We start from the raw sequence: 51,715 nt of genomic DNA, 5'->3' as shown, positions 1-51,715 counted from the left end.
CCGCCGGGATCGACAGATCCACCCCGTCCAGCACCCGGTGCTCGCCATACGCCTTCCGCAGCCCGACAACCGAAATCGCCGCACTCGTCATCTCAATCATCCTCCTCACTGACTTGCACACCGTTCAAGTCATTACCGTAGAGGCGACTTGCACGCTGTGCAAGTGCTGTCTTGAACTTTGTGCAATCCGAATTTCTGATCTAGCCTGAGCCCATGCCCCGTGACACGTTGACCCGCGAACAGATCGTGCGTGCCGCCATCGAGCTGCTGGACGCCGAGGGTCTTGAGGGCTTGAACATGCGCAGTCTCGGCAAGCGGCTCGACTCGGCGGCCACCGCCGTCTACTGGCATGTGAAGAACAAGGACAACCTCGTCATACTCGCCAGCAACGAGGTGTGGAACGAGGTCGGACTACCCGACCTGGACACCGTCGACTGGCGTACGGCGGCGACCGTCATGGCGGGCGACCTCTACCGCATGGTCACCACGCACCCGTGGCTGGTGATGGCCTTCGCGTCGCAGCCCTTGTACGGGGAGAACAAGGCCCGCCATGACGACCACAGTCTCGCGGTCTTCGAGAAAGCCGGCTTCGTCGGTGCGGAGGCCGACCAGGCGGCCGCCGCGGTCTTCACGTTCGTCCTCGGACACGCCATAGGTCTGTCGGCCACCGTGTCGGTGAACCGGCGTCTGACCAATGCCGGCCGGAACGCCCAGGAGACCATCCGGGAGGCGATGACGCAGGCGACGGAGATCGCGATGCGCTTCCCGCACCTGCGGGAGCGCGTCGACTCCTTCGCCGCCGGCGACTACGGAGCCGCACCCGAGCACAGCTTCGAGTTCGGCCTCCAGGCCATCCTGGACGGGCTCGAGCACCGGCTCGGTGCCCGGTCGCTGCCGCTGCCGGACCGGGCCGGAGCGGAGGACCTGGACAGCGTCCATCGGTGAACTCCCGTCGGTAGGTGAGGGGTTCGGTTCCCTCGGTTCACCTACGACGTTACGGAGTCCCCTTATCGCCGGGTTATTGACGCGCTATCGCTTCCAGGGCATACGAAGTCCCCGCCGGTGGAACCGGCGGGGACTTGGTGTTCGTGCAGGTCAGGACGTGCGGACCGCCAGGGAGCGGACGCCGGTGAACTCGGGCGAGCCGAAGAAGACCGGCGCGATGTCCGGGTCCACCCGCAGGGCCGGATACCGGTCCAGGAGCAGGTTGAAGATGATCCGCGTCTCCACCCGGGCCATCGCCGCGCCGACGCAGTAGTGGGCGCCGCGGCCGTATCCGACGTGCTGGTTGGGCGCGCGGCCCACGTCGAAGGTGTCCGCGTCCGGGAACTGCCGCGGGTCCCGGTTGGCGGCGCCCAGCTGGATGCTGACCATCTGGTCCTTGGGGATCTTCACCCCGCCCACCTCGACGTCCGCCTCGGTGGCCCGGTACGAGGTGGTGGCCGGCGTGAAGTACCGCATGACCTCCTCGAACATGCTGGGCACCAGCGAGCGGTCGGCCCGCACCCGCGCCGCCTGCTCCGGGAACGACTCCAGGCAGAGCATGGTGTTGCCGATCAGGATCGGGCTGGTGAGGTGCCCCGCGCCCAGCACGGCCACCGCGAAGTTGATGATCTCGTCCCGGGCCATCGGACTGCCGTCGAGATAGCGGAACTCCAGCATCAGGCTGAGCAGGTCCTGCTTCGGCTCCTTGGCGCGCTCGTCGATGATCGCGCCGAGGAAGTCGCGCAGCGGCAGCAGCGGGCCGAGCAGCGAGTCGAAGTACTCCTCGCCGCCCTCGCCGACCGTGCTCATCTGGACGTCCGCGTCCATCGTCTGGTCCACGGCCTTGAACATGTCACGGTGCTCGGGCGGGGTGCCGAGCAGCTCGCTGAACAGGATCCCCGACAGGTCGTCGATGAAGTCGCCCAGCAGGTCGAACCGGTCCCGGCCGGCCAGCTTGTCGAGCAGCTCGGTGCCGAGCTTGGTGATCCGGATCTCCAGGTCGTCCATGCGCTTGGGGCTGAAGGCCTTGCCCACCTGGCGGCGCATGTGGAGGTGCTCGGGGCCGTTCATCTGGGCCATGTCACCCTTGATGAGCTTGGCCTGCTCCTCGTCCACGTCGAACAGGCGGGTGGAGTCGGCCGAGAACGACTCGGAGTCGTTCAGCACCTCCAGCACCTCGTGGTACCCGGTGACCTGCCAGACGCCCAGGCTCTCCTCGAACCTGACCTTCTCCTCCGGCAGCTGCCCGCGCAGCCAGTACTTGTCCGGTCCAAGACCCCACCGGTCCGCGAACTCGGTCATCCGTCGTCACCTCCTACTTCATCAGGACGTGCAGGGAGCGCACGCCCACCATGTCCTCCGAGGGGAAGAACGTGGTCGGCTTCTCCGGGTCGGACTCGAAGTCCGGGTACCGGTCGAGCAGGGCGTTGACGGCGATCTTGCCTTCGAGGCGGGCGAGCCGGGCGCCCAGGCAGTAGTGCACGCCGTGTCCGAAGACGATGTGCGCGTTGGGGGTGCGCTCGGGGATGAACGCGTCCGGGTTCTCGAACTGGCGCGGGTCGCGGTTGGCGGCGCTCACCCACGGCAGGATCATCTGCTCCGCCGGGATGGTGACCCCGCCGACCTCCACCTCCCGGGTGGTGACCCGGGACAGGGTCGCGGCCGGCGGCAGCAGGCGCAGCGCCTCCTCGATCGCGCCGGGCACCAGCGAGCGGTCCTCGCGCACCCGGTCCCGCTGGTCGGGCTCGGTGTCCAGGCAGGTCATGGTGTTGCCGACCATCATGGTGCTGGTGATGTGCCCGGTGATCAGCAGCACGTTGGCGATGTTGACGACCTCGGTGTCGGTGAGGCGGTCACCGTCCTCCTCGGCCTGGGTGAGGTAGGTCAGCAGGTCCTCGCGCGGGTTCTTGCGGCGCGCCAGCACCTCGCCGTGCATGTACTCCAGCAGCGGCTGCAGACGCTTCTCCGCGCTGTGGATCTGCTCCTCGATCCCGTCGCCGCCGGCGACGAAGTCGAGGCCCGCCATGTTCTCGATGATGTCGAACGCGGCGCCCTTGAACAGGTCGAAGTCCTTGCTGTCCACGCCGAGCATGTCGGCGATGACCCGCACCGGCAACGGGTAGGCGAGGTCGGCGACCAGCTCGAAGCTGCCCTTCTCCTCGACGGCGTCGAGGAGTTCGTCGGTGATCTTCTTGATCGAGGGCTCGAGGTTGGTCACCACGCGCGGGGTGAAGGCACGCCCGATGAGCTTGCGGTACTTGGTCTGCTCCGGCGGGTCCATCTGGGAGATGTCACCCTGCTGGAACTTCTCGTCGACCTGCACGGCGGCGTACGCGGCCGTCTTGGCGGAGAACGTCTCGTGGTCACCGAGGACCTGCTCGACCTCGGCGAAGCCGTAGATGTTCCACGCGCCGAACGCCTCGCTGAACTCGACGGTCTTCTCGGGGCGGATGCCGCGCAGCCAGGGGCTGTTGGGGTGGAAGTTCCACCGCTCGACGACTTTCGACATGGGGAAGGTGATTCCTCTCGCTACTTCGCTGGTCGCTGCTTCTCTGGCTACTGGGTCCGGCTACTTCTCCGCGGCCATCGCGGTCCGCAGGCTCCTGGGCCGCAGGTCGGTCCAGTTCTGCTCGACGTACTCCAGGCACTCGGCGCGGCCCGCCGGGCCGAAGACGGCCCGCCAGCCGGCCGGGACGTCCGAGAAGGTCGGCCAGAGCGAGTGCTGGTCCTCGTCGTTGACCACCACCTGGAACTGGCCGTTCTCGTCGTCGAAGGGGTTGCTGCTCATGTGTCGGATCTCCGTTTCCTCAGGGCTTCACAAGACGTGATGGGGCAGCGCAGGTCGGTGTCAGGGCCGTTCGGACGTCTCGGTCAGCCCCCGCGCGGCGAACTCCCGGCTGATGACCCGGCAGATCTCGTCGGCCGGGTCGGCGTTGATCAGGTCGTGGTGGGTGGACTCGATGTCGACCTGGGTGACGGTCCCGGTGATGTACGGCTTCCACAGGTCGCCGTAGCGGGCGTCCGGGTTGGGCACCGCGTTGAAGAACAGCGCGTCGCCGTGGAACACCGGTGAGGTGAACCCGGGCGTCAGGGACGTGTGGTTGACGATCACCCGGACCGCGTTGTCGAGGAACGACTCGTAGTCCTCCTGGGAGCCGACCCCGCTGGTGAGGTGCTCGCGGAAGTACTCCCGCAGCGCGCTCGGGGTGGGCGCCGGCTGTGTCGCCAGGTAGTCGCCGGGCACGCTGTCCAGCAGCACCAGGAACGCCACCGCGTGGCCGCGGGCCTGGAGCCGGGCGGCGACCGCCTGGGCGAGGGTGCCGCCGATCGAGTACCCGGCCAGGTGGAACGGGCCCTCGGGCTGGACGGCCAGGATCTCCTCGACGTAGTCCAGGACCATCTCGTCCAGGGACTCGGGCAGCCGGGCCGCCCCGTCGAAGCCCTTGGCCTGGATGCCGTAGATCGTCCGGTACTCCGGCAGCCGTCCGCCGAAGCCCAGGTAGGGCCAGCAGATGCCGCCGCCGGGGTGGACGAACCACAGCGGTGCCTCCGAACCGGCGGACGTGCCGCCGCCCTTGATGGACAGCACCGGTGCGAACGGGTCGCCGGAGGCCCCGGAGTCGCCCTCCTCCTCCAGGAGCGCGGCCAGTTCGGCGACCGTCGGCGCGTCGAACACCGCGCGCAGCGGCAGGGTCACGCCGAGGACCACGCTGATCCGGCTGATCAGCCGGGAGGCGAGCAGCGAGTGGCCGCCGCGGCCGAAGAAGGAGTCGTCGATGGTGACCGAGTCCAGGCCCAGCACCTCGGCGAACAGACCGCACAGGATCTCCTCGCGGGTGGTGCGCGGCGCCCGTCCGGCGGAGTCGCCGGCGAAGTCAGGGGCCGGCAGTGCCCGCTTGTCGAGCTTGCCGCTCAGGGTCAGCGGCAGCTCGTCGATGACCAGCAGCGCGGCGGGCACCATGTGCTGCGGCAGCCGCTCCCGCACCAGTTCGCGCACCTCGTTCACCAGCTCCGCGTCGCCGGCCCGGTCCGCGGTGGGCACCAGGTAGCCGGCCAGGCGCCGGTCGCCGCCGCTGTTGTCGACGACCACCACGGCCTGGTCGACGCCCGGGTGGGCGGTCAGCCCTGCCTGCACCTCGCCGAGTTCGATGCGGAAGCCGCGGATCTTGACCTGGTCGTCGGCGCGCCCGTGGAAGACCAGCGCGCCGTCGGCGGTCCACGCCACCACGTCGCCGGTGCGGTACATCCGCTCCCCGGGCTGGCCGAACGGGCAGGCCACGAACCGGGAGGCGGTCACCGGCGGCTTGCCGATGTAGCCGCGGGCGAGCCCCGGACCGGCGATGTACAGCTCGCCGGGCACGCCGACCGGGACCGGCTGGAGCGCCGCGTCCAGGACGTACAGGCGGGTGTTGTGGATGGGCGTGCCGATCGGGAACACCCGGTCGTCCGCGGCCATCGGGGCGCTCATGGTGGCGCACACGGTGGTCTCGGTCGGGCCGTAGACGTTCATCATCCGGCGGCCCGGCGCCCACTGGGCGACCAGCTCCGGCGGCGGCGCCTCACCGCCGACCAGCAGCGAGACCACGCTGGTCAGCGAGTCGGCGGGCAGCGCGGCCAGCATGGACGGCGGCAGCATCATGTGCGTGACCCGGTGCCGGTCCACGGTCTTGGCCAGCGGCAGCCCGGGTGCCAGCTCCTCCTTGTCGGCGAGGACGAGGGTGGCGCCGGACAGCAGCACCGTGAACATCTCGCACAGGGAGACGTCGAAGCTGGGCGAGACCAGCTGCAGCATCCGGCTGCCGGCGGTGACCGCCATCCGCTGCACATGCGACTCGACCAGGCTCGCCACACCCCGGTGGGTGACCGCGGTGCCCTTGGGCAGGCCGGTCGAACCGGAGGTGTAGATGACGTACGCGGCGCTGTCCAGGGTGGTGCGCCGGTCCACGCGCGGCACGTGTCCGCCGCCGGACGGCACCTGGTCCACCCGCAGGGTGGCCAGGTTGTGCCCGGCCAGTACCTCGGCGGCGGTGGCGTCGACCACCGCGAGCCGGGCACCGGAGTCGCCCAGCATGTAGGCGATCCGTTCGGCCGGGTAGGTGTGGTCCACCGGCAGGTAGACGCCGCCCGCCTTGGTCACGCCGAGGAGGGCGACGACCAGGTCCGGGGAGCGGCGGGTGGCCACCGCCACCACGGTCTCCGCCCCGACGCCCCGCTCGCGCAGCGCGTAGGCCAGCCGGTCGGCGCGCTCGTCGAGTTCCCGGTACGTCACCGACTGCTCCTCGAAGAGCAGCGCGACGGCGTCCGGGTGGGCGGCGGCCTGCCGCTCGAACTGGTCGGCGACGGTGCCCTCGGCGGTGAGCGCCGCCGTGTCGTTGAAGCCGTCCAGCAGCCGCTGCCGCTCCTCCTCCGGCTGGAGGGTGATCGCGGCGACGGGCACGTCCGGGTCGGTCGCCATCTGGGTGAGGACCCGGCCGAGCCGGGCCGCGATGCCCTCGGCGGCGGCCTGTTCGAAGTGGTCCTGCTGGTACTCCATGACGACGTGCAGCCGGTCGTCGGCGGCGGCCGCGATGCCCAGCGGGTAGTGGGTGCCGTTGCCGGTGCCCACCCCGGTGATGGCGATGCCGCCGTTGGCGTCGGCGTCGCTCAGGCCGTCCCGCTCCATCGGGAACGACTCGAAGACGACGACCGTGTCGAACAGCGTGGTCAGACCGGCGATCCGGGAGATCTCGGTGAGCCCGACGTGGTGGTGGTCCATCAGCGTGCCCTGCCGGTCCTGCAGCGCCGTGAGCACCTGGCGGAAGGTCTGCCAGGGCGACAGCTCCGCCCGCACCGGCAGGGTGTTGATGAACAGGCCGACCATGGACTCCACCCCCGGCACGGCCGGCGGCCGCCCGGAGACCGTGGTGCCGAACACCACGTCCTGCCGGCCCGTGAGCCCCGCCAGGACGATCGCCCACGCGCCCTGCACCAGGGTGTTGAGGGTGACGCCCAGCTCGGCGGCGGCCCGGATCAGATCGCGGGCGGTGTCCGGGGCGAGCGGGATGTCGGCCTGCCCCACACGCTGGGCGTCGGCCTGCACCGTGCGGTCGGTGACGATGAGCGTCGGCTCCTCGACCCCGGCCAGCTCGGTCCGCCAGGCCCGCGCCGAGGCGTCCGCGTCCTGCTCCGACAGCCAGCGCAGGAAGTCCCGGTACCGGTGCGCCCGCGGCAGCACCGAGGGGTCGCCGGCCGAGCCGTACAGCCGCAGCAGCTCGCCCATCAGGATGCTCAGCGACCAGCCGTCCAGCAGGGCGTGGTGGGAGGTCAGCACGAGCTGGGCCTCCTCGGCCCCGGTCAGCGCCAGCGTCATCCGCAGCAGCGGGGGCCGGGCCGGGTCGAAGTGGTCCGCCTCGTCCGCGGCGAGGATCCGCCGCAGCTCCTCCGCGCGCGCGGCCTCGTCCAGGTCCCGCAGATCTGCCTGCTGCCAGGGCAGTTCGACCTCGTCCAGGACCAGCTGCACCAGCTCACCGGCCGCGTTCGACACGAACGCGGTGCGGAGGTTGGCGTACCGGTCCAGCAGCGCCTGCCCGGCGGCGCGCAGCCGCTCGGGGTCGACGGCGCCGCCGAGGCCGTAGACGACCTGCACGTGGTAGGCGTCGTACGAGGTCTGCGCGAGCATCGACTCGAAGAGCAGGCCGTGCTGCAGCGGGGTCAGCGGCCACACGTCCGCGAGGGACGGGTAGCGGTGCTCCCAGCGCTCCAGCTCGCTCTGGCGCACGGCGACCAGCGGCACGTCGGACGGGGTCAGTCCGCCGGCGCCGGGCAGCGCGGCATGGCGGGCCAGGCCGGTGAGGGCGGTGCCCCACAGGTCGGCCAGCTCCTGGACCTCCGCCTGGGTGAGCACGCCGGTCGGGAAGCCGAAGCGGACCGCGAGCTGCGGGCCCGCGTCGGTGTCCGTGACCGCCGCGTTGATCTCCAGGGTGGACATCACCGGCATGTCGGCGTCCGGGACGGCGATCAGCTCGTTCATGCCGGGCGTCTGCGTGAAGCCGAGGCCGCGCAGTTCCTCCGGCATGTCGGTGGTCGCGGAGAACCGGCCGAGGTAGTTGAAGGCGATCTGCCCGGTGGGGTGCGGGGCGAGGACGGCGCCCGTCTCGTCGTTCAGGTAGCGCAGCAGGCTGTAGCCCATGCCCTTGTCGGGGATGCGCAGCAGCTGTTCCTTGACCGCCTTGATCACGGAACCGGCCGCCGCGCCGCCCGCCAGCGCCTCGTCCACGTCGGCGTCACCGACGTCGAGGCGCACCGGGAACATGCTGGTGAACCAGCCGATGGTGCGGGACAGATCGGCACCCGGGACGACGGCCTCCTCGCGGCCGTGCCCCTCCAGCTTCACGAGCAGCGACGACTCCTCGACGCCCCGGTCGCGCCGCCAGCGGGCCACCGCCAGCGCCAGCGCGCTCAGCAGACCGTCGTTCACGCCGCCCCGGAAGGCGGCCGGAACGGTGGTCAGCAGGGCCTCGGTGACCTCGGACGGCAGCTTCAGCCACACGTGGTCCACGGTGGACACGACATCCACGGCCGGGTCGACCGGCCGGGAGCCGATCACCGGGTCCGGGCCCTCCACGACCGACCGCCACAGCTCCAGCTCGGCGGTGCGCTCGGGGGAGGACGCCTTCTCCACCAGGGCGTGCGCCCAGCGCCGCGCGGAGGTCGCCACGGCGGGCAGCTCCGGGGTGCGGTTCTCGCGGACCTGCTTCCAGGCCTCGGCGAGGTCCGGGAGCAGGATGCGCCAGGAGACGCCGTCCACGACCAGGTGGTGCAGCACGATGATGAGACGGCCCGGCACGTCCGCACCGGCGTCGAACCACACGAACCGCGCCATGACACCCGCCGCCGGATCCAACAGACCTGTGGCGGCGTCGAGTTCGGCCACGGCCTGCTCGTGCCATGCCTGGTCCCAGGACCCGTCCGCCGACACCCGGTGGATCAGCGGGGCGAGGTCCACCGAGCCGGGCTCCGGGACCTCCAGGCCGTCGGCGACGAGCCGCGAGCGCAGCAGGTCGTGCCGGTCCCAGACCGCCGTGAGCGTGGCCACCAGGCCCGCCTCGTCGATGCCGACGGGCAGGTCCGCCACGGTCGACATGGTGAACCGGCCGTACCCGCCGCCCAGTTCGAACAGGTACTTCGCCACCGGCAGCAGCGGGACGAAGCCGACACCGCCGCCCTCCAGCTCCTCCAGCTCGACGCTCGCCCCGCGCCCGGCCGCGACCTGGGCCAGCTCGGCGACCGTGCGGTGCTGGAAGATCTCGCGCGGGGTCACCTCGACGCCCCGGGCACGGGCCCGGGAGACGACCTGGATGGAGCGGATGCTGTCGCCGCCGACCACGAAGAAGTCGTCGTCCACACCGACCCGGTCCACGCCCAGCACCTCGGCGAACACCGCGGCGAGGATCTTCTCCGTCTCCGAGGCGGGCGCCCGGTATGCCTCGTTCTGGAAGGCCGGCGCGGGCAGCGCGGCCCGGTCCAGCTTGCCGTTGGGGGCGAGCGGGAGCCGGTCCAGCACCACGAACGCCGACGGCACCATGAACTCGGGCAGCCGCGCGGATACGAACTTCCGCAGCTCCGGAACCGAGACGCCGGCCGTCAGGTCGAGGCTGTTGCGGGTGCGGGCCGAGTCGTCACCACCGCTGCGGGCCGGGACGACGTACCCGACGAGCTGCTTGCCGTCGCCCTTGCCCGCGCGGACCATGACGACCGCCTGCTCGACGGAGGGGTGCGCGGTGAGCGCCGCCTCCACCTCGCCCGGTTCGATGCGCAGGCCGCGGATCTTCATCTGGCCGTCGCCGCGGCCGACGTACTCCAGCTGCCCGTCCTGGTTCCAGCGGACCAGGTCGCCGGTGCGGTACATGCGCGAGCCGGCCGGTCCGAACGGGTCCGGCACGAACCGCTCCGCCGTCAGGGCCGGCCGCCCGTAGTACCCGCGGGCCACCGAGCCGCCGGCGACGTACAGCTCGCCGGGGACACCGGGCGGCACCGGCAGCAGGCCGTCGCCGAGGACGTACACGCGGGCGCCGTCCAGCGGGGTGCCGATCGGCGCGCCGGACCGGTCCGCCCACTCCTGGTCGGCCAGGAGCGTGAAGGCGGAGGCGTAGAAGGTCTCGGTCTGGCCGTAGCCGTTGACCACCCGCACCCCGGGGAAGGCCGCGCGGGCCCGCTCCACCAGGGCGGCGGGCAGCGGCTCGCCGGCGAAGACCAGGGTGTCGATCCGCGCCTTGTCGGCGATCTGGTCGAGGAGTTCGGCGAACACCGACGGGACGGAACTGACCACCGTGCCCTGCCAGTTCTCCCACTCGCCCAGCTCCAGGACGTCACGGACCACCTCGACCGAGGCGCCGGTGGTCAGCGCCGTCAGGATCTCGAACACCGACACGTCGAAGTTGACGGAGGTGCCCGCGAGGACCCGGCCGCCCGGCTCCAGACCGACCGCCGTCACCAGGGAGGGCAGACAGGCCGCGATGTTGCGGTGGGTGATCGTGACGCCCTTGGGGACACCGGTGGAGCCCGAGGTGTACATCACGTACGCCGCGTTGTCCGGGTGGACGGCGGCCTCGACCGGCCCGGCGTCGCCGGACTCCAGGTCCAGTCCGTCCAGGGTCAGCACCGGCACCTCGTGCTCGGGCAGCGCGGCCGCCGACTCCTCGTCGACGAGGAGCAGCCGGGGGCGCGCCTGGTCCAGCATCAGGCCGAGCCGGGCGCTGGGGTAGCGCGGGTCGATCGGGACGTAGGCGGCGCCCGACTTCAGGATGCCGAGCAGCGCCACGACCAGGTCGGCCGACCGGGGCAGCGCGAGCCCCACCAGGGACTCGGCGCGCACCCCCCGCTCGCGCAGGGCGCGGGCCAGCCGGGTGGAGCGCTCGTCCAGCTCCCGGTAGGTCAGGGTCCGGTCGCCGAAGACGACCGCGGTCTCCTCCGGGCGGGCGGCCACCTGGGCCGCGACCAGGGCGGGCACCGTGGCGTCGGGCGCCGGGCGGCCCGGCCCGGCGACGGCGGCCAGCCGCTCGTCCTCGCCGGGCAGCAGCACGTCGGGCAGCCCGATCCGCTGCTCGGGGTCGGCGACCAGCTGCTCGACCAGCCGCACGAAGCGGGCCGCGAGGTCCTCCACGGTGCCCCGGTCGAACAGGTCGGTGGCGTACTCGAGATGGCCGATCACGCCCTGGCCGGGGATGTCGCCCATGTTGAAGAACAGGTCGAACTTCGCGGTCCCGGTGAAGGACGGCTCCCAGGCGACCTCCAGGCCGCGCATCCGGAAGTCCTCGCGGGTGATGTTCTGCCAGGCGAACATCACCTGGAACAGCGGGTGGTAGGCGGTGGAGCGCTCCGGGTTGAGCAGTTCCACCAGCCGCTCGAACGGGGCGTCCTGGTTGTCGTACGCCGTCAGCGCCTTGTCCCGGACCCGGCCGAGGACCTCGGCGAAGGTCGGGTGGCCGGACAGGTCGGCGCGCAGCACCCAGGTGTTGACGAAGAAGCCCACCAGGTCGGCGAGGGCCGCGTCGGTGCGGTTGGCGATCGGGGAGCCGATGGTGACGTCCTCGCCGCCGCCGAGCCGGCCGAGCAGCACCGCGAGGGCGGACTGCAGCACCATGGCGGCCGTGGCGCCCCGGTCCCGGGCCAGCCGCTCGACCGCCTCCGCCACGTGCGGCGGCAGGCCGAACTCCACGACGTCGCCGCGGTGGCTGGGCGCGGGCGGGCGCGGCCGGTCGGTGGGCAGCCGCAGCGGCTGCGGCACCCCGGCCAGCTCCTTGCGCCAGTACGCGGCCTGGGCGTGCAGCACGCCGGCCGGGTCGTCCTCGGCGCCGAGCAGCTCGCGCTGCCACAGCGTGAAGTCGACGTACTGGACGGCCATCTCCGGCCAGTCCGGCTCGGTGCCGTCCAGGTGTGCCGCGTAGGCGGCGGCCAGGTCGCGGGCGAGCGGGGCGATCGACTCGCCGTCGACCGCGATGTGGTGGATCACCAGCGCCAGCAGGTGCTCGCGCTCGTCCAGCCGCAGCAGCGTGGTGCGGGTCGGGATGTCCGCCGCCAGGTCGAAGGGGCGGTCCAGGACCCGCTGCAGCTCGGCGTCGGCGCCGTCCCGGGTGACCTCGATCAGCGGGGTGGCCAGGTCGACCGTGCCGGCGGGCAGCACCCGCTGGTACGGGGTGCCGTCCTCCTCGCCGATCACCGTGCGCAGCACCTCGTGCCGGGCGACCACGTCCGCCAGCGCGGCCCGCAGCGCCCCGACGTCCAGCGTGCCCTTCAGGCGCAGCACGAACCCGTGGTTGTAGGTAGCCGAGGGACCCTCGAAACGGTCCACGAACCACAGCCGGGTCTGCGCGTACGACAGCGGCACCCGCTCGGGGCGGACCTCCGCCGGGCGCAGCAGCGGGCGGGCCGGGCCGCTCGCCGCGATGTGCTGGGCGAGCCGCGCGACCGTGGGCGCGTTGAACACCATCCGGACGCCGATCTCCGCGCCCAGCTCGGCGCGGATCCGGTTGACCAGACGGGTGGCCAGCAGGGAGTGGCCGGTGCGGACGAAGAAGTCGTCGTCGATGCCGACCCGCTCCACGCCGAGCACCTCGGCGAACAGCCGGCACAGCACGTCCTCGGTCGCCGTGCGCGGGGCCCGGTAGGCGACGCCGGTGAACTCGGGCTCGGGCAGGGCGGTGCGGTCCACCTTGCCGTTGGGCAGCACCGGGAAGCGCTCCAGCGTCACGAACGCCGAGGGCACCATGTGGTCGGGCAGCTTCGCGGACATGAACTCGCGCAGGTCGCCGGGTGCCTCGTCACCGGCCGGGATCACGTACGCGGCCAGGTACTTGGAGGTGCCGCTGCCGTGGCCCTCGCGGGCGACGACCACGGCCTGGGCGACGCCGGGGTGCGCGGTCAGCGCCGCCTCCACCTCGCCGGGCTCCACCCGCACACCGCGGATCTTGACCTGGCCGTCGCCGCGGCCGACGTACTCCAGCAGGCCGTCGGCGTTCCACCGGGCGAGGTCGCCGGTGCGGTACATGCGCGCCCCGGGCGGACCGTACGGGTCGGGCACGAACCGCTCGGCGGTCAGCGCCGCCCGGCCCCGGTAGCCGCGGGCCAGGGAGGCACCGGCGACGTACAGCTCGCCGGTCACGCCCTGCGGCACCGGGCCGAGGCCCGCGCCCAGCACATAGGCGCGGACGTGCTCCAGCGGCGCGCCGATCGGCGCGCTGCCGTCGCCGCCGAACTCCTCGTCCGGGGCGAGCGCGAAGGCGGTGGCGTAGAACGACTCGGTCTGGCCGTAGCCGTTGACCACGCGCAGCCCCCGGAAGACCTGCCGGGCGCGGGCCACCAGCGCGGCCGGCAGTCCCTCGCCCGCGAACACCGCGACGCTCGGGCTGATCCGGCCCGGCAGGGCGTCCAGCAGCTCGGCGAACGCCGACGGGACCGAGCTGATCACGTCGGCGGTCCAGTCGTCTCGCTCGCCCAGCGCCAGCACGTCCCGGACCAGTTCGACGGTGCCGCCGCAGGTGAGGGTGGTGAAGATCTCGAACACCGACACGTCGAAGTTGACGGAGGCGCCGGCCACCATCCGGGTGCCCTGCCGGGCGCCGAGGGCGGCGGCGAGGGCGGGCAGGCAGCTGGTGACGTTGCGGTGGGTGAGCGTGACGCCCTTGGGCACGCCGGTGGAGCCCGAGGTGTACATCACGTACGCCACGTTGTCGGGGTGTACCGCGGCCTCGGCCACGGCGCTCCCGGCCGGCCCGGCCTCCGCCTCGACGTCCGCCAGGTGCAGCACCGGCAGGTCGGTCTCCGGCAGGACGGACTCGGAGGCGGGGTCGGTGAGGACCAGCGCGGGGGCCGCGTCGGTGAGGATGAACTCCAGGCGCCCGCTGGGGTATTCGGGGTCGACCGGTACATATCCGGCACCTGCCTTCAGGATGCCGAGCAGTGCCACGACCAGCTCGGCGGTGCGCGGCAGGGCGACGGCCACCAGCGTCTCGGGGCCCACACCGCGCTCGCGCAGTGCGTACGCCAACCGGTCGGCGCGGTCGTCGAGCTCGCGGTACGTCAGCCGCTGCCCGCCGGCGACCAGGGCGACCGCGTCCGGGGTGGCCGCGGCCTGCTCAGCGAACCGGCCGGGGACCGTCGCGTCCGGCGCCGGCGCCACGGTGGCGCCCGCCCGCACCCGGTCCCGCTCGGCGTCGGTCAGCACGTCCACCGTGCCGACCGGCCGCCACGGCTCGGTGACCAGCGCGTACAGCACCCGCTCCAGGCGGACGGCGAGGGTCTCCGCCGCGTCCCGGTCGAGGGCGTGCGGCTGGTACTGGAGCGACAGCCGCAGGTGGGGGTCGGCGTCGGCCATGACGGTCACCGGGTAGTGGGTGCCGCTGAACGGCGTGATGCCGGTGATGGCGACGCCCGCCGTGTCGTTGGCCTCGCTCAGGCCGACGTGGTCGACCGGGTACGACTCGAACACGACCAGGGTGTCGAAGAGGGTGCTGGTGCCGACGGTCCGGTGGATCTCCGTCAGGCCGTAGTGGTGGTGGTCCAGCAGCGCGCCCTGCCGTGCCTGGAGTCCGGCGAGCAGCTCGGCGAAGGTCTCGCCGGGCGCGATCCGCACCCGCACCGGCAGGGTGTTGATGAACAGGCCGACCATGGACTCCACGTCCGGCACGGCCGGCGGACGGCCGGAGACCGTGGCGCCGAACACCACGTCCTGGCTGCCCGTCAGCTGGCCCAGCAGCACCGCCCAGGCGCCCTGCACCAGGGTGTTGAGGGTGACACCGAGGTCGGCGGCGCGCGCCGACAGGTCGAGGGCGAGCTGCTGGGAGAGCGGTACGTCGACATGGCCGACGTCGTCCACGCGCTCCCCGGCGTCCTTCTCCCGGGCCAGCAGCGTCGGGTGGTCGAACCCGGCCAGCTCCACGGCCCAGGCCCGCGCGGAGGCGGTGCGGTCCTGCCGCTCCTGCCACACCAGGAAGTCCCGGTACGGCCGCGCCCGCGGCAGCGCGGAGGCGTCACCGGCGGATCCGTACAGCCGCAGCAGGTCCTGCATCAGCGTGGGCACCGACCAGCCGTCGAACAGCACGTGGTGCGCGGTGAAGACGAGGGCCGCGCGGTCCGGGCCGCGGGTGACCAGGGTGCAGCGCAGCAGCGGGGGCGCCGCCGGGTCGAAGCGGGCGGTGCGGTCCGCGGCCAGCAGCGCCTGGAACACCTCCTCGCCGGCGCCGGTCAGGTCCACGTGCCGCCAGGGCAGTTCGACCTCGTCGAGGACCAGCTGGGCCAGGTCGCCCGAGCTGTCGGGCACGAACGCGGTGCGCAGGTTGGCGTACCGGTCGAGCAGCGCCTGGGCGGCGGCCCGCATCCGCTCCGGGTCGACGGCGCCGGACAGGTGGTAGGCGAACTGCATCTGGTAGGCGTCCTGCGTCGCCTCCGACACCTGGGACTCGAAGAGCAGACCCTGCTGCAGCGGGGTCAGCGGCCACACGTCCGCGAGGGACGGGAAGCGCTGCTCCCAGGCCTCCAGGTCGCGCTGGCGCACCGGGGTGAGCAGCACGTCCGACGGGGTCAGCCCGCCGGCGCCGGGCCGGCCCGCGTGCCGGGCGAGCCCGGTCAGGGCCGTCTCCCACAGGTCGGCCAGCTCCTGCACCTCCTCGCGGGAGAGCACCCCGGTCGGGAAGCCGACGCGGGCGGTGAGCTGTCCCGAGTCGGTGACGAGCGCGTTGATCTCCAGGGTGGACATCACGGGCATGTCGGCGTCGGGGACGGCGATCAGCTCGTTGGTGCCCGGGGTCTGGGTGAAACCGAGGCCGCGCAGTTCCTCGGGCATGTCGGTGGCGGCGGAGAACTGGCCGAGGTAGTTGAAGGCGATCTGCCCGGTGGGGTGCGGGGCGAGGACGGCCGCGGTCTCCTCGTTGAGGTAGCGCAGCAGGCCGTAGCCCATGCCCTTGTCGGGGATGCGCAGCAGCTGTTCCTTGACCGCCTTGACGACCGATCCGGCGGCCGAGCCGCCCGCCAGGGCCTCCTCCAGGTCGGCGCCGCCGATGTCCAGGCGCACCGGGAACATGCTGGTGAACCAGCCGATGGTGCGGGACAGGTCCGCACCCGGTACGACGGCCTCCTCGCGGCCGTGCCCTTCCAGCTTCACCAGCAGCGACGACTCGTCCACGCCCCGGTCGCGGCGCCAGCGGGCCACCGCCAGCGCGAGCGCGCTCAGCAGACCGTCGTTGACCCCGCCCCGGAAGGCGGCGGGCACGTCGGTGAGGAGTGCCTGGGTCACGGCGGCGGGGACGCGGACCCAGACGTAGTCGACGGTGGAGATGGTGTCCACGGCCGGGTCGACCGGGCGGGAGCCGACCAGCGGGTCCGGGCCCTCCACGACCGACCGCCACAGCTCCAGTTCGGCGGTGCGCTCGGGGGAGGCCGCCTTCTCCACCAGGGCATGCGCCCAGCGGCGCACGGAGGTGCCGACCGCGGGCAGCTCCGGAGTGCGGTTCTCGCGGACCTGCTTCCAGGCCTCGGCGAGGTCAGGCAGCAGGATGCGCCAGGAGACGCCGTCCACGACCAGGTGGTGCAGCACGATGATGAGACGGCCCGGCACGTCCGCACCGGCGTCGAACCACACGAACCGCGCCATGACACCCGCCGCCGGGTCCAACCCGCCCGTCGCGGTGTCGAGTTCGCGCTCTGCCTGCGCGTACCAGGCGTCGTCCCAGGTGCCGTCGGCCGGCACGCGGTGGACGAGGGAGGCGAGGTCCACCGAGCCGGGCTCGGCGACCTCCATGCCGCCCTCCACCAGACGTGAGCGCAGCAGGTCGTGCCGGTCCCAGACCGCCGTCAGGGTGGCCACCAGGCCCGCCTCGTCGATGCCGACGGGCAGGTCCGCCACGGTCGACATGGTGAACCGGCCGTAACCGCCGCCCAGTTCGAGCAGGTACTTCGTGACCGGGGACAGCGGTACGAAGCCGATGCCGCCGCCCGCCAGTTCCTCCAGCGTCTCGGCCGCCTGGCCCCGGCCCGCCGCGACCTGCGCGAGTTCGGCGACGGTGCGGTTCTGGAAGACCTCGCGCGGGGTGACCTCGACACCGCGGGCGCGGGCGCGGGAGACGACCTGGATGGAGCGGATGCTGTCGCCGCCGACGACGAAGAAGTCGTCGTCCACACCGACCCGGTCGACGCCGAGCACCTCGGCGAAGACCGCCGCCAGCACCTGCTCGGTCTCCGTCGAGGGCGCCCGGTAGGCCTCGTTCTTGAACACCGGCGCGGGCAGCGCCCGCCGGTCCAGCTTGCCGTTCGGGGCGAGCGGGAGGCGGTCCAGGACCACGAACGCCGACGGCACCATGAACTCGGGCAGCCGCGCGGAGACGAACTTCCGCAGCTCCGGCACCGAGACGCCGGCCGTCAGGTCGACGTGCAGATCACCGATGCTCTCGGCGGAACCGAGGTCGTTGCCGATGACGCCCACCGGGACGACGTAGCCGACCAGCTGCTTGGTGCCGGCGTGCTCGTGCACGGACACCACGGCCTGGGCGACGCCGGGGTGCGCGGCCAGCGCCGCCTCCACCTCGCCCGGCTCGATGCGCAGGCCGCGGATCTTGACCTGGCCGTCGCCGCGGCCGACGTACTCCAGGCGGCCCTCCCGGTTCCAGCGGGCGAGGTCGCCGGTGCGGTACATGCGCGTGCCGGCCGGTCCGAACGGGTCGGGAAGGAAACGTTCCGCCGTCAGGGACGGCCGCCCGTAGTACCCACGGGCCACCGCACCGGCGACATACAGCTCGCCGACCACGCCCGGCGGTACGGGCGCCAGGCCCGGACCCAGCACATAGGCGCGCATGTTGCCCAGCGGCTCACCGATCGGCACGCTGCGCGAGGCGTCCCACTCCTCGGCCGCGTCGACGGTGAACGTGCCGGCGTAGAAGCTCTCGGTCTGGCCGTAGCTGTTGACCACGCGCACGCCCGGGAACGCCTTGCGGGCGCGCTCCACCAGGGTCGCGGGCAGCGCCTCGCCCGCGAACACCAGGGTGTCCACGCTGGTCTTCCCGGTGATCTGGTCGAGGACCTCGGAGAACACCGACGGCACGGAGCTGATGACGCTGCCGTGCCAGTGCTCGCGCTCGCCCAGCTCCAGCACGTCACGGACCACCTCGACGCTGCCGCCCGTGGTCAGCGCCGTGATGATCTCGAACACCGACACGTCGAAGTTGACGGACGTGCCGGCCAGCATCGTGCGGCCCGGGCCCATACCGACGACCGTGGCCAGGCGCAGCACGCCGTTGACCACGCCGTGGTGGGTGATGGCCACACCCTTGGGGACGCCGGTGGAGCCCGACGTGTACATCACGTACGCGAGGTTGTCCGGGCGCAGCGCGACCCCGGTGGGGCTCGCGTCGGCGCCCTCCAGGTCCACCTCGTCCAGCAGCAGCGCGGGCACGTCGTGCTCGGGCAGCAGGCCGACGGTGTCGCCGTCGCTGAGCAGCAGGGCGGGGCGGGCCTGGCCCAGGACCACGCCGAGCCGCTGGCTGGGGAAGCGCGGGTCGATCGGCAGATAGGCGGCGCCCGATTTCATGATGCCGAGCATCGCCACGACCAGGTCGGCCGTGCGGGGCAGCGCGAGGCCGACCAGGGACTCGGCGCTCACGCCCCGCGTCAGCAGGGCGTGCGCCACCCGGTTGGCCCGCTCGTCCAGCTCGCGGTACGTGAGCCGCACGTCGCCGCACAGCACGGCGGGCGCGTCGGGGTCCACGGTGAGCTGCTGCTCGAACAGCTCGGGCACGGTCAGCTCGGGCGTCGGCGCCGCCTGCCCGGCGAACCGGGCGAGCCGCTCGCGCTCGCCCGGCAGCAGCACGTCGGTGGTGCCGACCGGCCGGGACGGGTCGGTGACGAAGTCCCGCAGCACCTGGAGGAAACGCGGCCCGAACCGCTCGACCGTGTCCCGGTCGAACAGATCGGTGGCGTACTCCAGGACGCAGCGCATGCTGCCGTCGGCGGGGTCGACGGCGAAGTTGAACTCCAAGTCGAACTTGGCGGTGTGGGTGGGCACCGCCTCAAGACGGCCGCGCACCCCGGGCAGGTCCAGCTCGATGACGTCGTTGCTCTGCCAGGTGAACATCACCTGGAACAGCGGGTGGTAGGCGGTGGAGCGCTCCGGGTTGAGCACCTCCACCAGCCGCTCGAACGGCGCGTCCTGGTTGTCGTACGCGGCCAGCGCCCGGTCCGCGACCCGGGCCAGGGCCTCGGCGAAGCTCGGGTTGCCGGACAGGTCGGCGCGCAGCACCCAGGTGTTCACGAAGAAGCCGACGAGGTCGAGGAGCGCCTCGTCGGTGCGGCCGGCGATGGTGGCGCCGAGCGGGATGTCGTCACCGGCGCCGAGGCGGTGCAGCAGCACCGCGAGCGCGGTCTGCATGATCATCGGCACGGTCGCGCCGTGCTCGGCCGCCAGCCGTTCGGCGGCGTCGACCAGCTCCTGGTCGAGGGCGAAGTCGACCATGTCGCCGCGGTGGCTGATCACTGCGGGCCGGGGCCGGTCGGTGGGCAGCTGCAGCTGCTCCGGGGCGCCGCCCAGCGCCTCGCGCCAGTAGTCGAGCTGCTGGGCGAGCACGCTGTCGGGGTCGTCCTCGTCGCCGAGCAGCTCGCGCTGCCACAGCGTGTAGTCCTTGTACTGGACCGGGAGTTCCTCCCAGCCCGGGACATCGGAGTGCACGCGCGCGGTGTAGGCGGCGGACAGGTCCCGGGTGAGCGGCTCCATCGACTCGCCGTCGGCGGCGATGTGATGGATGTTCAGCACCAGCAGGTGCCGCTCGGGGGCGGTGCGGACCAGCACGGCCCGCACCGGGATCTCGGCCGCGAGATCGAAGTGGTGTCCGCCGACCTCGGCGATCACGGCGTCCACCCCGTCGGGGGCGGTCTCGACGAGGGGGACCTCCAGGCGCAGGTCCTCCTCCGGGACGATGTGCTGGCCCGGCACCCCGTCCGCGTCGACGACGAACACCGTGCGCAGACTCTCGTGCCGGACCACCACGTCACGCAGGGCCGCCGACAGCGCCGCCACGTCGAGCCGTCCCTCCAGGTGCAGGAGGAACGGGATGTTGTACGTGGCCGAGGGTCCCTCGAAGCGGTCGATGAACCAGAGGCGCCGCTGCGCGAAGGACAAGGGGATCATGTGGTGTCTACTCCTCGATCAGTCGTCCTGCGCGCGGCCCCGGCGTGCGGCCGGCAGGACACCACCGGTGACGGGCTGTCGGTCGGGTCGGCCGGTCAGCCGGCCGTGCGCTGTTCGATCACCGCGGCCATGCCCGCCACGGTCGGGTTCTCGTAGAGCTCCTGCGTCGTGACGCGGACGCCGAGCTTCTGTTCGGTCAGGGCGAGCAGCCGGGTGGCGCGCAGCGAGTTGCCGCCGAGCTCGAAGAACGACTCGTCCCGGCCGATGCCGGTACGGGCCAGCGCGTCGGACCACAGGTCGGCGAGTTCGCTCTCCAGGCCCTCGTGCGGCGGCGTCGACTGCCGCCGGGCCCGCTCGGGAGCGGCGTCGGCCAGCAGCTGGGCGGTGTCGACCTCGCCGTAGGCGTCGCGCGGGATGCGCGCGACCTCGGCCAGCCGCACCGGCACCGGGCTGACGGCGACGCTCGCCGCGAGCGCGGTGCGCAGCGCCCCTACGTCGGCGCCGTCGCCCTCGGCGACGTAGGCCAGGACGATCTCGCTGATCCGCAGCTGCTGCGGCACCAGTTCCGCGACCATCGCGGGGTTGCGCAGGTCGAGGCCGACGATCGTGTACGGGCCGGGCAGGGCCGTGGCCTCCAGGAAGAGCCTGAGGCCCGTGTCCGGGTCGATGGTGCGAAAGCCCCGGTTCTCGGCGGCGGCCGAGGACTGCCCCCTGTTCATGCCGACCCCGGACCACTGGCTCCAGGCCAGGCAGTGCACCCGGCGCCCGCGCTCGTGGTGCCAGTGGTCGGCGAAGCCGATGAGGAAGCTGCTGGCGGTGGCGTAGGCGCCGAAGGAGTGCCCGCCGAACTCGCCGTTGACGGAGCCGAACAGCACCAGGGAGGCGTTCGGCCGGTGCTCCAGGGCGCGGGCGAGGGCCAGGGTGCCGTGGACCTTGGCCCGGTACTGCCCGGCGTAGGTCTCGGCGCTCTCGTTGACGATGAGGTGCCGGTCGAGGTCCGCCCACTGCCCGGTGGGGTCGGCGGCCGCGAGGTGCAGCACGCCGTCCAGGGTGCGGCCGAAGCGCTGCTCGGCGGCGGCGATCGCCGCGTCCAGCGCGCCGGCGTCGGCGACGTCCAGCTGCTCGTACGCCACCTGCCCGAGCCGGGACAGGGCGGCGAGCCGCTCGCCCCGCTCCCCGTCGGCGGCCGAGCGGCCCACCAGCAGCAGCTTCACGCCGAACGCGGCCAGCAGGTAGGCGGCGATGTCGTGGGCGATGCCGCCGAGACCGCCGGTGACCAGGTACAGGCCGCCCGCGGTGACCGGCGCGGCCGAGGTCGCGCCGTCCGTCTCCACGGGCGTGAGCCGGGGCTGCCAGCGGGCGCCGCCGCGCGCGGCGACCAGCCCGGTGCGGTCCGGCGCGGCGAGTTCCGCCCGCAGGGCGCCGGCCCAGCCGGCCGGGTCGCCGGCGTGCAGGTCCAGCAGCTTCACGGGCATCGGCGCGGCCTCGCTGATCGCGGTGCGCACGAAGCCGGGCAGCGCGCAGACGCCGAGGTCGACGCGGTCGCCGTCGTGGACGTGGAAAGCGCCGGAGGTGAGCACGAGCAGCCGGGGGTGCCCGGCGGCGCCGTCGGCGAGGGCCCCGAGCAGCGCGGTGAGTTCGGCGGTGGCCGTCGCCAGGCGCTCGGCGGGCTCCCCGTCGAGGCTGAGCGGCAGCGCGTGGACGACCGTGCCGATCGGGCCGTAGCGCTCGGTGACCGCGGTGAGCAGCCGGCGCAGCTCGGTCCGGTCGGCGGCCGGGACGCGGTAGCGGTACGGCAGCTCCTGGGCGAGGGCGTCGCCCCGGCCGACGGCGACGAACGGGCCGTCCAGGCCGAGCCGGTCGAGGTCGGCGTCCTCGGCGAGGACCACGACGAGCCCCTGGCCGGTGCCGTCAGTGCGGCCGGTGCCGGTCCGGGGGGTGGCGTCCGTGCCGTCAGCGCGGCCCGTGCCGTCGGCGAGTCGCACCCACTGCCGGCCGGAGAACCAGGTGTCCGGGCCCTCCTCCTCGGCGGCGGCCGGGCCGCCCACCCGGTCGGCGAACCGGCCGGCCTTGAAGTCGGCGACCAGCGCGGCCCGCTGGATCTTGCCGCTCGCGGTCTTGTGGAACTCGCCCTCGGTGACCGGGATCAGCAGGTCCGGCGCGATCCCGGACTCACGGACCAGGATCGCCCGCGCCTGCTCCTTGGTGGTGGCCAGCGCGTCGGCGTCCCAGCTCACCGGCACGAAGAAGACGACCAGCTGGTCGGTGGAGGCGCCGGGTTCGCGTACGCCCGCGGCGGCCGAGAAGGTGACCCGCACCCCGTCGACCCGCTCGACCACGCTCTCCAGCTCGTGCGCCATGTAGTTGATGCCGCGCACGATGATCTGGTCCTTCTGGCGGCCCGCGATGACGGCCTCGCCGTCCCGGACGAAGGCCAGGTCGCCGGTGCGGAACCAGCCCTGCTCGTCGAACGCCTCCCGGTTGGCCTCCTCGTTGCCGAAGTAGCCCGCCGTGATCGTGGGACCGGTGATGCGCAGCTCGCCCATCCGGCCCTCGGGCAGCACCGCGCCGCCGTCGTCGACGATGCGGATGCGCACCCCGGGGATGGGCCGGCCGACGCGGGAGAGCACGACGGCCTCCAGGTCGTCCGGGTCGACATACCGGATGGTCTCCCCGAGCGAGGCGGGGTCGATGGAGACGGTGCCGGCCGTCAGATCCTCGCGGGACTGGCGGGTGTAGGTGACGCCGGAACAGGTCTCGGACATGCCCCAGGCCGGCACCATCGCGTCGGCAGGCAGCCCGTGCGGGGCGAGCAGTTCGAGGAAGCGGTGGCTGGTGGAGGCGATCACCGGCTCGCCGCCGTTGGTGATCTCCCGCAGACAGGACAGGTCCCAGGAGCGCTCCCGGATGTCCGCGGCCCGCTCATTGACCATCGCCATGGCGAAGTTCGGCGCCCAGGTGTTGGTGGCGCGGTAGCGGTCGGCCCAGTCGAACCACAGCAGCGGGTCGGCGAGGAAGTGGTCGATCTTCGCGTTGACGTGCAGACAGCGCAGGAAGACGTCACGCACGTTGTAGAAGGCGACCGTGACGTGGTCGAACGGCATCCAGATCAGGCTGACGTCGTCCTCGGTCAGCCCGCAGTGCTCGGCGACGGCGAAGGACCGGGAGACCACGGAGGAGTTGGTGTGCTGCACGCACTTGGGCACGCCGGTGCTGCCGGAGGTGAGCAGATTGAGCACCGGGGAGTCCCAGCCGGCCTCGAACCAGTCCTCGTCGGCGGGGTGTTCGGCCAGCTCCTCGACGGTCAGGATGCGGACGTCCGGCTCGCCCCACAGCGCGTGCACCCCGGCCAGCGCGTCGACGGTCCCGGCGTCGGTGACCAGCACCGGACGGCCGAGCAGCTTCCAGGCGCCGTGCAGCTTGCGGTTGGTCTCGTTCTCGGTGGTGTACGACGTGGCGACGGCGACCGGGGTCGGCACGAAGCCGCCGAGGACGCAGGCCCAGAACGCGGTGAGGTAGCCGCGGTTGTCGTCGAACACGAACAGCGCGGCGTCGCCCGGCTTCAGGCCCGCCGCACGGAAACCGCCGAGCACGTGCTGGGCCTCGTCCAGCAGCTCGGCGTAGGTCTGCAGGACGTCCTCGCGGCCCTGCCGGATGTACACGGTGCCCTTGTCGGGGGCGAGTTCGGCCGCCCGGCGCAGGCCCTCCTGAAGGGTGGCGGGCGCGCCGTCGGGCAGCACGAGGTCGCCGCCGTACAGGTCGGACGGCGGCAGCTCGGTCCCGGCGAGCGGGGCGGGGGCGCCGGCGCCCTGCGGGGACCCGGCGGTCGGCTGTGCCCCGGTCTGCTGTGCCCCGGCCTGCTGCGCGGTGACCGCCTGCGCTCCGGCCGCCTGCGCCGCGGACGGCGGCGCGGTGTCGGCGGCGCGCACACCCATGCGGGCCACGGCCGCGGCCTCCAGCACGCCGGGCACGCCCCGGGCCGCGTCCGCGAAGGAGGTCAGGAAGTCAGGTCCGATGGTCTCGGGAGACGTCGTCATGCGCTCCTCCGGTGCGTCGCGGGGGCAAGCATCGTGCGGCCGATCACGGAGACGACCTCGGCGGGCGAGTCCAGGAAGTAGAAGTGGCCGCCCGGGAAGAACTGGGTCTGGAACTCGGCGGTGGTGTGCTCGCCCCACCGCTTCACCTCGCCCAGCGGCGCCCGCGGGTCGGACTCCCCGGACAGCACGGTGATGGGCACGTCCAGCGGGGCGCCCGGCTCGACGGTGTGCCGCTCCCAGAGCGTGAAGTCCGCACGGAGGGTGTAGAGCATGGCCTCCATGACGTCCTCGTCCTCGGCGACCTCCTCGTCGATGCCGCCCAGGGAGAGGATCTCGGCGGCGAACTCGTCGTCGGGCAGCTCGTGCAGCCGGCGCACCGCGCTCTCGCCGGGGGCGGGCTGCGCGGACAGGAAGAGGTGCTCGGGGCCGCGCGCGCCCCGCTCCCGGAGCGCCCGGGTCAGCTCGTAGGCGAGGGTCGCGCCCGCGGAGTGCCCGAAGAAGGCGGTCGGCAGGTCGAGCACGGGCCGCAGCACGTGGGTGAGCGCCTCGACGAGCGGTCCCGCCTCGGTGAACGGGTCCTCGCCGATACGGTTCTGCCGCCCCGGCGGCTGAATCGCGATCAGCTCGATCCCGGGCGGCAGCAGCCCCGCCCAGTCGGCGTAGGCGGGGGCGCCGGCGCCCGCGTGCGGGAAGCAGACGAGCCGGTGGGTGGCCGACGGCCGCCGGGCCCGCCAGATGTACGGGCTCTCCGGGGCGAGTTCATTTTCCAACGGAATCATCTGCGGGCGACTCCTCGCTTGTTTCGCGCAGCACGCCGCCTTTTCGCACGCGGCGATGTCGTCGAGGCGCGCGGCTGAAGTGGGCGGCGGGTGCTGTGGCGGCCGGGATGGGTGCGGCGGCCCCCGACGGGAAAAGAAACCCGGATCGGGACCGGCGAAAAGTGTGGGTGGAAAACTGTGTGACGGCGGTCCGGGCAGCGGAAATCCGCCGCACATCGAAAACCGGCGTCAGGGCGGGCAGGAACACGCCGCTGTCATCGCCACCATTTCAAAAACGAACCAGATTCGGCAATAACGCCGACACCGACATCCGCTGCGCTCCCCCCGTCGCGATTTCGTCAGATCCCGGGCCGGAAACCGAGCCCCAGGACGTCCATACCTTCATCCCTGCGAGCGGCCGGAGTCAAGGGTCTTCCGGTCCGCGGGGACGCCTCCGCAGGCCGGGAATGCGCCACCTGCGACGGCGGCCGATTCCGTCCTGTCGACAGGACGGGCCGAGGTTCTTCCGGCCCGCCGCGGATCAAGAACTCGGACGTGGACTCCTCCTCGCAGCACGGCTGTGCCATGGTGCGAACCACCGCGCCCGTGCCGTTCCCGGTCGTCCGCGCGCTCCAGTTCTGTTCACTGCCAATCTGCGAGGTAATTCGATGGAGTACGGCATTCTCGGGCCGGTGCAGGTGCGGGACGGCGGGGAGGAGATACCGCTGGACGGCGCCAAGCAGCGAACCGTGCTGGCGGCTCTGCTGATGGCCGAGGGCGGCTTCCTTCCGGACGCGGCGCTGAGCTGGTTCCTGTGGGGCGACCGGCCGCCCGCGACGCTCACCGCGCAGCTGTACAACTACGTCTCCCGGCTGCGCCGCAAGCTCGGCCCGTCGGTCCGCATCGACCGGCGCGAGCACGGCTACCTGATGCGGGCCGACGACGACTCCTCCTTCGACCTGCTGTGCTTCCGGGAGCTGGCCGGGCAGGGGCAGTCGGCGATCGTCGCCGGGAAGTACCAGGAGGCCGGGGACCTGCTGCGGCAGGCGCTCGCGCTGTGGCGGGGTCCGGTACTGGCCAATGTCTGCGAGCACCTCGCCAACTCGGAGGGACCTCCGCTGGAGGAGGCCCGGATCTCCGTGCTGGCCGGCCGGATCGAGGCCGATCTCGCGGCCGGTCTGCACCCCCAACTGCTGCCGGAACTGACCCGGCTGGTCTCCCAGCACCCCCTGCATGAACGTTTCCGTGCCCAGCTCATGACCGCGCTCTACCGCTGCGACCGGCAGGCCGAGGCGCTCTCCCTCTACGATCAGGGCCGCCGCCTGCTCACCGGCGAACTCGGTGTCGAACCCGGCCCCCTGCTGCGCGCCGTCCACCGCGCCATCCTGTCCTCCGACCCCTGCCTGCACCGTCCCCTGGACGAGTGGCACTGAGCCGAGCGGCACTGAGCCTGCGCCCCCTCAGCCGGTCGTCAGCGCCCGCTGCGCGATGTACTCGTACGGCGTGGGCAGCAGCTCGGACAGGGTGCGGGCCAGATCCCGGACCGCCGTGAACTCCTTGCGCGCGACCGTGTCGTCCACGAGGGAGAGCGCGGCCGGCGCCCGCGGCGTCACCGCACCGGTGCCGATGAGCAGCGAGGTGTACGCGTGCCCCGGCAGACCCGGGCAGCCCGGCGTGTGCTCCGCGCGTGGCGGCAGCACCCGCCAGCGGGCCAGGTGCTCGGCGATCCCCCCGGGCAGCGGACGGGTCTTGGCGTCCCGCCAGTACTGGGTGTCGTCCCGGGCCGCCCCCTGGTAGTGCAGGGTGAGGAACTCGCGCGCCCCGTCCAGCGACCGGGCCACGGCCGCGTTGTAGCCGTCGCGCAGCCGGGGGCTGAAGTCGGCCCCGGGGAAGTGTCTGACCAGCTGTTCCAGGGCATGGTGCGCGAAGGAGGCGACCCCGGTGGTGCCCAGCGGCTCCACCCGGCCGGCCGGCGGTCCCACGGCCACGCAGTTGTGCCGCCAGGCCTCCCGGCTGCGCCCGGACACCAGCCGCCCGTGCCGGGCCGTCACCCCGGCCGCCTCGGGACCGGCGTACTCGCGCAGCGTCCGCTCGGCCTCCTCGGGCGTGCGGTACTCGCCCGCGTAGGCGTAGCCCACCCCGATCCGGTCGAACAGCGGCACCGTCCAGATCCACCCGGCGCCCTGCGCGGAGACCGTGGTGTACGGCGGGATGCCCCGGGCCCGCATGTCCGCGGGCACCTCCAGCGTCACCACACCGTCGTTGGGCAGCGTGTCCTGGTAGTCCAGGTACGGCACCTTCAGCGCCCGGTGCAGCAGCAGGCCCCGCTCGCCGGTGCAGTCCACGAACAGGTCGCCGTGGACCTCCCCGTGCTCGGCGGTGACCAGGCACTCGATCCAGCCGCGCGCGTCCAGCCGTACCTCGCTCACCGGGCCCGTCAGGCGCCGGGCCCCGCGGTCCACCGCGTATCCGGTGAGCAGCCGGGCGAGTGGGCCGGGCGCGCAGTGGTAGCCGTAGGGAACCGGGGCGAAACCCGGACCGGCCGCCGCGTCGCCCACCGGTTTCGGGCCCCGGCCGGCGTCGCACAGCCAGGCGGCGACGAAGCAGTCCCGGTCGAAGCGCCCAGTGGGCCCGCCGCGCAGCCACCACTCGGTGAGCGGAAAGCCGTCGGCCTCCCGGACCGGCTCGAAGGGCAGATAGAAATGGCGCCCGGCGCCGCTCCAGTCCTGAAAGCGGACGGCCAGCTTGTACGTGGCGTTGCAGGCCGGCATCCAGTCCTCCTCGGCAAGACCGAGGAAATCGAAGAACCGCCGGAAGTCGCCGAGGGTCGACTCGTCCTCGTCCGGGACGCCGTCCGCCGGTGAATCGACCAGTGTGACCGAGATCCGATCGGCGAATGCCGCCTTCAGATACGCGGCGGTCATCGACCCGGCGACACCTGCGCCGACGATCACGACCTTTTCGGGAGTCTGCGTACTCAAGCCAGCACCTCGGTTCCTGTGTTCACTTGTGACGCGGTCTGTTTCCTGCTCGGGCGGCCACTGTGGCATTCACTTCTATGCCGCCTCTACAAACGTCCTATCTCCCGCAATTCACCCATCCCGGAGTCAGCCGTGAGAATCCTGTGAAACAGCCCCGGGTGTCCCGGTGACCGGACACCCCCGACGGATGTGCCACAGACTGGTCAACGGCCCGGTGTGGTGGCGATGATGACGAGGCCGGCGAATCCCGAAACCGCCCCCCGCCATCAAAAGAACTGGGAATCTCGCCGTTCTACGCCGACGGCATCCGGAATCATCACCCCGAAGGAAGGGCACTTTCGATGCAACGGAACCACCTCGATGTGCGGGCCTATGAGACGGCGGAACGGCTGCTCAGGCACCACCGCAAGGAGCTGGTGTTCGGCGACCGGGTCACCCCGCGCTGGCTCGAGGACGGCGCGCGCTTCTGGTACACCGTCAACACCGCCGAGGGAAAGCGGTTCGTCGTCGTCGACCCCGCCGACGGCTCCCGCAAGCCCGCCTTCGACCACGAGCGGCTCGCCACCGCCCTCGCCGAGGCGACCGGCCAGGAGATCAGCGCGGCCGCCCTGCCCCTGCCCGCGATCCAGCCGACCGCGCTCGCCGTCGAGTTCGACGCGTTCGGCGTGCACTACCGCTGGGACCTGGACGGCCAGACCCTGCACCAGGCCGAGGGCGAGGCCCCCGGCAACCCCCTGGAGGTCGCCGCCCCCGACCGCAAGCACGCCGTCTACCGCGCCGGGCACGACCTGCGCGCCCGCACCCTTGACGGCGCCCGCGACTGGGCCCTGACCTCCGACGGCACCGAGGACCGGGACTACGCCGCCAACCCGGACTACCTCATGTACTCCACCCTGCTGACCAAGCTCGGGCTGCCCCATCTGCCGCCCGCCGTGGCCTGGTCCCCGGACGGCAGCCGGCTGCTGACCCACCGCACCGACCAGAGCGGCGTCCGCCGCACCCACCTGCTGCGCGCCGCCCCGGCCGGCGGCGGCGACCCGGCCCTGCTCTCCCCGCGCTTCGCGGTCCCCGGCGACGAGCGCATACCGCTCGCCGAGTACGTGGTGATCGACATCGCGTCCGGGACCGTCACCGAGGCCCAGGGCGAGCCGGCCGGCATGTCGATGATGTCGCCGGTCTTCCAGAAGTGGGCCTGGTGGTCCGAGGACGGCTCCGCCGTGTACTACCTCGCCCGCAGCCGCGACGCGCGCACCCTGAGCCTGCATCACCTGGACCCCGCCACCGGCGCCGTCCGCACGGTGATCACCGAGACCGGCCCGACCCGGGTCGACCCCGCCCCGACCCAGCTGCAGCCGCCGCTGGTGAAGGTGCTGACCGGCGGCCGCGAGGCGCTCTGGTACTCCGAGCGCGACGGCTGGGGCCACCTCTACCTCTACGACGCCACCACCGGCGAACCGGTCAACCAGGTGACCTCCGGCGACTTCGCGGTGCAGGAGCTGCTCCACGTCGACGAGGCGGCCCGGACCGCCTACTTCACCGCCGCCGGACTCGTCCCCGAGGACCCCTACCGCCGCACGGTCTGCAGCGCCGCACTCGACGGCACCGGCTTCCGGCGGATCACCGACGACGACCTCGACCACGTCGTCACCGTCGCCCCGAACGGCGCCTACTTCGTCGACTCCGCCTCCACCACCGCCGCCGCCCCCGTCATCACCGTCCGCGACTGGACCGGCCGCGTCCTGGTGGAGCTGGAGCGCGCCGACATCTCGGGCCTCACGGCGGCCGGCTGGCGCGCCCCCGAGCGCTTCCGCACCACCTCCGCCGACGGCACGACCGACATCTACGGACTTCTCTACCTCCCGCACGACTTCGACCCCGCCCGCCGCTACCCGGTGATCGACACCCCGTACGGCCTGCCCCCCGCGGGCCGGGTCAGCCCCTCCTTCGACCCCGGCCACTACGGCTACGAGGCGGAGGCGCTCGCCGCGCTCGGCTTCGTGGTCCTCGCCGTCGACGGCAAGGGCTCCCCGGGCCGCAGCAAGACCTTCCTCGACGCCTCCTACGGCAACCTCGGCGACGCCTGCGGACTGGACGACCACGTCGCCGCGCTGCGCGAACTCGCCGCCACCCGGCCGTGGATGGACCTGGACCGGGTCGGCGTGACCGGCATGTCCTCCGGCGGCTACGCCTCCGTACGCGCCCTGCTGCGCCACCCGGACGTCTTCAAGGCCGGCGTCGCCGAGTCCGGCATGCACGACTTCCGCCTCCTGGAGCCCGGCCTCGGCGAGGCCTACCACGGCCCCTACGACGCCGAGGAGTACGCGGCCCTCGCCAACGAGACCCTCGCCGACCGGCTCCAGGGCGCGCTCCTGCTGATCCACGGCGGCCTCGACGACCGGGTCCCCCCGCAGACGACGCTGCGCCTCGCCGAGCGGCTCATCGCCCACGGCAAGGACTTCGACCTGCTGATCGTCCCGGACGCCGACCACATCTACTTCGGCTACGAGCACTACGTGACCCAGCGCAAGTGGGACTTCCTCGTCCGCCACCTCCACCACACCGAACCCCCCACCGACTACCGCCTCCCCCCTGTCCCCATCGACCTGGAAGCCCTGGCCGACCTCTTCGGCTGACACCCACGGCACCCATCACAAACAAGGTGCCCGCCCCTGACCTACTCAGGGACGGGCACCTTCGCGTACGCGGGCGGGGCAGACGCATCAGCCGACCAGGTCGGCCAGCGCTTCCTCTGCCCGGCGGACCCAGATCAGGGCGCCGACCTCGGTCAGCATGTCCTTGGCGCGGCGCAGATGGTCGCAGGCCTCCTCGGTGCGGCCCTGGCTGCGGCTCACCTCCGCCAGCACCAGCCGGACCCGGCCGGCCACCAGCGGGCTGTGGCACTCCTCCGCGACCTCCAGCGCGTCCGCCAGGGTCGTCTCCGCCTGCTGCGCGTTCCCCTGCCGCAGCCGCGCCTCGCCGAGACCGAGCAGCGTGAAGGCCAGCCCGATCCCGTCGGACTTCTCCTTGACGATCCGCACCGCGCGCAGGAACTCCTTCTCCGCGTCGGCCAGTTCGTCCAGCGCGAGATGGACCATGCCCAGCCGGTACAGCGCCTGCGCGAGGTTACGGGTGTCGGCACCCAGCCCCTCCGCCAGCCGTACGGACTCCAGGGCGTAGCTCAGCGCCGCGTCCGGACGGCCCGCGACGAGTTCGGTCTCCGCGATGTTGTGCAGGGTGTGGCACTCCGTGTGCACGTCGCCGACCTCCCGCAGGATGCGCAGCGCCTCCGTGAAGTACCCCATGGCCTCGTCCAGCTGGTCCCGGGCGCGCGCGGTCTGCCCCAGCGAGCGCAGCGCCACCGCCCGGCCGTGGTCCTCGCCGGCCTCCTCGTACAGCCGTACCGACTCGGCCAGGTACGTGAAGCTCTCGTCCATCTGGTTGTGGACCAGCTCGATGCAGCCCAGCGCGAAGAGCATCGCCCCCTGCCCCCGCAGGTCGCCGTTCGCGCGGGCCGCCTCCAGCGCCTCCTCGGAGCAGCGCCGGTAGTCGTCGGTGTAGCTGCGGGTGCCGAAGAAGTAGGACGCCGACACCGTCAGGTCCCACGCCAGGTCGGCCAGCCCCAGCCGCGCCGCCTGCCGCACGGAGGCGACCAGCGCCAGCCGCTCGGTCTCGTACCACTCCAACGGCGCCGCCAGCAGCTCCTCCAGCAGGTCGGAGTCGATCCGGCGGCGCTGCACCGCACTGTGCACCCCGGTCCCCGCACTGGCGCTCTCCCGCCGGTCGGCCTCCTCGGCGATGGTCAGCAGCGTGCGCAGGAACCGGTTCACGGCCGCCGTACGGTCCGGCTCCGACTCCTCCTTGCGCGCGCACTCCCGGGCGTACAGCCGCACCAGGCTGTGCAGGCGGTAGCGCAGCTGACCGGTGGCGTCGACGCTGACGACCTCCAGGAACTGGGCGTCGACCAGATCCTCGATCAGCAGCTCGGCGTCCAGCACCTCCTTGTTGAGCAGCGCCGCCCCCACCCACGCCGTGAAGTCCGGCACGTCCAGCAGACCCAGCCGGCGCAGCAGCCGGGCCGCGTCCTCGGAGAGGTACTTGTAGCTGAGGGCGAGGCTGGCCCGGATCTGCGACTCGCCCTGGCTCAGCTCGTCCAGCCGGCGCCGCTCGTCGGTCAGCCGGTTCACCAGGTATTTCGCCGTCCAGTGCGGCTTGGACGCCAGCCGCGCACCCGCGATCCGCAGCGCCAGCGGCAACCGGTCGCACAGCTCCACCAGCCGGGCCACGTCCTCCGGCGCGGCGGCGATCCGGCGCTCGCCCACGATCGCCGTCAGCAGCTCCACGGCCTCCGGCTCCGACAGCAGCCCCAGATGCACCCGGGCCTGCGACGGCCAGGTGACCAGCTCCTCCATCTGGTCCCGGCTGGTCACCAGCACACAGCAGCGGCCGCCCCCCGGAAGCAGCGGCCGCACCTGGGCGTAGGCACGGGCGTTGTCCAGCACGATCAGCACACTGCGGTCGGTGAGCACGCTGCGGTACAGCGCCACCCGCTCTTCCAGATCGTCGGGTATCTGCTCGCCCGGCACCCCGAGCGAGCGCAGGAACCGGCTCAGCACGTCGTGCGCGGACACCGGCTCGTGGTGCTCGTCGTACCCGCGCAGATCCGCGAAGAGCTGACCGTCCGGGAAGTGCTCCGCGGCCCGGAACGCCCAGCGCATCGCCAGACCGCTCTTGCCGATGCCCGCCGCACCGGTGATCAGACCGATGGTGGAGGTGTTCCCCTCCCCCGCACCGGCCACCAGGCTCTGCAGCGCCGCCAGTTCCTCGATACGGCCGGTGAACGCCGGGACGTCCGGCGGCAGTTCGGACGGCACCGCGAGCGCGGGACCCCCGCCGGCCGGTCCGGACGCGGCGGCCGGCCGTCGCTCCACCACCACCGGCGCGGGCGCCAGCGACGGGTCGTCGCGCAGGATCGCGTCGTGCAGCTCCTTCAGATCGGGCCCCGGCTCGATGCCGAGTTCGTCGATGAACTGGCTGTGCGCGTCCCGATAGGTCTCCATCGCGTCCGCCCGGCGGCCCGAGCGGTACTGGGCGAGCATCAGATGGTGCCGGGTGCGCTCCCGCAGCGGGTGCTCGCGCACCATGGCGGCCAGCCCCGGAATGAGCTCCTGGTGCTGGCCGAGTTCCAGGTGGACGAGGATCGAGTCGTCGTACGCGTTGAGCCGGTGCTCCTCCAGCCGGCCCGCCTCGTCCTCGACGGCCTGACCGCTCACCCCGGCGAACGCCGGACCGCGCCACAGATCGAGCGCACGGGCGTAGGCGTGCGCCGCGTCCGGGAGTTCACCGTCCTTGGCGTGCTGCTCGGCCGCCTGCACCAGCTCGGCGAACCGCAGCGAATCGATGAGATGACCCTCGGTGTTCAGGACATAGCCGGGATGCGCGGTGACGATGACGTCCTCACTGACCCCGGCGCCCTTGAAGATCTTCCGCAGCGCCGCCACACAGATCGCCACCTGCGTACGGGCGGTGGGCGGCGGATTGCTGTTCCACACCGTGTCGACCATGGTGTCCACGGGGACGACCCGACCGGGCGTCAGCAGCAACAGGGCCAGGATCGTCCGCTGCCGCGCGCCACCGAGCGGGACGTTGACGTCCCCCGCGGTCACCGCGAGCGGCCCCAAGACCTTGAAGCTGAGCTGTTCGCCCACTCCAACTCCCCCTGATCGAAGTCCTCAGCTCGGACGGAACCAATGTAGGTCACAGTCCGGGGGGAGTCGCACTCATGGATCGAACGAGGATGATTTCTCGAACACTCCGGTGACGAAGAGAGGCAACGGCCTTCAATCACGCCAACTTTGGCTTGCACCGAACCGTGCGGCCGGGCGGATAACCGGAGCGGAGATTCTTTCGATACGTGCGATGCGTTCGTTCGTTGTCGTGCGTCGGTTCACTGTCGTGCGTTGGTTGCGGGCCGGGACTAGTTGCCCGGCGCGACGCCCCAGTTGCCGCCCTCGGCCAGGACCGTCGTCGAGGTCTCCGCCTTGTGGTCCGCGTCGCTCAGCGTGTGGGTCGCGGCGCCCCCGACGGTCCAGATCGCGGCGCCGGCGACCAGGGCGACGACGGTGGACTTGGCGGCGGTGATCAGGTTCTTGTTCATCTTCATCAGCCCTTCGGGTGGGGCCCCCGGGCTGGTTCCCGGAGGCGCTGCCGTCCTTGTGGCTACGAAGTTAGGAAGCCGCGCTTTCGGCCTGTTATCACGTCGTTTATCGCCGCCAAGCAGGCATTTAACGGCCGTGCCCGTCAGCAATAACGGGCCATGGGGGGAGGGTTTTCCACCCCCGGAGGCGGAGGATTTCCTGCTATCCCGGCACCCCCCTCGGACCGAAAACTCGGTAGTGCGGCAGACGCTCTGCCGCGGTACGGAGGTGAAATCGCAATGACGCCAACCCCGGCACCCGGCACCACGCCGGCTCCGGCACCCGGCGCCGATGCACCGCAGCTCGCCGCCGAGTGCCACATCTGGTCGCTGCCCCCGCTGACCCAGCCCTCTTCCTGGTTCGGTCTGCTGGACAGCACGGAACTGAAGCGCTGCTCGTCCTTCGCCCACGAGCGGGACCTCGCACGCTTCGTCACCGGGAGGATGCTCGCCAAGACGGCCCTGGCCTCACTGCTGGGCACCGGTCCGGAGTCGATCCGCTTCCACACGCGGTGCCCCGACTGCGGCGGCCCGCACGGCAAGCCGCACGTCGTCGGCCTCGGCGCGGGCTGGGAGCTGTCCATCTCGCACTCGGGCGACGTCGTCGCCGTGGCGATCGCGGCCGGCCGGCCGCTCGGCCTGGACGTCGAACGACTCGAACCGTGGCAGGGGCCCGGCCTGCCGCCGGAGTACGAACTCGTCCTCACCCCCGCGGAACGCGCGGCGGTGGAGGCCCTGCCGCCCGAACGGCGGGCCCGCGCCTGCCTCGCCTACTGGACCCGCAAGGAAGCGGTGCTCAAGGCCACCGGAGAGGGACTGAACAAGCCCATGACGGACTTCACCCTCTCCGGCCCGGACGAACCGCCCGCCCTGGTGAGCTGGCATCCGCCGGACCCCGGCCGCCCGGTCCCCGCCCTCGCCGACATCCCCCTCGGAGAGGACTACCACGGGGCCGTCGCCGTCCTGGGAGTGCGCTCGGTCCTGCCGACCGTGCACCGCAGCACCGAGCTGCTGCACGTCAGGCCCCAGCGCAACAAGCTCCGCCCGAACACCAACTACCTTTATTTGCCCGTGAGTTGAATCCCGGAAAGCCCGGCCGCGGGCTTTCCGGGCCCCACCCCGAGGAGCAGACCATGCCCAAGATCACGTACCTCGCGAGCGACCGCACCGAGACCACCCTCGACCTCCCGGTCGGCACCACCCTCATGCGCGGCGCCGTCACCAACGACGTCGACGGCATCGTCGGCCAGTGCGGCGGAGCCGCCCAGTGCGCCACCTGCCACGTCTACGTCGACCTCGAAGGCCTCGACAAGCTCGAGCCCATGGACGAGGAAGAGGACGGGATGCTCGACTTCACCGCCTGCCCGCGCGCCGACAACAGCCGACTCGGCTGCCAGGTCAAGGTCACCGACGCCCTCGACGGCCTGGTCGTCCACATCCCCGAGAGGCAGGACTGAGATGAGCGCGCAGCAGCAGACCGGCCACGTCGTCGTCATCGGCGCCGGACAGGCCGGCCACCAGACGGCGGCGTCCCTGCGGGACCGCGGTCACCAGGGCCCCCTCACCCTCGTCGGCGACGAAGGCGTCCCCCCGTACGAGCGCCCCCCGCTGTCCAAGGCCTACCTCACCGGAGAAGCCGACGCGTCCCAGCTCTGGCTCCGACCCGAGACCTTCTACGAACGCCACGCCATCACCCGCGTCACGGGCACCGCCGTCGCCCTCGACCGGACCGCCCGCACCGTCCGCCTCGCCGACGGCACCCGCCTCGACTACGACCACCTCGTCCTCGCCACCGGCGCCCGCGCCCGCTCCCTCCCCGTCCCCGGCGGCGACCTGGACGGCGTACGCACCCTGCGCACCCTGCGCGACGCCGACCGGCTGCGGGCGGACCTCGCCCGGGCCCGGCAGGTGGTCGTGATCGGCGCCGGATTCATCGGCCTCGAATTCGCCGCCGCGGCCCGCGCGCAAGGGCACGAGGTGACCGTCGTCGAAGCCCTCTGGCGCCCCCTGGCCCGCGTCGCGTCGGCGCCCACGGCCGAGCACTTCACCCGCCTGCACGAGGAACACGGGGTCCGGCTGCTGTTCGGACAGGGCATCGCCGCCCTGCACGACGACGGCACCGGGCATGTGACCGCGGTGGAACTGACCGACGGCCACCGGCTCCCCGCCGACCTCGTGCTGGCCGGTGTCGGGGTCACACCATGCGCGGAGCTGGCCGAGCAGGCCGGCCTCGCGGTCGCCGGCGGGATCGTCACCGACTCCCGGCTGCTGACCAGCGACCCGCGCATCTCGGCCGTCGGCGACTGCGCCCTGTTCCCCCACCCCCGCGCCTCGACACCGCTGCGTATCGAATCCGTCCAGAACGCCGTCGACCACGCCCGCCTGGTCGCCGACCGCCTCACCGGCGCCACCCGCCCCTACGACGACCTGCCCTGGTTCTGGAGCCGTCAGTACGCGACCACCCTCCAGATCGCCGGCCTCGGCCAGGCCCACGACACCGAGCTGACCCTTCCCACCGACGACCCCACCGCCTTCTCGGTCCTCCTCTTCCGCGACGGCGAACTGATCGCCGTGGAATCCGTCAACCGCCCCGCCGACCACATGGCCGCCCGCCGCCTCCTGGCGGACAACGTCCCTCTCACCCCCGACGAGGCGAGCGCCGACGGCTTCACCCTCCGCGGCCACCTCAAGGCCCGCACGGCACCCCGCGTACCGGCGGCCCTATGAGCCACACCAGCCACCCGGCCACACCCCGGGGCACCTCCTGCCCCACCCCCTACCCGGCGACCGCGGCCCACCCCCGCCCGGACCGCCACCCCCTCCGCCCGGCGGAGCCGGCCCCGACCGGACCGGCCCGTACGGCCCGCGGACGCGCAGAGGAGCCCGACCGGCCCCTGGCGCGTCCGCGCACCGCGGACCCCCAACCAGCTCGTTTTCAGAGCACACCCCGTCCTCTGATACGCTGCTCCAGCGACGTCACCCCAGCTGATGGCCACCTCACCGCAGGCGAAAATCACGTTGGGAGCACGCGCACCTCTGTGCGACACTGTCGTACGCAGCGCCTGGTCCTGTGGAGCAGTTTGGAGTGCTCGCCACCCTGTCAAGGTGGAGGCCGCGGGTTCAAATCCCGTCAGGACCGCTGAGGTTTCACGTGAAACCTCGTGGCTGGGTAGCTCAGTTGGTACGAGCGTCCGCCTGAAAAGCGGAAGGTCGCCGGTTCGACCCCGGCCCCAGCCACAACCCGAAGGCCCCGTTCATCAGAACGGGGCCTTCGTCGTGCCGGTGGCGCTTGGCAGTGCAGGTCGGTGGCGCTACGTTCTGGCTGACCGAGGGTGTTGGGGGACGGCATGGGCCGGGACGGGGGCAGGGCTATGGGGGATGTGCAGCTGGAGAGGGACCGGGCTCGGTACGGGTTGCTGGCGGTGATCGTCAGTAATCTCGCGGTGGCCGGGGTCGCGATCTTCGGGGTGTGGCAGCTCGACGCGGACAAGGCGGTGATCGTGGGGGTGCTGACGGCCGCCTTCACCGCTGTGAGCAGCACGACCACCGCGTACCTGGGGATCAAGGCCGTGTCGAACACCGCGAAGTCGCTCGCGCTGGGAGACGGGGCTGCCAGGCATCGCGCGGAGCCGGCCGCATCGGCGCCGCCTGCCGCATCGCCGCCCGCCGCATCGGCGACGCCCGCTCCGGGCACGCCCTGAGGGCACGCGCCGCAATTTCGTTCGCCAGGGATTTCCCCGAGGTGAGATCCTGGATCGCGTATGTCTACGCACCCTGCCTCCGCCCTCGGTACCCTCGCCCCCCGTCTGACCGAGCTGTCGCTGCGCGACGCGCACCGGCTCGGTCGGCGACTCGAGGGCGCGCGCAAGATCCGTAAGCCGGAGGCCCGTGCCGCCGTCCTCGCCGAGATCGAGGCCGAGGTCGGCAGGGCCGAGTCCCGGATGGACGAGCGGCGCTCTCGCGTGCCCGCCGTCACCTACCCCGAGCAGCTGCCCGTCAGCCAGAAGAAGGACGTGATCGCGGCGGCCATCCGCGATCACCAGGTCGTCATCGTCGCCGGTGAGACCGGCTCCGGAAAGACCACGCAGATCCCCAAGATCTGCATGGAGCTGGGCCGTGGCGTGCGCGGCATGATCGGGCACACCCAGCCGCGCCGTATCGCCGCCCGCACCGTCGCCGAGCGGGTCGCGGAGGAGCTGCGCACCCCCCTGGGTGAGGCCGTCGGCTGGAAGGTCCGCTTCACCGACCAGGTGAACCCGGACGCCACCTTCATCAAGCTGATGACGGACGGCATCCTGCTCGCCGAGATCCAGACCGACCGCGAGCTGCGCGCCTACGACACGATCATCATCGACGAGGCCCACGAGCGGTCCCTCAACATCGACTTCCTGCTCGGCTATCTGGCGCAGCTGCTGCCGAAGCGGCCGGACCTGAAGGTCGTCATCACCTCGGCGACCATCGATCCCGAGCGCTTCTCCCGGCATTTCGGCGACGCCCCGATCATCGAGGTCAGCGGGCGGACGTATCCGGTGGAGGTGCGGTACCGGCCGCTCCTGGAGGAGGACTCCGAGGACGCGGACCGGGACCAGATCACGGCCATCTGCGACGCCGTCGAGGAGCTCCGGGCCGAAGGCCAGGGCGACATCCTCGTCTTCCTCTCCGGTGAGCGGGAGATCCGGGACACCGCCGACGCCCTGGAGAAGAAGAAGTACCCGTTCACGGAGATCCTGCCGCTGTACGCGCGGCTCTCGCACGCCGAGCAGCACCGGGTCTTCCAGCCGCATCCCGGACGCCGGATCGTTCTCGCGACCAACGTCGCCGAGACGTCCCTGACCGTCCCGGGCATCAAGTACGTCATCGACCCCGGCTTCGCCCGGATCAGCCGCTACAGCCACCGCACCAAGGTCCAGCGGCTGCCGATCGAGGCGGTCTCGCAGGCCAGCGCCAACCAGCGCAAGGGCCGCTGCGGCCGTACCTCCGACGGCATCTGCATCCGGCTGTACTCCGAGGACGACTTCCTCGCCCGCCCGGAGTTCACGGACGCCGAGATCCTCCGTACGAACCTCGCCTCGGTCATCCTGCAGATGACCGCTGCCGGCCTCGGCGACATCGAGAAGTTCCCGTTCATCGATCCGCCGGACCACCGCAACATCCGTGACGGCGTCCAGCTGCTCCAGGAGCTGCACGCGCTGGACCCGGCCCAGAAGGACCCGCGCAAGCGGCTCACGGACACCGGCCGCAAGCTGGCCCAGCTGCCCGTCGACCCGCGCCTGGCCCGGATGGTCCTGGAGGCCGACAAGAACGGCTGTGTCCGCGAGGTCATGGTCATCGCGGCCGCGCTGTCCATCCAGGACCCGCGCGAGCGCCCGGCGGAGAAGCAGGCCCAGGCCGACCAGCAGCACGCCCGCTTCAAGGACGAGACGAGCGATTTCCTCGCCTATCTGAACCTGTGGCGCTACATCCGCGAGCAGCAGAAGGAGCGCGGCTCCAGCTCCTTCCGCCGGATGTGCAAGCAGGAGTACCTGAACTTCCTGCGCATCCGCGAGTGGCAGGACATCTACACCCAGCTGCGCACGGTCGCCAAGCAGATGGGCATCCACCTCAACGAGGAGGACGCCCCTGCCGACCGGATCCACGGCTCCCTCCTCGCCGGCCTGCTCTCCCACGTCGGGATGAAGGACGTGAAGGACGGCAACAAGAACGAGTACCTGGGCGCACGCAACGCCAAGTTCGCGATCTTCCCGGGCTCGGCGCTGTTCAGGAAGCAGCCGAAGTTCGTGATGTCGGCCGAGCTGGTGGAGACGAGCCGCCTGTGGGCCCGGGTCAACGCGAAGATCGAGCCCGAGTGGGTCGAGCCGCTCGCCGGGCATCTGCTGAAGCGGACGTACAGCGAACCGCACTGGGAGAAGGACCAGGCGGCCGTGATGGCGTACGAGAAGGTGACGCTGTACGGCGTCCCGATCGTCGCCCAGCGCAAGGTGAACTACGGCCGCGTCGACCCCGAGGTCTCCCGCGAGCTGTTCATCCGCAACGCGCTGGTCGAGGGTGACTGGCGTACGCACCACAAGTTCTTCGCGGACAACCGCAAGCTCCTCAGCGAGGTCGAGGAGCTGGAGCACCGGGCGCGGCGCCGGGACATCGTGGTCGACGACGAGACCCTCTTCGACTTCTACGACCAGCGGGTGCCCGAGCACGTCGTCTCCGGCGCGCACTTCGACTCCTGGTGGAAGCGGAAGCGGCACGAGCAGCCCGATTTCCTGGACTTCGAGCGGGAGATGCTCATCCGGGAGTCGGCGGAGGCGGTCACGAAGGCCGACTATCCGGACTCCTGGCGGCAGGGTCCGCTGAAGTTCCGGGTGACGTACCAGTTCGAACCCGGCGCGGACGCCGACGGTGTGACGGTCCACATCCCGCTCCAGGTGCTCAACCAGGTCACCGACGAGGGCTTCGACTGGCAGATCCCGGGTCTGCGCGAGGAGGTCGTGACGGAGCTGATCCGCTCGCTCCCCAAGCCGATCCGCCGCAACTACGTGCCCGCGCCGAACTACGCGAAGGCGTTCCTGGAGAAGGCGGTGCCGCTGCAGGAGCCGCTGACGGTGACGATGGCGCGCGAGCTCAAGCGCATGGTCGGCGTGCCCTTCGAGGCGGACGACTTCGACTGGGCGAAGGTCCCGGACCATCTGAAGATCACCTTCCGGATCGTCGACGAGCGGCGCCGGAAGCTGGCCGAGGACAAGGACCTGGAGGCGCTGAAGCTCCGGCTGAAGCCGAAGGCGAGGCAGGCCCTCTCTCAGGCGGCAGCGGCGACCGCGTCCCGTGAGGGCGGCGAGTCCCTGGAGCGCAGGGGCCTGACCGACTGGACGATCGGCGCGCTCACCCGGGTCTTCGAGACGCGCCGGGCCGGGCAGCCGGTGAAGGCGTACCCGGCGCTGGTGGACGACGGCGACACGGTCTCCGTCCGGCTCTTCGACACGGAGGCCGAGCAGGCGGAGGCCATGTGGAAGGGCACCCGCCGCCTCATCCTGCGCAACATCCCGGTGAACCCGGCGAAGTTCGCGTCCGAGAAGCTGACGAACGCGCAGAAGCTGGCGCTCTCCGCCAACCCGCACGGCTCCATCCAGGCCCTGTTCGACGACTGCGCGACGGCCGCGGCCGACAAGCTGATCGCGGACTTCGGCGGGCCGGTGTGGGACGAGGAGTCGTTCCGGAAGCTGTACGACAAGGTGCGCGCGGAGATCGTGGACACGACGGTCCGCACGGTCGGCCAGGTGCAGCAGGTGCTGGCCGCCTGGCAGGCCTGTGAGCGCCGCCTGAAGGGCGTGAAGAGCCCCGCCCTGCTGGCAAACCTGACGGACGTCCGTAAGCAGGTGGACGCCCTGGTGAAGCCCGGTTTCGTGACCTGGGCGGGGATACGCCGGCTGCCGGACCTCATGCGCTACCTGGTGGCCGTGGACCGGCGTCTGCAGCAGATGCCGACGGGCGTCCAGCGGGACACCACCCGCATGGAGAAGGTCCACGAGATGCAGGACGAGTACGCCTGGCTGCTGGAACAGCTCCCGAAGGGCCGGCCGGTGCCGCAGCAGGTGCTCGACATCCGCTGGATGATCGAGGAGCTCCGGGTCAGCTACTTCGCCCACGCGCTGGGCACGGCGTACCCCGTCTCCGACAAGCGCATCGTGAAGGCGATCGACGCCGCCGTCCCGTAATCGCTCGACCGCACAGAGTGAGTTCGACCAGGACCCCGCCCCTCCTGTACAGTCTCTTCTCGCAGCGCAACGCACCAGCAAGCGCCGCGAAACCTGGTCCTGTGGAGCAGTTTGGAGTGCTCGCCACCCTGTCAAGGTGGAGGCCGCGGGTTCAAATCCCGTCAGGACCGCATAACGAAGGCCCTCATCCAACCGGATGGGGGCCTTCCGCTTTCCCCCCACCACCGGCCACCCCCGCCACGCCGGACGCCGCGCCCGCCGCGGAGCCGCGATCAAACACAGCAAATCCCGCGAGGACCGCAGAACGAAGACCCTCACCCCACCAGACGGGGCCTTCCGCTTGCCCCCGACACCCACCCGCCATCCCAGTCATGGCGGAGGCCGCGCCCGCGGCGGAGCCGCAATCAAACGCAGCAAATCCCGTCAGGACCGCAGAACGAAGGCCCTCATCCAACCGGATGAGGGACTTCCACTTTCCCGACACGAGCCCTTCCGCAGGCCGGCATCCACTCGACGCCCGGTCCGCACGATCCAGCCCGTCCGGCGTTCGAGGACGAGGCCCGTTCAGGGCCGATGCGGGGGTCCGGGGGCGGCGCCCCCCGGGATGGGGCACCCCGGCGCCGTACACCCGGCCGAACCGGCGGAGCCGCTCGCGGTCTTGACGACGTCACTTTCCGCCGGTACCCAGAAACCAGGCCTCGTTTCCCCTGTGCGGCCTCCGGAGGTGGGGTATGGCGGCATCGGCCAGGCACGAGACGCGGGCGCTCCTGAGGGCGCATCTGTCGGCCGCCTCGTCCTACCGGCATCTGACCCGCCACTGCCCGATCTGCCATCACCTCCTGCGGCTCGCCATGGACGCCGGCACCCACACCCCGGACGCGAGCGAGGAGGTCGTGGAGGAGGAGAGCCCGCAGAGCGCCTGACCGGCTCCGGTGGCTCCGGGCTCAACACCCGTACGCGCATGGGCCGGTGGAACGCCCGCCTCCACTAGCGCACACATGCCGACGGCAACAAGCACCCCGGCATGTGACGGGAGTCACCGGATGAGTTTTTGAAACGGTGGCACTTACCCCCCTCCTACAACTGGTCAATTTAATATGTGCAATTGCACCCTCCCCAGGGGTCGCACACAGCCGTTCCGACACCCCTCCCCAGACTCCGACAAGCCCGCTCAGGGCCCCTCACGCCACCCCGACCAGCGCACAAAAAAGATCGCGCTGGACCCGGCGGAGTCCAGCGCGATCTACGACGCACCCTGTGTCACGTGCCTACAACGTTCTTATCGGCCTGGGCGTGGGGCCTGTTGGGGCAGGTCCCGCGTCGCTTGGAGCTAGGGTTCCGGGCGCTTCGGCGGGTTGGGGGACCAGCCGCTTTGCCCGGTTATGGAGTTGTTCAGGCCTCGCTGCGCTGCTGCGGGATACCCGCCAGCAGGGCACGAACCTCGGCCTCGCGGTAGCGGCGGTGCCCGCCGAGCGTACGAATGGACGTGAGCTTGCCGGCCTTCGCCCACCGCGTGACCGTCTTGGGGTCGACACGGAACATGGTGGCGACCTCAGCCGGGGTCAGCAGCGGCTCGGCATCAGGGGTGCGAGCGGTCATGAGCGGCCTCCTCGGGAGAACCGAACCTTCTCGGTTCTTTCCTCTAAATTCTGCACCTTGACCCGCGTTGCCCGAAATGGCGGACGCGAGTCGAGTCGGTTATAGGACGAACGGCTTGTCCTCGGCACTACAACTACACCATCTGTCCAGCCGCGTCGGCCAAACCGATGGAATTGCCCTCCCAGGTGTTCATCAGCGACGGAAGCCGATGGACCATGCCATAGCGGACAGTCACGCCACTGTGACGATCAGTCACAGTGGCGATCAGGAGGCACGAGACCCCCCAAAGCGTGCAATGCAGAGATTCCGCCCACAGTGGAGCATAGTTGGACGGAAGGAGACCTCCCCGGGCTCCTTGTCCTATTTTGGCATGAGGGTCAGCAACAGGCGCAAGAGCCCTGTAAGTGCCGTCCGTCACCCTTGAGACAAAGGCCCGGATCGGGACCAACGTCCCGTCAGGTGGACCAAGTGGCGTAGACCGTACGCTGTTCGATGCCTTTTCGACCGTGACGTACGTCACTCGGCGCGACTCAGTTCGCGGAGCGCAGCTCCCGCACCGCACGCCACCGCTCCACGAGCCGCCCGTACGCCTCCGCGGCGGCCGTCGCGTCTCCCTGGCGCAGCGCCTCGATGCCCGCGGCCACGTCCGCCGCCGAGTGGTCGTCCTCCAGTTCGCCGGCCGGCACCACGTGCACCAGGCCGCCGTAGTCCAGCTCCACCAGCGAGCGCGGATGGAACTCCTCCAGCCAGCGGCCGACGTCCACCAGGCCGTCGATCAACGGCCCTTCCTCGATGGCGTCCTTGAGCGCCCGCAGCCCCCGCGCCACCCGCCGCCGGGCCTGCACCATCGGCGTGCGGTAGCGCAGCATCGGCGGCACCTCGCCGGTCCCCTTGTCGAACCGGCGCTCCTCGTCGGAGACCAGCACGAACCAGTTCAGCGGCACCTGCCAGGTCGCGGTGCGGATCCAGGGCCGGGCGTCGGGGTTGCGGGCGAGCCAGCGCTCGTAGTCCTGGGCGGCCTGGTGGCGCACCAGCGGCGGCAGCACCGCGTCCAGCACCGTCCGGGGCAGCTCGGACGCGAGGTCGCCGAGGGCCTGCCAGCCGCGCAGCCGGGTCCGCCAGGGGCAGACGCAGGTGACGCCGTCGACGTCCAGCACGAAGGCGTCACCGCTCTCGTGCACCGGCACCGCGACGGGCGGGGTGGGCAGCAGGTCGGCCAGCGAGCGGCGCAACTCGTCCTGGTAGGAGGGCCGGTCGGGGCGACGCGCGTAGCGGGCCCAGTGGGTGCGCTCGGGCTCGGGGAAGGCGGCCAGCGGCTCGTACACGCGCAGGTACGCGGCATAGGGGACGACCACGGAGGACACCTTGGGCACGCCTGCTCCCTCCCCATCGGACCCGGCTCGAAACCACAGCAAATCGTCCCACGGTCATGCGTGCGCACACGGCGCGGGAGAGTGATCCTGAACACTGCGCGGATGGTGAGTGGGCCGAGGCTCTACGCTCATGCCACAGCTCCCCGCCACCCGTACGGGGACTGTCCCCACTCGCCGCTACTTACACAGGAGTCACCACAGTGACCGACGTAACCGGCGCACCTGCTGATGTCCTGCACACCCTGTTCCACTCGGACCAGGGGGGCCATGAGCAGGTCGTGCTCTGCCAGGACCGCGCCACCGGCCTGAAGGCCGTGATCGCCATCCACTCCACCGCCCTGGGCCCGGCCCTCGGCGGTACGCGCTACTACCCGTACGCGACCGAGGCCGAGGCTGTCGCCGACGCCCTCAACCTCGCGCGCGGGATGTCGTACAAGAACGCCATGGCCGGTCTGGACCACGGCGGCGGGAAGGCCGTGATCATCGGCGACCCCGAGCGCGACAAGACCGAGGAGCTGCTGCTCGCCTACGGGCGCATGGTCGCCTCCCTCGGCGGTCGCTACGTCACCGCGTGCGACGTCGGCACGTACGTCGCCGACATGGACGTGGTCGCCCGCGAATGCCGCTGGACCACCGGGCGGTCCCCCGAGAACGGCGGCGCCGGCGACTCCTCCGTGCTCACCGCCTTCGGCGTCTACCAGGGCATGCGCGCCTCCGCCCAGCACCTGTGGGGCGACCCCTCGCTGCGCGGCCGCAAGGTGGGCATCGCCGGTGTCGGCAAGGTCGGCCACCACCTGGTGGAGCACCTGCTGGCCGAGGGCGCGCAGGTCGTGATCACGGACGTGCGCCGCGAGGCCGTCGGCCGGATCTCGGACCAGCACCCGACCGTGCAGGTGGTCGCCGACACCGAGGAGCTGATCCGGGTCGAGGGGCTCGACATCTACGCCCCCTGCGCCCTCGGCGGCGCCCTGAACGACGACTCCGTGCCGGTGCTCACCGCGAAGATCGTCTGCGGTGCCGCCAACAACCAGCTCGCCCACCCGGGTGTGGAGAAGGACCTCGCCGACCGCGGGATCCTCTACGCGCCGGACTACGTGGTGAACGCGGGCGGCGTCATCCAGGTGGCCGACGAGCTGCACGGGTTCGACTTCGACCGGTGCAAGGCGAAGGCGTCGAAGATCTTCGACACCACCCTGGCGATCTTCGCACGTGCGAAGGACGACGGGATTCCGCCGGCCGCGGCGGCCGACCGGATCGCCGAGCAGCGGATGGCCGAGGCCCGCGCCGCACGCTGAGCCGCGCACCTTCCCGCACGGCCGAAACCGTGCGGGAAGCGCAAAAAAGCCGTAAATGACCCGCGATCGGGTGTCCGATCGCACGCATGAGCGGTACCCGCCGGCGGGAACTTCGAGAGAACTCTCACTTCCACCGGCGGGTCGTACCCCGATAAGTGGTTAAAATCGCCACTGACCAGCGAGGACGGGGCACCTCGAGGGTCCAGGGCACACGCGCGTGCTGCGGGCGACGTACCGTATGGGCGCGGGCTCAGGTACCGTGGAAGCCCTACGGACCGGCCTCTCTGCGGAGGGTCCGTTCCGGATCATGAACGCGTCAGACTCTGGGGCCGTCGAGCCCCGTCACCGAGGGGGTCGAGCCATGGGGCGCGGCCGGGCCAAGGCCAAGCAGACAAAGGTCGCCCGCCAGCTGAAGTACAACAGCGGTGGGACTGACCTGTCACGTCTGGCCAATGAACTGGGCGCATCGACTTCGAGCCAGCCGCCGAACGGCGAGCCGTTCGAGGACGATGAGCATGACGAGGATGACCTGTACTCGCGCTACGCCGACCTCTATGAGGACGACGAGGACGAGGACGAAGGTCCCTCACAGCACCGTCGCGGCGCTTGACCTTGCTTTGAGCACCTGCCCGGTCGGTGGCACTGCCACCGACCGGGTTCTGTGCTACCCGCAGGTTCAGGGGCCACGGCGCTCTCAGACCGCGTAGGTCCCGACCAGCTCGGCGCCGGTCTCCTTGTCGCCGCGGTCGGTGATCTCGCCCGTGACCCACGCCTCGACCCCGCGGTCGGCCAGCGTGGCCAGGGCCACCTCGGTGGACTCCTGCGGGACGATCGCCATCATGCCGACGCCCATGTTCAGGGTCTTCTCCAGCTCCAGGCGCTCGACGTTCCCGGTCTTCCCGACCAGGTCGAAGATCGCGCCCGGGGTCCAGGTGGAGCGGTCGACGGTGGCGTGCAGCGCGTCCGGGATGACCCGGGCGAGGTTGGCCGCGAGCCCGCCGCCGGTGATGTGGCTGAACGCGTGCACCTCGGTGGTGCGGGTCAGCGCCAGGCAGTCCAGCGAGTAGATCTTCGTGGGCTCCAGCAGCTCCTCGCCGAGGGTGCGGCCCAGCTCCGCGATCTCCGACTCCAGGGCCAGGCCCGCCGTGTTCAGCAGGACGTGGCGGACCAGGGAGTACCCGTTCGAGTGAAGCCCGGACGACGCCATGGCGATCACCGCGTCACCCTTACGGATACGATCCGCGCCCAGCAGCCGGTCGGCCTCCACGACACCCGTACCGGCGCCGGCGACGTCGAAGTCGTCCTCGCCCAGCAGACCCGGGTGCTCGGCCGTCTCGCCGCCCACCAGGGCGCAGCCGGCCAGCACACAGCCCTCCGCGATGCCCTTGACGATCGCGGCGACCCGCTCGGGGTGGACCTTGCCGACGCAGATGTAGTCCGTCATGAACAGCGGCTCGGCACCGCACACCACGATGTCGTCCATGACCATGGCGACCAGGTCGTGGCCGATGGTGTCGTAGACGCCCATGCGGCGCGCGACGTCGACCTTCGTGCCGACGCCGTCCGTGGCGGAGGCGAGCAGCGGGCGCTCGAAGCGCTTGAGGGCGGAGGCGTCGAAGAGCCCGGCGAAGCCGCCGAGGCCGCCCAGGACCTCGGGGCGCTGGGTCTTCTTCACCCACTCCTTCATCAGCTCGACGGCGCGGTCGCCCGCCTCGATGTCGACGCCCGCCGCTGCGTAGCTGGCACCAGTTGTCTCAGACATGACTGTGAGAGCTTTCGTGTCGTACTGCAGGGTGTTACGGGCGACGGATCGCGTCGGCCGCGGCCGTGGCGGCGGGACCGGCTGCCAGCTCGGTCTCCAGGAGCTGCTTGCCGAGCAGCTCGGGGTCCGGGAGCTCCATCGGGTACTCGCCGTCGAAGCAGGCGCGGCACAGGTTCGGCTTGGCGATGGTGGTCGCCTCGATCATGCCGTCGATGGAGATGTAGGCCAGGGAGTCGGCGCCGAGCGACGTGCCGATCTCCTCGATCGTCATGCCGTTGGCGATGAGTTCCGCGCGGGTGGCGAAGTCGATGCCGAAGAAGCAGGGCCACTTCACGGGCGGCGAGGAGATCCGGATGTGGACCTCGGCGGCGCCCGCCTCGCGCAGCATGCGCACGAGAGCCCGCTGGGTGTTGCCGCGCACGATCGAGTCGTCCACGACGACCAGGCGCTTGCCCTTGATGACTTCCTTCAGCGGGTTCAGCTTCAGCCGGATACCGAGCTGGCGGATGGTCTGGGAGGGCTGGATGAAGGTACGGCCGACGTACGCGTTCTTCACGAGACCCGCGCCGAAGGGGATGCCGGAGGCCTCCGCGTAGCCGATGGCGGCCGGGGTGCCGGACTCCGGGGTCGCTATGACCAGGTCGGCCTCGACCGGGGCCTCCTTGGCGAGGCGGCGGCCCATCTCCACGCGGGAGAGGTACACGTTCCGGCCGGCGATGTCGGTGTCCGGGCGGGCCAGGTACACGTACTCGAAGACACAGCCCTTGGGCTTCGCTTCCGCGAACCGGGAGGCGCGCAGGCCGTTCTCGTCGATGGCGACGAACTCGCCCGGCTCGATCTCCCGCACGAAGCTGGCACCGCAGATGTCCAGGGCGGCGGTCTCGGAGGCGACCACCCAGCCGCGCTCCAGGCGGCCGAGGACCAGCGGGCGGATGCCCTGCGGGTCACGGGCGGCGTAGAGGGTGTGCTCGTCCATGAAGACGAGCGAGAAGGCGCCCTTGACCTGCGGAAGGACCGCGTGGGCGGCTTCCTCGATGGTCAGCGGCTTGCCGTCCTCGTCGACCTGGGCGGCCAGCAGGGCCGTCAGCAGGTCGGTGTCGTTGGTGGCCGCCACCCGGGTGGAGCGGCCGTTGCCGTCCTTGGGGAGCTTGGCGACCATCTCGGCCAGCTCGGCCGTGTTGACCAGGTTGCCGTTGTGGCCGAGCGCGATCGAACCGTGCGCGGTGGCGCGGAACGTCGGCTGGGCGTTCTCCCACACGGAGGCGCCGGTGGTCGAGTAGCGGGCGTGTCCGACCGCGATATGACCCTGGAGCGAACCTAGAGAGGTCTCGTCGAAGACCTGGGAGACGAGGCCCATGTCCTTGAAGACGAGGATCTGAGAGCCGTTGCTGACCGCGATTCCCGCGGATTCCTGGCCTCGATGCTGGAGGGCGTAGAGCCCGAAGTACGTGAGCTTTGCGACCTCTTCACCCGGAGCCCAGACACCGAAGACGCCGCAAGCGTCCTGGGGGCCTTTTTCGCCGGGAAGCAGATCGTGATTGAGTCGACCGTCACCACGTGGCACGCCACCGAGTGTAGGCGAGGTCGACCACTGGTCCGAATTGGGGATACGCGCCCGTAACGCGGCCGGCTTTGCCGATCACCTTGGCGGTTTCCACGTTTCCGCAGGTCAGCGGGTGCGTATCTGCGAAGTGGACGCTCGTGGGGCGCCCTGTGGGGTGCGATTGCGGACTTCTTCGCCGCGTGCATGAGTGAGGTGTCGCACATCAATCGGGGGCGGCGCGGCTCAGCCGCACCCGGTCGCCGTCGCCGTTGGTGAGCGTCAGCCTGCCGTCGTCGGTCCGGGCGGTGAGCGTGCCGGTCGTCAGGGCGCGGGCGAGGGCCCGCTCGAAGGTCATACGGGGCTCGTCGCAGGCCATCCTGGTCGTACGGACGTCACCGAACGTGATCCGGTCGCCGTGCACGGTGGCCCGGGCGCTGAACTGGTTGCAGCCGAGGTTGCCGGCCGCCCTGCCGTCCTCGTCGATGCGCAGGCGCGCGGCGGCGGGCGCGCGCAGGTCACGGCCGGCGGTGGTGAGGCCCTCGACCCGCCAGTCGATCCCGGTCACCGGCTGCTGAACACTCACGGCACCACTCTCCGCCCGCTGGTTGCCACAGGCCAGCGCGAGCGGGACGAGCACGGCGACCATTGCGTGGGTCATGCGCTGCTTGTACCGGTTCATACGGATTCGACGGCCGAGCGGGGCCTCCGGTTCCGCTCGGAGGCGGGTCAGGACATGAGCGGCAGCAGTCCGCCGATGTCCGCCCGCTCCCCGCCGGCGCTGACCTTCGCCTCCTCCAGCGCGTCCTTCCAGGCCAGCCGCCCGGTGGCGAGCCGGATCCAGGTGAGCGGGTCGGTCTCCACGACGTTGGGCGGGGTGCCACGGGTGTGCCGGGGCCCCTCCACGCACTGCACGACGGCGTACGGCGGCACGCGCACCTCGGTGGAGCCGCCGGGCGCCTTCACGGCGAGGGCGTCGGCGAGGAGCCGGGTGGCGGCGGCCAGGGCCTGGCGGTCGTACGGCACCTCAAGGCCGGGCACGGCCGCGTTGAGGTCGTCGGTGTGGACGACGAGTTCGACGGTCCGGGTGACCAGATAGTCGTCCAGGGACATCGCGCCCGCGCTCGTCTGCAGGAGCCGGGTGCCCGGATGTGTGTCGAGCAGCTCGCGCAGGCTGCGGTCGACCTCGGCGAGGTGGGCGTCGAGGTCGGTGTGCTCGGCGGCCATGGTGCGGGTGAACTCGTCGATGGCGGCGGAGTTGACGGCGGTGGCGAAGGGCCACTGAACGACCGTCACGTCCGCCGTGGGCGGGGCCGGCAGGGACAGCGCGCGGTGCACGGCGGTGACCGCCATCCCGATGTGCGCGACCAGTTCCCGCACGGTCCAGTCGCCGAGCCTGGTCGGCAGGGCCAGTTGCTCGGGGCCGAGGCCGCGTACGGCCTCCTGCACGTTTCCGAGCTGGGCGAGGACCGCGGCACGGGTCCTGGCCGGGTCGTAGCTGCGAGCGCGCTTCTTGGCCGGGGGCATGGCGGTGAGCCTATGCCCTGACCGCGTAGTCCTTCAGGCCGTTTTCCACCAGGCCGAACGCGGCCCGGGCCCGCTCGGCGGCGTCGGCGGCGACCTGCTCGGGGGTCTCGCCCGCGGCGAGCCGGCGGTGGTGCTCCTCGATGAGGGCGTCGCGGGCGGCGCTGAGGGAGGCGGCGGCGACCGTGGCCAGCATCCGGTCGCCAGCGTCCCCGGCCAGCAGCTCGGCCAGCTCCCGGGTGCCCTTCTGCGCGGCGAGGAACGCACGCTCCATCAGGACCCGGTGTCTCCTGCACGATCTGGCGCACCTGACGGGCGAACGGCCCGGGGTGAGCCCGACCGAGGGGTCACGGCCGGCCACCATCTCCAGGAACTGCCGGCGTACGGCGTCCACGGCCGACTCGCCCGGCTGCCGCTCGCGCACCGCGCGGGCCGCGTCCCCGAAGTGCTCCTCCATCGGTCCGAAGACCAGGTCCTCCTTGGTGCCGCGGGGGCGCTGCGCTCGCCCGACAGCGAGATCAGTGGGCCCGGCTCAGACTGGGCCAGGCACCGTCAGCTGTCTCACCGGGAAGGACGCAGGTCACCCGACATGCGGCGCCTCCTCTGTTCCGCACCCCGCAACCTGTCTCTTGTCGCCGAACCGTCGGAGACACCCCGCCGCGACCGTCCCGATCGTCCGCGACCTCGACCCCGGGCACGGCATCGACAAGATCCCCTGGCTGGTCAGCGCGTTCTCCCTGGCGTCGGCCGCGATGCTCCCGCTCTACGGCAGGCTCTGCGACGTGCTCGGCGCCAAGCGGGTCTTCCTCGGCGCGC

General features: G+C 71.7%; 27 protein-coding genes, 3 tRNA genes and 1 pseudogene (1 of these 31 only partly in view). 15 read left to right on the top strand and 16 right to left on the bottom strand.

Annotation, left to right across the window (positions count from 1 at the left end; translation table 11 throughout):
- Positions 1 to 213: 213 nt before the first annotated feature.
- Complete coding sequence (locus tag ABZ865_RS18615) at positions 214 to 945, top strand: TetR/AcrR family transcriptional regulator C-terminal domain-containing protein (RefSeq protein ID WP_361231160.1); 732 nt, start codon at positions 214 to 216, stop codon at positions 943 to 945.
- Between the two features lie 150 nt (positions 946 to 1,095).
- Here the strand turns inward: ABZ865_RS18615 and ABZ865_RS18610 are convergent, their stop codons facing one another.
- The 6 genes from ABZ865_RS18610 to ABZ865_RS18585 all read right to left on the bottom strand — a co-directional run bounded on the left by ABZ865_RS18610 (position 1,096) and on the right by ABZ865_RS18585 (position 24,947).
- Positions 1,096 to 2,286, bottom strand: coding sequence for a cytochrome P450 (locus tag ABZ865_RS18610; RefSeq protein ID WP_361231158.1), 1,191 nt, complete (start codon positions 2,284 to 2,286; stop codon positions 1,096 to 1,098).
- Between the two features lie 13 nt (positions 2,287 to 2,299).
- A complete protein-coding gene (locus ABZ865_RS18605) occupies positions 2,300 to 3,493 on the bottom strand; it encodes a cytochrome P450 (protein WP_361231156.1) in 1,194 nt (397 codons plus the stop codon).
- Between the two features lie 60 nt (positions 3,494 to 3,553).
- The gene (locus ABZ865_RS18600; RefSeq protein ID WP_361231154.1) at positions 3,554 to 3,772 is read right to left on the bottom strand and encodes an MbtH family protein; all 219 of its coding nucleotides are present in this window, start codon (positions 3,770 to 3,772) and stop codon (positions 3,554 to 3,556) included.
- A gap of 60 nt (positions 3,773 to 3,832) precedes the next feature.
- Positions 3,833 to 20,131, bottom strand: a complete 16,299-nt coding sequence (locus ABZ865_RS18595) for an amino acid adenylation domain-containing protein (RefSeq protein ID WP_361231152.1) — start codon at positions 20,129 to 20,131, stop codon at positions 3,833 to 3,835.
- Positions 20,132 to 20,226: 95 nt separating this feature from the next.
- Positions 20,227 to 24,168, bottom strand: a complete 3,942-nt coding sequence (locus tag ABZ865_RS18590; RefSeq protein ID WP_361231150.1) for an SDR family NAD(P)-dependent oxidoreductase — start codon at positions 24,166 to 24,168, stop codon at positions 20,227 to 20,229.
- On the bottom strand, positions 24,165 to 24,947 hold the full coding sequence (locus tag ABZ865_RS18585; RefSeq protein ID WP_361231148.1) for an alpha/beta fold hydrolase: 783 nt from the start codon (positions 24,945 to 24,947) through the stop codon (positions 24,165 to 24,167). The genes ABZ865_RS18590 and ABZ865_RS18585 overlap by 4 nt, the downstream gene beginning before the upstream one ends.
- 647 nt (positions 24,948 to 25,594) lie before the next feature.
- On the opposite strand from ABZ865_RS18585, the gene ABZ865_RS18580 reads away from it, so the two are divergent.
- The gene (locus ABZ865_RS18580; RefSeq protein WP_361231146.1) at positions 25,595 to 26,359 is read left to right on the top strand and encodes an AfsR/SARP family transcriptional regulator; all 765 of its coding nucleotides are present in this window, start codon (positions 25,595 to 25,597) and stop codon (positions 26,357 to 26,359) included.
- Between the two features lie 27 nt (positions 26,360 to 26,386).
- Here ABZ865_RS18580 and ABZ865_RS18575 read toward each other — a convergent pair whose 3' ends face one another.
- Positions 26,387 to 27,907 carry a tryptophan halogenase family protein gene (locus tag ABZ865_RS18575; RefSeq protein ID WP_361231144.1) on the bottom strand — a complete coding sequence of 507 codons (1,521 nt, stop codon included), beginning with the start codon at positions 27,905 to 27,907 and terminating at the stop codon, positions 26,387 to 26,389.
- 341 nt (positions 27,908 to 28,248) lie between these two features.
- On the opposite strand from ABZ865_RS18575, the gene ABZ865_RS18570 reads away from it, so the two are divergent.
- Positions 28,249 to 30,540 carry a prolyl oligopeptidase family serine peptidase gene (locus ABZ865_RS18570; protein ID WP_361231142.1) on the top strand — a complete coding sequence of 764 codons (2,292 nt, stop codon included), beginning with the start codon at positions 28,249 to 28,251 and terminating at the stop codon, positions 30,538 to 30,540.
- Positions 30,541 to 30,627: 87 nt separating this feature from the next.
- On the opposite strand, the gene ABZ865_RS18565 is transcribed toward ABZ865_RS18570, so the two are convergent.
- On the bottom strand, positions 30,628 to 33,612 hold the full coding sequence (locus ABZ865_RS18565; RefSeq protein WP_361231140.1) for a BTAD domain-containing putative transcriptional regulator: 2,985 nt from the start codon (positions 33,610 to 33,612) through the stop codon (positions 30,628 to 30,630).
- A 269-nt stretch (positions 33,613 to 33,881) separates the two neighbouring features.
- Complete coding sequence (locus ABZ865_RS18560; protein WP_361231138.1) at positions 33,882 to 34,061, bottom strand: hypothetical protein; 180 nt, start codon at positions 34,059 to 34,061, stop codon at positions 33,882 to 33,884.
- 279 nt (positions 34,062 to 34,340) lie between these two features.
- On the opposite strand from ABZ865_RS18560, the gene ABZ865_RS18555 reads away from it, so the two are divergent.
- From ABZ865_RS18555 to ABZ865_RS18515, 9 genes are all read left to right on the top strand, one after another.
- A complete protein-coding gene (locus ABZ865_RS18555; protein ID WP_361231136.1) occupies positions 34,341 to 35,180 on the top strand; it encodes a 4'-phosphopantetheinyl transferase superfamily protein in 840 nt (279 codons plus the stop codon).
- Positions 35,181 to 35,233: 53 nt separating this feature from the next.
- A complete protein-coding gene (locus tag ABZ865_RS18550; RefSeq protein ID WP_361231134.1) occupies positions 35,234 to 35,557 on the top strand; it encodes a 2Fe-2S iron-sulfur cluster-binding protein in 324 nt (107 codons plus the stop codon).
- A gap of 1 nt (position 35,558) precedes the next feature.
- The gene (locus tag ABZ865_RS18545) at positions 35,559 to 36,827 is read left to right on the top strand and encodes an FAD/NAD(P)-binding oxidoreductase (protein WP_361231131.1); all 1,269 of its coding nucleotides are present in this window, start codon (positions 35,559 to 35,561) and stop codon (positions 36,825 to 36,827) included.
- 337 nt (positions 36,828 to 37,164) lie between these two features.
- Positions 37,165 to 37,239, top strand: a tRNA-Asp gene (locus tag ABZ865_RS18540).
- A gap of 24 nt (positions 37,240 to 37,263) precedes the next feature.
- A tRNA-Phe gene (locus ABZ865_RS18535) sits at positions 37,264 to 37,337 on the top strand.
- 134 nt (positions 37,338 to 37,471) lie between these two features.
- Positions 37,472 to 37,801 carry a hypothetical protein gene (locus ABZ865_RS18530; protein WP_361231129.1) on the top strand — a complete coding sequence of 110 codons (330 nt, stop codon included), beginning with the start codon at positions 37,472 to 37,474 and terminating at the stop codon, positions 37,799 to 37,801.
- 60 nt (positions 37,802 to 37,861) lie between these two features.
- Positions 37,862 to 41,806 (top strand): ATP-dependent RNA helicase HrpA, encoded by a 3,945-nt coding sequence (gene hrpA, locus ABZ865_RS18525; RefSeq protein ID WP_361231127.1) that lies wholly within the window; start codon positions 37,862 to 37,864, stop codon positions 41,804 to 41,806.
- A gap of 95 nt (positions 41,807 to 41,901) precedes the next feature.
- Positions 41,902 to 41,976: transfer RNA gene (locus tag ABZ865_RS18520), tRNA-Asp, on the top strand.
- Between the two features lie 561 nt (positions 41,977 to 42,537).
- Entirely contained in the window at positions 42,538 to 42,729 is a 192-nt protein-coding gene (locus ABZ865_RS18515) for a DUF6274 family protein (protein ID WP_361231125.1), read from the top strand.
- A 469-nt stretch (positions 42,730 to 43,198) separates the two neighbouring features.
- Here the strand turns inward: ABZ865_RS18515 and bldC are convergent, their stop codons facing one another.
- Entirely contained in the window at positions 43,199 to 43,405 is a 207-nt protein-coding gene (bldC, locus tag ABZ865_RS18510) for a developmental transcriptional regulator BldC (protein ID WP_003949541.1), read from the bottom strand.
- Between the two features lie 530 nt (positions 43,406 to 43,935).
- Positions 43,936 to 44,778: a hypothetical protein gene (locus ABZ865_RS18505; RefSeq protein ID WP_361231123.1), complete on the bottom strand. Its 843-nt coding sequence runs from the start codon at positions 44,776 to 44,778 to the stop codon at positions 43,936 to 43,938.
- Positions 44,779 to 44,978: 200 nt separating this feature from the next.
- Here ABZ865_RS18505 and ABZ865_RS18500 point away from each other — a divergent pair, with 200 nt between their 5' ends.
- On the top strand, positions 44,979 to 46,073 hold the full coding sequence (locus ABZ865_RS18500) for a Glu/Leu/Phe/Val dehydrogenase dimerization domain-containing protein (protein WP_361231121.1): 1,095 nt from the start codon (positions 44,979 to 44,981) through the stop codon (positions 46,071 to 46,073).
- Positions 46,074 to 46,434: 361 nt separating this feature from the next.
- Positions 46,435 to 46,683: a DUF3073 domain-containing protein gene (locus ABZ865_RS18495; protein ID WP_145885215.1), complete on the top strand. Its 249-nt coding sequence runs from the start codon at positions 46,435 to 46,437 to the stop codon at positions 46,681 to 46,683.
- Between the two features lie 84 nt (positions 46,684 to 46,767).
- On the opposite strand, the gene purM is transcribed toward ABZ865_RS18495, so the two are convergent.
- From purM to ABZ865_RS18470, 5 genes are all read right to left on the bottom strand, one after another.
- Entirely contained in the window at positions 46,768 to 47,835 is a 1,068-nt protein-coding gene (gene purM / locus ABZ865_RS18490) for a phosphoribosylformylglycinamidine cyclo-ligase (RefSeq protein WP_361231119.1), read from the bottom strand.
- A gap of 34 nt (positions 47,836 to 47,869) precedes the next feature.
- Entirely contained in the window at positions 47,870 to 49,399 is a 1,530-nt protein-coding gene (gene purF, locus ABZ865_RS18485; protein WP_361231117.1) for an amidophosphoribosyltransferase, read from the bottom strand.
- A gap of 202 nt (positions 49,400 to 49,601) precedes the next feature.
- Positions 49,602 to 50,036, bottom strand: a complete 435-nt coding sequence (locus tag ABZ865_RS18480) for an META domain-containing protein (protein ID WP_361231115.1) — start codon at positions 50,034 to 50,036, stop codon at positions 49,602 to 49,604.
- Between the two features lie 68 nt (positions 50,037 to 50,104).
- On the bottom strand, positions 50,105 to 50,902 hold the full coding sequence (locus tag ABZ865_RS18475; protein WP_361231113.1) for a sterol carrier family protein: 798 nt from the start codon (positions 50,900 to 50,902) through the stop codon (positions 50,105 to 50,107).
- A gap of 10 nt (positions 50,903 to 50,912) precedes the next feature.
- Positions 50,913 to 51,356, bottom strand: coding sequence for a hypothetical protein (locus tag ABZ865_RS18470; RefSeq protein ID WP_361231111.1), 444 nt, complete (start codon positions 51,354 to 51,356; stop codon positions 50,913 to 50,915).
- A gap of 172 nt (positions 51,357 to 51,528) precedes the next feature.
- On the opposite strand from ABZ865_RS18470, the pseudogene ABZ865_RS18465 reads away from it, so the two are divergent.
- A pseudogene (locus ABZ865_RS18465) lies at positions 51,529 to 51,715 on the top strand (MFS transporter) (its annotated part continues 260 nt past the right edge of the window); the annotation flags it as partial.

Origin of the sequence: Streptomyces sp. NPDC047085 (assembly GCF_040643735.1) — a bacterium.
Classification (GTDB): domain Bacteria; phylum Actinomycetota; class Actinomycetes; order Streptomycetales; family Streptomycetaceae; genus Streptomyces.
Note: the sequence above shows the minus strand (reverse complement) of the source record. Positions and strands in the feature narration are given on the sequence as shown.

Bases quoted from the DNA above. Each gene is read 5' to 3' on its own strand.
- ABZ865_RS18615 (WP_361231160.1), top strand. From the start codon at position 214: ATGCCCCGTGACACGTTGACCCGCGAACAGATCGTGCGTGCCGCCATC.
- ABZ865_RS18610 (WP_361231158.1), bottom strand. From the start codon at position 2,286: ATGACCGAGTTCGCGGACCGGTGGGGTCTTGGACCGGACAAGTACTGG.
- ABZ865_RS18605 (WP_361231156.1), bottom strand. From the start codon at position 3,493: ATGTCGAAAGTCGTCGAGCGGTGGAACTTCCACCCCAACAGCCCCTGG.
- ABZ865_RS18600 (WP_361231154.1), bottom strand. From the start codon at position 3,772: ATGAGCAGCAACCCCTTCGACGACGAGAACGGCCAGTTCCAGGTGGTG.
- ABZ865_RS18595 (WP_361231152.1), bottom strand. From the start codon at position 20,131: ATGATCCCCTTGTCCTTCGCGCAGCGGCGCCTCTGGTTCATCGACCGC.
- ABZ865_RS18590 (WP_361231150.1), bottom strand. From the start codon at position 24,168: ATGACGACGTCTCCCGAGACCATCGGACCTGACTTCCTGACCTCCTTC.
- ABZ865_RS18585 (WP_361231148.1), bottom strand. From the start codon at position 24,947: ATGATTCCGTTGGAAAATGAACTCGCCCCGGAGAGCCCGTACATCTGG.
- ABZ865_RS18580 (WP_361231146.1), top strand. From the start codon at position 25,595: ATGGAGTACGGCATTCTCGGGCCGGTGCAGGTGCGGGACGGCGGGGAG.
- ABZ865_RS18570 (WP_361231142.1), top strand. From the start codon at position 28,249: ATGCAACGGAACCACCTCGATGTGCGGGCCTATGAGACGGCGGAACGG.
- ABZ865_RS18560 (WP_361231138.1), bottom strand. From the start codon at position 34,061: ATGAACAAGAACCTGATCACCGCCGCCAAGTCCACCGTCGTCGCCCTG.
- ABZ865_RS18555 (WP_361231136.1), top strand. From the start codon at position 34,341: ATGACGCCAACCCCGGCACCCGGCACCACGCCGGCTCCGGCACCCGGC.
- ABZ865_RS18550 (WP_361231134.1), top strand. From the start codon at position 35,234: ATGCCCAAGATCACGTACCTCGCGAGCGACCGCACCGAGACCACCCTC.
- ABZ865_RS18545 (WP_361231131.1), top strand. From the start codon at position 35,559: ATGAGCGCGCAGCAGCAGACCGGCCACGTCGTCGTCATCGGCGCCGGA.
- ABZ865_RS18530 (WP_361231129.1), top strand. From the start codon at position 37,472: ATGGGGGATGTGCAGCTGGAGAGGGACCGGGCTCGGTACGGGTTGCTG.
- hrpA (WP_361231127.1), top strand. From the start codon at position 37,862: ATGTCTACGCACCCTGCCTCCGCCCTCGGTACCCTCGCCCCCCGTCTG.
- ABZ865_RS18515 (WP_361231125.1), top strand. From the start codon at position 42,538: ATGGCGGCATCGGCCAGGCACGAGACGCGGGCGCTCCTGAGGGCGCAT.
- bldC (WP_003949541.1), bottom strand. From the start codon at position 43,405: ATGACCGCTCGCACCCCTGATGCCGAGCCGCTGCTGACCCCGGCTGAG.
- ABZ865_RS18495 (WP_145885215.1), top strand. From the start codon at position 46,435: ATGGGGCGCGGCCGGGCCAAGGCCAAGCAGACAAAGGTCGCCCGCCAG.
- purM (WP_361231119.1), bottom strand. From the start codon at position 47,835: ATGTCTGAGACAACTGGTGCCAGCTACGCAGCGGCGGGCGTCGACATC.
- ABZ865_RS18480 (WP_361231115.1), bottom strand. From the start codon at position 50,036: ATGACCCACGCAATGGTCGCCGTGCTCGTCCCGCTCGCGCTGGCCTGT.
- ABZ865_RS18475 (WP_361231113.1), bottom strand. From the start codon at position 50,902: ATGCCCCCGGCCAAGAAGCGCGCTCGCAGCTACGACCCGGCCAGGACC.
- ABZ865_RS18470 (WP_361231111.1), bottom strand. From the start codon at position 51,356: ATGGAGGAGCACTTCGGGGACGCGGCCCGCGCGGTGCGCGAGCGGCAG.